Raw genomic sequence first — 56,768 nt, 5'->3', positions numbered from 1 at the left:
GGACATGATTATGCAGGAGATGCGTCAGCGCGCGGCCGAACAGCTGGTTCGTAAGCTGCTTACCGTGCATGCCGCGCAGATGGAAAATCAGCAGATGCCCTCTACATCGACGGTTTCAAAAGCGGTTCAGCCTGCTGCCGGGGTCTCTTCCTCTGCGGCAACCATGTCGAAATGATCAGGATTTATCCGGAACAACTCAGCGCGCAGCTCCGTGAGGGGCTGCGCGCCTGTTATTTATTAACCGGTAATGAACCCTTGCTGTTGCAGGAAAGTGCAGATGCGATTCGGGCCAGTGCCCTGGCACAGGGCTTTGAAGAACATCTGAGTTTTACACTGGATGCGCAGACCGACTGGGACAGCCTGTTTATGAGCTGCCAGTCGCTGAGCCTGTTTGCCCAGCATCAAACGTTAACGTTGCAGTTCCCGGAAAATGGCCCTAACGCGGCGATTGCCGAGCAGTTGATCAAGCTGGCCCCGCTGCTTCACGCCGATATTTTGCTGATTTGCCGAATGGCGAAGCTCAGTAAAGCCCAGGAAAACAGCGCCTGGTTTAAAGCGCTTTCCGCTCATGCCGTGCTGGTCCCCTGCCAGACACCCGAACAGGCTCAGCTCCCCCGCTGGGTTGTCAGCCGAGCAAAAACCCTCAAGCTCGATATCGATGATGCGGCCGTCCAGCTGTTGTGTTACTGCTATGAAGGTAATCTGCTGGCTCTGGCCCAGGCGCTTGAACGGCTGTCACTGCAATGGCCCGATGGCAAACTGACCCTGCCGCGCGTTGAAGCCGCCGTCAGCGATGCCGCTCACTTCACGCCCTACCACTGGGTGGATGCGCTACTCGGCGGCAAAAGCCGCCGCGCGTTGCACATCCTGCAGCAGTTAGAAAGAGAAGAGAGCGAAGTGGCGATATTGCTCCGCACCCTGCAGCGCGATTTGATGACCCTGCTGCATCTGCAACGGCATCAGTCGCAACAGCCGCTGCGTACGCTAATGGATCAGCAGCGTATCTGGCAAAACCGTCGCAACCTGTTTACGGAAGCACTTCAGCGCCTTGACGCCTCCAGGCTACAGCAGGCCATTCATCTGTTGATGCAAATCGAACTTACTCTAAAGCAGGATTATGGTCAGTCGGTCTGGCCGCAGTTGCAGACGCTGTCGATGTTGATTGCCAATCGCGCTTTCCCTGCGAGCCTCGCCCATGTCTGATTTACACGCGCTGTTTGGCGGTACCTTCGATCCTGTGCATTTTGGTCATCTGCGCCCGGTGGAAACGCTGGCCGGGCAAATTGGCCTGTCGAGGATCACACTGCTGCCCAATAATGTGCCGCCGCACCGGCCCCAACCAGAGGCCAGTCCGCAGCAGCGGGTTGAAATGCTCGAGTGCGCTATTCGCGATTTGCCGCTTTTTGACATCGACACGCGGGAATTACAACGTGATACGCCCTCGTGGACGGTCGATACCTTAGAAGCGCTGCGTGCCGAACGGGGTGAACAACCTCTAGGTTTTATTATTGGTCAGGATTCTCTGCTGTCGCTGGAAAAATGGCATCGCTGGCAGGAGCTGCTTAGCCTGTGCCATCTTTTGGTCTGCAAGCGACCGGGCTATCCGACGGAAATGGCGTCTCCAGCAATGCAACGCTGGCTGGACAGCCATGTAACACAAGACAGCCAGCAGCTTCACCAACGTCCTGCAGGGGCGATCTGGCTGGCGGAAACCCCGCTTTATGCGATATCGGCCACCGAGATCAGACAGCGCCGCCATCAGCACCTCGCCTGCGACGATTTATTGCCCGCCTCTGTGATAACCTACATCGACCGCGCCGGCTTATATCGCGACTGATATGGGCGTGATATACTGCGCCGCTAAATTTTTTGGCTGTCTTCCGGGTTTCAGCCAGCCCGCTATCACCAGTTTTGAAGGGGAACCTTTTGCAAGGTAAAGCACTCCAAGAGTTCGTTGTTGATAAGATTGATGATTTGAAAGGCCAGAACATCGTGACTCTCGACGTTCAGGGCAAATCGAGCATCACTGATTTCATGATCATTTGTACCGGTACCTCAACGCGCCACGTGACCTCTATCGCGGAACACGTCGAGCAGGAATCCCGTGCCGCCGGCCTGATGCCGCTGGGCGTGGAAGGTAAAGCCGCCGCTGACTGGGTCGTTGTGGATTTGGGCGAAGTGATCGTGCACGTCATGCAGGAAGAGAGCCGTCAGTTGTATGAACTGGAAAAGCTCTGGGGTTAAGCGGTGAAATTGCAGCTTGTTGCCGTCGGCACCAAAATGCCTGACTGGGTTCAGACCGGTTTTATGGAATACCTGCGTCGGTTTCCCAAAGACATGCCGTTTGAGTTAACGGAAGTCCCTGCGGGGAAACGCGGGAAAAATGCCGACATCAAACGCATTCTGGAAAAGGAAGGCGAAGCGATGCTGGCAGCGACAGGTAAAGGCAACCGCATTGTGACGCTGGATATCCCCGGACAACCCTGGGAAACCCCACAGCTGGCGCAGCAGCTGGAACGCTGGAAGCAGGATGGCCGTGACGTCAGCCTGTTGATTGGCGGGCCTGAAGGATTAGCGCCGGCCTGTAAAGCGGCGGCGGAACAAAGCTGGTCTCTCTCAACGTTAACGTTGCCTCATCCGCTGGTGCGCGTGCTGGTTGCAGAGAGCCTCTATCGTGCATGGAGCATTACGACAAATCATCCTTATCATCGTGAATAACCGATAAGCTCACTCCAGACATTACAAGTAGCGGATGAAATTACAAAGCAACGCCTTTCGCGATTACAGCGCCGAACAAAAAGTCTTTGTCCGCAGGGCTTTTATCGCTTTTGTCGGCATCTTACTGCTCTCCTCCGTGCTGGTGGTTAATCTCTATCACCTGCAGATTTTACGTTTCGACGACTACAGTACCCGGTCAAATGAAAACCGCATTAAGCTGGTGCCGGTCGCGCCCAGCCGCGGCATTATTTATGACCGTACCGGCACGCCGCTGGCCCTGAACCGTACGATTTATCAGGCAGAACTGGTGCCGGAAAAGGTCGACGATTTAAAACAAACGCTGCAAAACTTACGCCCGGTGCTCGAACTCACCGATGACGATATTGAGGCGTTTGAAAAAGAGCGTAAGCGCTCACGTCGCTTTACCTCTATCCCGGTAAAAACCGGCCTTAATGAGGTGCAGGTTGCACGCTTTGCCGTGAACCAGTACCGCTTTCCCGGCGTGGAAGTCAAAGGCTACCAGCGCCGCTACTATCCCTTTGGGCAAACCCTGACCCACGTTGTGGGCTACGTATCGAAAATCAACGATCGGGATGTGGCGCGTCTGGACAAAGAAGGTAAATGGCCAAACTATGCGGCTACGCACGATATCGGTAAACTCGGTATCGAAGCCTATTACGAAGACCTGCTTCACGGTAAAACCGGTTATGAAGAGGTTGAGGTAAACAACCGTGGCCGGGTTATTCGTCAGTTGCACGAGCAATCCCCGCAGGCCGGGCGCGATATCTATCTGACCATTGATCTGAAACTGCAGCAGTACATCGAAACGCTGTTAGCCGGCAGTCGTGCCGCAGTGGTGGTCAGCGATCCCCGCACCGGAGAAATTCTGGCCATGGTGTCCACGCCCAGTTACGATCCGAACCTGTTTGTTGACGGAATTTCCAGCAAAGACTATCGCGGATTACTGAGCGATGAAAACCGTCCACTGTATAACCGCGCTATTCAGGCCGCCTATCCGCCAGCCTCAACGGTCAAACCCTATGTCGCCGTTTCCGCGCTCAGCGCAGGCGTTATCAACCGAAATACCAGCCTGTTCGATCCCGGCTGGTGGCAACTGCCCGGCTCTGAAAAACGCTATCGCGACTGGAAAAAGTGGGGCCACGGTCGTCTGAACGTCACCAGGTCGCTGGAAGAGTCTGCGGACACCTTCTTTTATCAGGTCGCCTATGACATGGGCATCGATCGCCTGTCGGAGTGGATGACCAAATTCGGCTACGGTGAACGTACGGGCATTGATTTACCCCAGGAGAGCGCGGGTAACATGCCGACGCGTGACTGGAAAATGCGCCGCTTTAAAAAGCCCTGGTATCAGGGTGACACCATTCCTGTTGGTATCGGTCAGGGCTACTGGACGGCAACACCATTGCAGATGAACAAAGCGATGATGATCCTCATCAACGACGGGGTTATCAAAGTGCCGCATATGCTGCGCGCCACGCGCGAAGGCCGCACCCTGGTGCCTTATCGTCAACCGCCTTTCCAGCCGATAGGCGATATCCACTCGGGGTACTGGGAAATTGCCAAAGACGGGATGTATGGCGTGGCCAATCGCCCCAATGGTACGGCTCACAAGAGCTTTGCCGATGCGCCATACAAAATTGCCGCGAAATCGGGTACGGCTCAGGTCTTCGGTCTGAAAGAGAACGAAACCTATAACGCACACAAAATCGCAGAACGCCTGCGTGACCACAAGCTGATGACCGCGTTTGCCCCTTACGATAAACCGCGTGTCGCCGTGACCATGATTCTGGAAAACGGCGGAGCCGGACCCGCCGTAGGCACGGTAATGCGTCAGATACTGGATCACATCATGTTAGGTGACAATAATACTGTCCTGCCGGATGCGGCCCCCACACCGCCAGGCTACGAAGGTGAATAATCATGTCGATGAATGACAGCCCGCAGAAGCGGTCAATATGGATGCGCATGCATATTGATCCGCTATTTATGCTGATTATCCTCGCGCTACTGACCTTTAGCGCCATTGTTATCTGGAGCGCCAGCGGGCAGGATCCTGGCATGATGGAGCGTAAGCTCGGCCAGATCGCTATGGGGCTGATCATTATGCTGGTGCTCGCCCAGGTCCCGCCCCGGGTATACGAAGGCTGGGCGCCTTACCTGTATATTGTCAGTGTCATCCTGCTCGTCGCCGTGGATGCCTTTGGCCAAATCAGTAAAGGGGCGCAGCGTTGGCTGGACCTGGGTTTTATCCGCTTCCAGCCCTCTGAGATCGCTAAAATCGCCGTTCCTTTAATGGTCGCGCGCTTTATCAACCGCGACGTGTGCCCACCGACCCTGAAAAACACCGCCATCGCTCTGGTGCTGATTTTCCTTCCTACATTGTTAGTGGCCGCGCAGCCTGACCTCGGAACCTCGATTCTGGTCGCGGCCTCGGGATTATTTGTGCTGTTCCTCTCTGGCATGAGCTGGAAGCTGATTGGTATCGCCGTCCTGTTGGTTGCGGCCTTTATCCCCATATTGTGGTTCTTCCTGATGCATGACTATCAGCGAGACCGCGTGATGATGCTGCTCGATCCCGAAAGCGATCCGCTTGGCGCGGGTTACCACATCATTCAGTCTAAAATCGCTATTGGCTCTGGCGGACTGCGCGGTAAAGGCTGGCTGCATGGTACGCAATCACAGCTGGAGTTCTTACCGGAGCGTCACACCGACTTCATTTTCGCCGTGCTGGCAGAAGAGCTGGGACTGGTGGGCGTGCTGTTGCTGCTGGTGCTGTACCTGCTGTTGATTATGCGTGGACTCATCGTGGCTGCCCGTGCGCAAACCACCTTTGGCCGGGTGATGGCCGGGGGTTTAATGTTGATTTTATTCGTCTATGTTTTCGTTAACATTGGCATGGTTAGTGGTATCTTACCGGTGGTTGGCGTTCCGTTGCCGCTGGTCAGCTATGGCGGCTCGGCGCTTATTGTGCTTATGGCGGGATTTGGCATCGTAATGTCGATCCACACACACCGAAAAATGTTATCTAAAAGTGTTTAAGAGGTCGCAGATGCGTAAGGACTGGCTTGGCGTTGTATTGGCTTCAATGGTTTTAGCTGCATGTTCTACCCAGGAACCGCAACAACAAAGTGCGCCACCCCAGCCTGCCTATAACGGCCCGGTGGTAGAGATTCCTGGCGTTGAGCCTCGTTATGAGCCGGTCAATCCGTCGACCAATCAGGACTACAGCGTCAACGGTAAAAACTACCGTATCATCAAAAATCCGGCCAACTACAGTGAAGTGGGGCTGGCCGCCTGGTACGGTGAGGAAGCCCAGGGTAATCGTACTGCGACGGGCGAGACCTTTGATCCCGATGCCCTGACGGCTGCCCATCCAACGCTGCCCCTGCCCAGCTACGTTCGCGTGACAAACCTGGCAAACGGCCGCCAGATTGTGGTGCGGGTTAACGATCGCGGCCCGTATACGCCGGGACGCATTATCGATCTGTCCCGTGCGGCAGGTGACCGCCTGAATATCTCCAACAATTCCCGCGTGCGGGTTGATTACATCAGTGTCGCACCGGATGGCACGCTTTCCGGGCCCGGCACCATCGGCACCGTGGTCGCGAAACAGAGCTATGCCCTGCCTGCGCGTCCGGACCTGAACGGTCCGGTCATGAGCAGCCCACAAGGCATGAGCGGTGGCAGTCAACCCATCATGAACGGTAGCAGCCAGCCGCAGACCGCCCCGGCGGCTGAACCCGAGGCTCAGGATATTTCACCCGTCAGCAATGCGACACTGCAAAGCAATAATGCTATGGGCGCACCGGTGCAAAGTAGCGGCTTCCTGGGCGCGCCGCAGCCGTTACCCAGCGGCGTGCTGGAAAGCAGTGAGCCCGCTGCCAGCCCCCCTGTCGCAGCCGCGCCTGTTGCCGCTGCGCAGGTTGCGGCCAGTGCCGCCGCATCATCCCGCCAGCCCGCCGCCAGTCAGAGTGCCTCATCCCTTTCAGGCTATGTCGTTCAGGTGAGTGCCATTAATGATGCAGCACGTGCCCGGCAGTTAGTTAACAGTTTACGCCAGCGCTTTGGCGTTCCTGGCGCTGTGGAAAACGCAGGCAATGTGTACCGCGTGCAGCTTGGTGGTTATAAAACCCGTGCAGAAGCCGTGGCCTTACAGCAACGGCTGAGCAGCGAAGGCCAGAGTGCAGCCTTCGTTACCACCGCAGGTCGTTAATCGACAGAGGTTACCGTGACAGGTAACCTCTGCTAACAACTCATTCACTAAGCCGGATGTCTGAAAATCAGGCATTTGTTATGATGAGTGACTTTTTTAAACCTTAAACCCATGGATGTTGTCGTCCCACACATGAACACGCTGAAACCTTCTCGTTTGTTAAAACGCCTGACAGTGGGATCACTGATCGCCTTCTCCCTCAGCCATGCTGCCATCGCTGATGATGTTAATCTCAAGACCATGATTCCCGGCGTACCGGACATTGATGCCGAAGCTTATGTCCTCATCGACTACAATTCAGGCAAAGTGCTGGCAGAGAAAAACGCGGACGCACGCCGCGACCCGGCGAGCCTGACGAAGATGATGACCAGCTACGTCATCGGTCAGGCAGTTAAAGCAGGAAAAATCCACCAGGACGATATCGTTACCGTGGGGCAGGATGCGTGGGCGACCGGTAATCCGGTATTCAAAGGTTCATCCTTAATGTTCCTGAAGCCTGGCGACCGCGTTCCGGTTTCCCAGTTAACGCGCGGTATCGTTCTGCAGTCCGGTAATGATGCCTGTGTGGCGATGGCCGATTATGTCGCCGGGAGTCAGGATGCCTTTGTTGGCCTGATGAACAACTACGTGAAAGCGCTGGGTCTGCAAAACACGCATTTCCAGACCGTTCATGGCCTGGATGCGGAAGGTCAATACAGCTCAGCACGCGACATGGCGCTGATTGGCCAGGCGCTGATCCGTGATGTTCCTGAAGAGTACGCGGTTTATAAAGAGAAAGAGTTCACCTTTAACAATATTCGTCAGATGAACCGCAATGGTCTGTTGTGGGATACCAGCCTGACCGTTGACGGCATCAAAACCGGTCACACTGCGTCAGCAGGTTATAACCTGGTGGCCTCTGCGACAGAAGGACAGATGCGTTTGATCTCTGCCGTGATGGGCGGTCATACCTTCAAAGGCCGCGAAACGGAAAGTAAAAAGCTGCTGACCTGGGGTTTCCGCTTCTTTGAAACCGTCGCACCGCTGAAAGCCGGAAAAGAGTTTGCCTCTGAACCCGTGTGGTTTGGTAACAGCGATCGCGTCCAACTGGGCGTTGAAAAAGATGCTTATCTGACCATTCCACGCGGCCGGATGAAAGATCTGAAAGCCAGCTATGTCCTCACCAATACCGAGCTGCATGCGCCACTGAAGAAAAACCAGGTGGTTGGCAGTATCAATTTCCAGCTCGATGGCAAAACTATCGATCAGCGTCCTCTGGTGGTGTTAAATGAAGTCTCTGAAGGCGGCTTCTTCAGTCGTATCGTTGACTATATCAAACTGATGTTCCACCACTGGTTCGGTTAATGGTGCATGGCGGTTGAAAAACCGCCACTCTGCCCCCATTACAGGTTAATATGATGCTCCCGCTTCGGCGGGAGCCTGTTTTTTATGTACCGGAGTGATTATGAAAACCAAACTGAATGAACTGCTCGAATTCCCTACCCCATTTACCTATAAAGTAATGGGGCTGGCACAGCCGGAGCTGGTTGATTTGGTGCTTGAGGTCGTGCAACGCCATGCACCCGGCGATTACAGTCCAGAAGTGAAACCCAGCAGCAAAGGTAACTATCACTCGGTAAACGTCACGATCAATGCCACCCACATTGAGCAGGTCGAAACCCTGTACGAAGAGCTGGGCAAAATTGAAATCGTGCGGATGGTGCTGTAACGCTGTCAACACCGGTCAGCGGGTCAGGCTGCGCAGATAACGCGCTGACCCGTATTTTCTGCCCTACCGGCCCAGCCGCTCTGTACTCATCCTCTCATCCCGAAGGCGTTTAACTTCATCGCCGCCAGCGTTATACTCAGCGTCTCCCCTCTTTAACGGATACTCGTTTTGTCTGCAGACACGCTTCTTATTCGCCAGTTTGGGTTATGTGACTGGCAATCGACCTCAGACGCCATGCACCACTATACCGATCAGCGCGATAGCGAAAGCCGGGATGAAGTCTGGCTGGTGGAACATTATCCGGTCTTTACACAGGGCCAGGCGGGAAAAGCCGAGCACCTGCTGATGCCCGGCGATATTCCTGTGGTACAAAGCGATCGTGGGGGACAGGTGACCTATCACGGGCCAGGACAACAGATCATGTATGTTCTGATTGATGTGAAACGCCGTAAAACCGGCGTGCGTCAGCTGGTGACCGCCTTAGAAGAAACGGTCATTGCCGTACTGGACCGCTTTGGCGTGGCGGCGCGGGCCCGACCCGATGCGCCAGGCGTCTATGTTGGGGATGAAAAAATTTGCTCGCTGGGGCTACGCATTCGTAAGGGCTGCTCGTTTCACGGGCTGGCATTAAATGTGGCGATGGACCTGTCGCCATTTTTACGGATTAACCCGTGCGGCTATGCCGGAATGCACATGACGCAGTTGCAACACTTCCGGCCTGAAGTCACGTTAGGCGATGTTCAGCCGTTGCTGGCCGAAACCTTTGCCCGCCAGCTGGGTTATCAGCAGGTTGAATGGCATCAGGATGAAAACCCACGCTGAGTTAACGGTGAATGCGTATTTACAAATATGTAACTTATCGGTGGTGTCTTTGGCTGCTTCCTGGCCGTTGAGATGATATAATTTTTGCACTTTTTTCAAATAAAGTTGAAAGCCGCCTTCTCTGATTGAGTGAGACAGCTTTCAAATCGCAATCCGACCGGAACCTGCTGATTTATGAGTAAACCAATTCAGATGGAACGCGGCGTCAAATATCGTGACGCAGACAAAATGGCGCTGATCCCGGTGAAAACCGTGGCCGTCGACCGGCAAGAGATTCTACGCAAGCCGGAGTGGATGAAAATCAAACTGCCGGCGGACTCCAGTCGTATTCAGGGCATTAAAGCCGCAATGCGTAAAAACGGGCTCCACTCCGTTTGTGAAGAAGCCTCCTGCCCTAACCTTGCTGAATGTTTTAATCACGGCACGGCGACCTTTATGATCCTGGGCGCGATCTGTACCCGCCGTTGCCCGTTCTGCGACGTGGCCCACGGTCGTCCTAACGCACCCGATGCAAACGAACCGGGTAAACTCGCCCAGACCATCGCCGACATGGCACTGCGTTATGTGGTTATTACCTCGGTGGATCGCGACGATTTACGTGACGGCGGCGCTCAGCATTTTGCCGACTGTATTACGGCTATCCGCGAAAAAAGCCCCAGCATCAAAATTGAAACGCTGGTGCCTGACTTCCGTGGCCGCATGGATCGTGCGCTTGAAATTCTGACTGCCACACCGCCGGATGTGTTTAACCACAACCTTGAGAACGTGCCACGCGTGTATCGCCAGGTGCGGCCGGGTGCAAACTATGAATGGTCGCTGAAGCTGCTTGAACGCTTTAAAGAAGCCCATCCCGAGGTACCGACAAAATCCGGTTTAATGGTAGGCCTGGGAGAAACTAACGCTGAAATCGTCGAGGTCATGCGTGACCTGCGTCGTCATGGCGTGACAATGTTAACTCTGGGTCAGTATCTGCAGCCCAGCCGCCACCATTTGCCTGTTCAGCGCTATGTCAGCCCGGCGGAATTTGATGAAATGAAAGAAGAGGCACTGGCGATGGGCTTTACCCATGCTGCCTGCGGTCCTTTTGTCCGCTCGTCTTACCATGCCGACATGCAGGCAAAAGGCCTGGAAGTGAAATAACCGTTCGCCTGCTGGCTGCCTTAAAAAACAAAAAACCAGATTGCCCGCAATCTGGTTTTTTTATGGCTGTCAGAAATAAAAATTAACACTTTTCTAAAACTGACGCCGCGTTAGTCTTTATGAGAAACGCGTTCCGCAGGGGTTTCTTCTGCCGTGGTGCGCGCTGCACTGGTGTCTTCGTCTTTCATGGCCTTTTTAAAGCCTTTGATTGCGGAGCCCAGATCGCCACCCAGAGAACGTAACTTGTTGGTGCCGAAAAGCAGTACGATAAGCGCACCGATAATCAGCAGCTTGGCAATACTGATACCTTCCATATATAACCTTTATAATCTGGCGAATAACGGTAACGCTTATTTAGGCGCAGTTTAGCGCTAACCTCAAGCGTAATCTGTAACAGATTAAGATCGCGCAGCGGCGCCGTCAGGTTTCAGGCCCAATCGGGTAGCGATGATCCCTGCCCCCGGTTAGCGCGTTCCATCCAGTTCGGGCCGGCTAAAACGGCGGTTATCCAGCACCGGCAGCATTGCGCGCGCTGTTGCGATTCTTTGTGGATCGAGCTCGGCAAAAATAAGTGCCCGGGACTCGGCCGCCCGGCTTATCGGTACGCCAAGGGGATCGACCACCATGCTATTGCCAATATTACGCATACCGCACTCGCCTACAGCCACCACATAACAGGTATTTTCCAGCGCGCGCGTGCGGGTAAGTAAATCCCAATGCATCTCTTTTAGCGGCCCTTTGACCCATGCGGAGGGTAAGACCAACACCTCGGCCCCCTCCAGCGCCAGACGCCGCGACAGCTCGGGAAAACGCACATCGTAGCAGGTCATCAGCCCGACTTTCATGCCCGCAACGTCCACCAGCGGCGGAATCTCTTGTCCGGCTTCAACCCGCTTTGATTCCTGCATCGCGAACGCATCGTACAGATGCAGCTTGCGGTATTCTGCCACGATCTTGCCATCGCGAATGACCACCAGCACGTTAAACACTTTGCGCTCACTGCCCGGCATATGCATTCCCAGCACGGTAGTCAGCCCATGGCCTTTGCTGGCGCTAAGCAGTTGTGACAGAAACGGCCCGTCAGGCGGTTGAGCGGCTTCCAGTATGAAATCGGGATTAGTGATATCAGTGGCCAGCACCGCTTCTGGCAGAACCAGCAGATCGGCCCCGGCACGGCTGGCCTGGTCCATCATGTCCAGGCAGGTTATGACGTTTTCCTGCCAGTCACGCTGAACCGCAAATTGCCCTAATGCGACTTTCATCGTGGGTTCTCCCTGAAAGCAGTACTGCCGTGATACAGGCCCTTTGGTAACCTTTCAATGCTCTTACAAAGGCTGAAGGGCTTTCACATGGTAGCGTGGTGATTCAACATAGCCTTCACGGCCATAAAACTGGTTAGCTTTAAGACGTGAAGCATGACAGTGAACTTCCATGCGGTCGCAGCCGTGCTGCGCTGCCAGGGCTTCTGCATGCTGGAGCAGTTTCTGGCCCACACCTTTGCTGCGCTCACCGTCCGCGATGCAGAAATAGCTGATACGGGCAAAATCCCCTGCCAGCGCCAACTGAGGGATAAAATGCAGGGAAAGGAATCCCAGTACATGATTACCCTGTTCTGCGATCAGCAGCTTTTCATTGGGATCCGTCATCAACTGGGCCAGACGTTGTTCAATAAAATGCTCTGTACCGCCATAACCGAGTTCACTTAACAACGCGCTCAGTACGAAGCTGTCTTTCGCCTGAGCCGGACGAATATCCATCCTGGCACCTCTTTATCTGTTATGCGGAGAGTCAGTTATAACCTGAGACGCGCTAAAATGCTCCCCCTGCGAGTTGTTATGATTATGTTACAAGGATTATCTGTGACTCGCGCCGCAGTTTACTGGCGGTTATCGTGCTGCAGTAGCCTGTCTGGCGCAGTGTGCCAGCGTGATATCGAAAAACGCGGGAGGGCGTGATGTGCAGGAAATGATACGGGGACGAGGCAGCGGCAGCACTGCAATTACGCCTTAAAGCCGTTTCATCCTTCAGCCAGAAATGTGACGCGTACCGGCATAAAAAAACCCGCCAGAAGGCGGGTTTTTAGAATTCTGACTGTTAACTTACAGACTGATAACGTTAGCAGCAGATGGGCCTTTTGCGCCGTCAGTGATTTCAAACTCTACACGCTGACCTTCAGCCAGAGTTTTGAAGCCATTGCTCTGGATCGCAGAGAAGTGTACGAATACATCTTTGCTGCCATCTTCAGGAGTAATGAAACCGAATCCTTTAGATTCATTAAACCACTTAACGTTACCTTTAATCTTAGACATCTATATTACCTTTACATGAAAAATGGACACTAAACTGTGTCGCCATCTAGTACAGCAATTGCTGAGGGTTTTGTCCAGCCTGATTTGATGAAAAAGTGATAAATATCGCTATTATTTACCCTTTGGTTACTTTTTCACTGGCTCCAGAGCTTAAAACTGCCAGCGCAGCCAGGCAAAATACACGTTACCGTTGTTGTAAGTGCCTGGAATATAAGTCATTTGAAAGTTCAGCGAACCATAACCTATTGACGCCAACGGTAATATGGCCGGAACAGGATAGTATCCCCAGTTATGCCGTGCCGTTACCCCTGCGGTATAGCCCAGACCATAGTGAAAATTTTGATCCTGCAAAGGTCGCCAGGTGGCCTCCCAGCCGTAACCGCCAAACGGTTCCCACTTGTTGAAAGAATCTTTGAACGCCATCAGGTAAAGGCCGTGCCAGTTCCCTTTCTCATCGTAACGCGAAACGCCACCACCGGCGCCCCAGGGACGTTCGTTATATCTGTGAATATGCTCTTCATCATACGTCCAGCGGTTGTGCCAGGTGATGGCGGGCACATAAACATCAATTGCATCAGGCTGTTGCCAGGTTTGCTGGACGTTGCCGGTAAAGGTATCCCAGCCTGATTTAATCTCTTGGGAGAGCATAGCGGCCTGGAGGGAAAAAGAAAAAAACAGCGCCAGTAATGGAGCTGATAACATTGTTAAAAGGTACCTGTTCACTTCGGTATTACCTGTCTCTTATTGATTGAACGCAGTGTTCCATGCTGAAAATCAGCAACGGGAAGACCCGCCTGACCCGAAATTTAAAAAAAAATGCTCAGGGTATTCAGCATGTAATTATCATTGACGTAATAAAGCACGAGCAATTTTAGCGCAAAAAAGATGAACCAAGCCCAAACAGCAAGAACTTTCAACATTTCCACTAAGTTCTGTAGTTTTCACAACCAAACTCAACACTTACGCAACATCACGTCGCGCCTTCATACAGGCGCCGAACGGGGCGAGCAGTGATAAACAGCGACTTTTACCATCACACCACCTCAGGTAAACCACATAAAGAATGATTAAGGGTCAGGGTAATGCCAGTAAAAATGCGCTCGCTTAACCAGGTAGCAGGTAGCAGGTAGCAGGTAGCAGGTAGCAGGTAGCAGGTAGCAGGTAGCAGGTAGCAGGTAGCAGGTAGCAGGTAGCAGGTAGCAGGTAGCAGGTAGCAGGTAGCAGGATGAAAATCTTACCGGCTCGCGGTGTCAAGAGAAACGCTCACTGGTCGGGCTGCGGGCACCCGTCAAGATGCCCGTCGAATCAGAAAATCAGTTTGAATACCCCTGTCAGGGTCAACAGTCCCACGATAAAAATAATGGCGATAATCCACAGAATTATTTTCATTTCCTCTCCCTTACCATTAAAAAACATTCCCATAACAGTATAGGCAAAATTCAGCGATGTGCTTTTTGCTTATTGCGTTCTCAACTATGAAAGCAACATTCAGCTTTAATTGTTATTTTCTGTGAGAAGCATCGCATAGCGGCCTTTTTGTCATCCCTGTCGCTTCGTTTTAAGAATCATCTCTGGCTAAAATTTATGCGGACAGGACAGCTCGACGGTTTTGACACTAAAAATGCAAAGCAGGGAGAGAGACCTTATGAGTAGCATTAATACCAGCATGGGCCGCTACAGCCTGAAGGCAAAAGACAGCGGTGAACAAATCAAAGGTTTTTTCGCCATTAATGATGAAGGCGGCACGCAACTTACCCGACAGGAATTTGCGGAGCATTACCTTGATGATGTGGTGAATAACGTGATTTATCCGGTTACCGGAGGTAACCGGGAGATCGCCCGCGCACTGCGAGAACAGATGGTAAAAGCGGGCTTTGAAGCGTCAGATTAACGGCAGGGGCCGCCATGTTTGCGCGGCCCTTTTGTCACGTGCAGGCGCCCTTACACCACGTAAGAAAGTAGCAAGCATCCCACTAAACCACACACTGATATAATCGTTTCCAGTGCTGACCAGGAGCGGATGGTTTCGCCTATCGTCAGGTTGAAATACTCTTTAAACAGCCAGAATCCTGGATCGTTAACGTGTGAAAAAATCACACTGCCCGACCCCACGGCTATCACCATTAATTCAGGACTGGCACCGCTGGTTACAATTAACGGCGCGACAATGCCTCCGGCGGTAATCGCCGCCACGGTTGCCGAGCCAAGTGCGATACGCAGCACAGCAGCAATAGACCAGGCCATAAACAACGGCGACAAATTGGTGGCATGCATCATATTGGCAATGTATTTATCCACGCCGCTGTCCACCAGAACCTGCTTGAAGGCCCCACCGCCGCCGATAATCAGCAGCATCATGGCAATAATTTTGATGGAATCGCTTAACGTGTCCATCACCTGTTCCATGCTGCGCCCGCGGTTCAGACCAAAGGTGAAGATCGCAATCAGCACGGCAATTAGCGTCGCCATAACAGGATCGCCAAAGAACTCGGCATAAGGCAACAGCGCGTGTCCCTTGGGCAGCACCATCTCCGCTACCGCACGCAGTGCCATCAGAATGACCGGAACAAGCGATGTCCAGACGCTGACGCCAAAGCCTGGCATTTCGGTTTCACTAAAGGTTTTGGGGTTGTAGAGCCCTTCAGGGATAGGCTTATCAATGCCTTTGAGGAAACGCGCGTAAACCGGACCCGCCAGGATAACGGTCGGAATGCCCAGTAAGGTACCAAAAAGCAGGGTTTTTCCCATATCGGCGTTAAACAGCGTCGCTATTGCCGTGGGGCCAGGATGAGGCGGTAAAAACCCATGGGTGACAGACAACGCCGCCGCCATAGGAACGCCAACAAACAGCAGCGGTACCCGTGCAGAAGCCGCAACGCTAAACACCAGCGGCAGCATCAGCACAAAGCCCACTTCGTAGAACAAGGCAAAACCAACGATAAAACCGGTCAGCACCAGCGCCCACTGGATGTGCCTTGTGCCAAATTTATCGATCAACGTGGTGGCGATACGTTGTGCACCACCACAGTCGGCCAGTAATTTACCGAGCATGGCACCAAATCCCATGATCAGCGCCAGTCCGCCCAGCGTCCCGCCGACGCCGTTTTTAATCGAAAGAATGACTTTGTTGACCGGCATGCCCTGCATGATCCCTACCGCCAGGGCGACTAAAATCAGTGCGATAAAGCCGTTGAGTTTAAAGCGAATCATCAGCAGTAACAGTAATGCCACGCCAATCGCCACATAGAGTAATGGCATAATTTTTCTCCACCTGATGCTCTGAATCTTCTCAGTGCCGCTTTGTTATCGTCGTCCCGGAGGACGCGCAAAATTGGGGCGCTGCCATGGTCGTAACATTTTGACAACCCCTGTTACCGATAACATGTTAAGGGTAACATCCGTGTTAAAGCATCACTCCACGTCGTTGAATTTGCGTTTTGCGAAGACGATCAACTTTTGCTCCCCTCGCTATAAGAAAGTTTCGCGGGGCCGATCGCCCGCTTTTCGTTACACTCAGATTTTAGCGAAGATATAAAAGGATGCGCTGGTGAGTGACAATCTGAGTGAGCTGTACAGCAATCAACAAACCCTTTTCGGCCAGGGAAGCCTTAACAAACTGATTCCCCTGTTGGCCGCCCAACCCCAGGCTACCCTGCTCTTTTGCGGCCGTTCGTTCTTACAGGGCGACGCCTATGCCCGAATTAAAACCACGCTGAACGATCACATTGTGGGTTATGAAATTGTGAGCAACGAGGCCTCGCCTGCCGATATTGATGGCTGGGTGGCACGTTGGCGCGGCCATGTCGATCGGGTTATCGCCGTAGGAGGCGGCAGTGTTCTGGATGCCGCCAAGGCCTTCAGCGCCATGATTCAGCACCCGCTTCCCACCGCCCGCTACCTGGAAAAAGTCGGAGACACGGCAGTCAGCGCCGTTACCTTGCCGCTCATCGCGATTCCCACCACGGCGGGCACCGGCAGTGAGGTCACGCAGAACGCCGTCGTGACTGACCAGCGGGATATCCAGATAAAAGCATCGTTGCGCCATCCGGTGTTCGTGCCACAGGTCGCGATTCTCGATCCTGACTTGCTTAAGGGCGCCCCCGATAAGGTGCTGGCCACCTGTGGAATCGACGCGTTTACCCATTTATTTGAAGCCTATCTTTCCAGAAAGGGCAACCTCTTTACGCGCCAGTTAGCCCTTACCGGACTGCGTCAGTTTATTCAGGGATGGCCTCGGCAAAACCAGCAAGACGAAACCGGCGATCGCGCGCGTGAGGCGATGATGATGGCGTCCTGGTTGGGCGGTGTCAGCCTGAGCAGCGCGGGGCTGGGCGTCATTCACGGCATCGCCGGAGAGCTGGGCGCGATTAAACCCTTCCATCATGGTGAAGTCTGCGGCAGGCTGCTGTTCACGTTTCTGGATCATCTTGCAGACAGCCAGCATGCGCGCCAGCGTCAGCTCATGGATGAAATGCATGCGCAGCTTTTTGACGAGGAGACCGATTCACCCGCGCGCTATCTCAAAGCCTGGCTACAACGCTCAGCCATTATGACGTTCTGGCAGGAGGGGCCAACGTTAAGCCCGTCGGATATCGACTGGATCCTGGCCCGGGCCAACAGTAAAAACAGCCTCGTCAGCTACAGCAAAGATGAGATGCGCGACATGATTACGCGCGCCTGGCCGGTCAGCGCGTAAGCGTAGTGCGGGCGGTGTTTTAGCCCGCAAATTCCCCCTGTTCCGCCCCGCCAAAGGGCGTTTCACCTGCAAGCATTTGCTCGATCACCTGTAGCACACCTTCATCATTATTCGCGGGTGCCAGGAAGCGCGCGGCGTCTTTAACCCGCTGCGGCGCATTGCTCATCGCGAAACTGAAACCCGACTGCTGCAGCATCTCGAGATCGTTACCGCCGTCGCCAAAGGCCAGTACCCGATCGTGAGAAATGCCCCAGCGCTGCGCCAGCAGGTTAAGGCCGTTAGCTTTATGCTGACCAGGAACGATTAAGTCAACCGAACCGTGCCCGCTCGACGTCGCCGCCGCCGAACCTTCGTGCAGGCGCTGGATATCCGCCATTAAAGGCTCGACATACTCATCCGACAGATTAAGGGCAAACTTAAGTATCCTGTCGTCGGCAACCTCATCAAGAGAACGAATGGGCCTGAGCCGGTGGCAATAATGCCGCATCTTGACCAGCCACTTCTCATCCATCCCTTCGAAGTAGTAGGCGCTCTCATGTCCGCAGAGCAGATAGCGCAGATCAGGATAGTGGCCATTTTCAAGCGTATCGAGTACCGCATCGATGTCATTACGGCTAAAAGCACCGCAGAACAGTTCTTCATCACGATCGATAATTAACGCGCCGTTTTCTGCGACAAACGCAATCTCACTGGCGATCTCAGGGAAAAATGAGCGGAGTTGATGGTATTGATTGCCGCTGGCCACGACAAATTTGATATGTCGCTGAGTGAGCTGGTGGTAACAGGCGAGGAAACGCGCGCGGTTATACTGCTTTTTGTCATCCAGAAAGCTGCCATCCATATCAACAGCAACCATCTTAACCGTGGTCATCAGAACTCCTTAGCCGGTAAACGTTCAGGATTAACTGTCAGAATAGCCTGGTAACGAGCGTTCGGTGCATAAAAAAGGGATGGCATCGGCCATCCCTGTGTCGCTATTGAAACGCGTTATTCAGGATCAGCGAGGTAATAATGCCGGTGGCGGCGGCAATCAAAACATAGTTACCGTCGATGTCGGCCCAGTGCTGACCCGGCGGCGGTTCTCTCAGACCACGCTCACGCCAGTCATCAACCCGATAATCTTCACCGCAGTACTCTCGCGGTACAGGACCACCACGGCGAAACTCATGACCGCGCCAGGCAAAGCGATCGTGATGATAATCGCGCCGCACATCTGGCGGTGGCGGGCCAGGCCGGTGGCTGGGAGGTCCATCGCGATCCAGGCCTGGCGGGCCATCGCCGTCGGGACCGCGGCCAGGATGATGCCACGGACCGTCTGGGCCGCCTGGCCCCTGTGCCAGCCCAGGGCTGCTGTACATCGTGCTGTATGCTAAAAGGGCGATAATCAAACCTGATTTTATTTTTTTCATGGTACTGCCTCCAGTGGTAACGGCGACTCAGCGCCGTTGCCATTACTATTGTCGTAACTGGAAGAAATAAGAATGACCAAAACTCTTAAAAGTCAGCGCGCTAAACAGGCGCGGACGGCGTCTCTCTCTCGTCAGGCACGCTGCATCAGGCGTGAAACACAGATACCTTGCGGAAAATCGTTTGGGGACTCAAACCTGGCGAGGCATCAAAATAAAACCCCGATCCTGAGATCGGGAAGTTATCGTCAAAGCCAGTAAACTGGAAAATGCCCCTTAAGAGAAAAAGGGAGAAGCAAAGCAGACAACACCACATCACAAGTGTCGGGATGAAATAATAACCTCTGGTTAATGACAGTTGGATGAAAAACGGCGCGGATATATTTTACATGCCGGTTTGATCCAATAAGAAATACACCGCTGCACTTCGCAAACCTGAAAACGGGTGTTCAGTTTTATCCGTTCAGGCGCGCTTTACGCCTGAACGGATGACCATCAGGGGTAACTCAGCAGCACAGGCGCATCCGGTAATTTTGTAAACCTGCGGATGATTTGATGGTAATCCGCCACCGGATCGAGCTGACTAAACTGCTTTGGATACAAGTCTTTTGCCAGAATCTCCATCCCGATAATGTTGTAAGGATGGTTGTAGAAGTGGTGATAGATCCCGTAGGTGCGCCCCTGTTTTACCGGCTCAATCTGCGCTAATCCTGTACGCTTCAACAACGTCGTAAAGGTTGCCGCCACCGCTTTCCTGTCCGATCCGTAACCGAACGGCAGTACATTACTGTTGGAACGTTTTGACCCCGTCATGATGTAAACGTCCGGCTTCATGGCAATGATTTTCTCAAGGGAAACAAAACCTGCGTTACCCGGCAGCAAAGTCGATCCGATATTTTTGCCGCCGACCGCTTCCACCAGTCCACCCCAGCCGCTGTGGCTATGCGTAAAGCAGCAGCTGTCGCTGTTACCGGCTATCGGTTCAATAAAGACGGTGGGTTTGGTTTTAACCTGGTCAATGCCCTTCTGCAGATTCTGCCAGTGCTGCTGGTAAAAATCGGTGTAGGCCTTCGCCTCGGCTTCACGGTTCAGCACTTTACCCAGCAGCGTAATACCCGGCACGGTGTTTTCTTTAGGATGCAGTTCATAGTCAACAAACACGACCGGGATGTTCAGGCTTTTGAGCGTGGTCAGCACTCCCGACTGCATCAGCGCAGGTTTGGCACGCAATTGCGCAATCATGATATCCGGTTTCTTTGCCAACACGCTTTCGAGGTTCACCTGCCCCTGATCGTTGAAGCCCATATCCACAATCTTCTCAGCCTGCGGCCAGGTTTTCTTCAGCAGCGCCCAGGTTTGCGTATCCTGTTTCTTTGGCAGGTTATTCCATGCCACAACCCGTTTAAAAGGGTTATCCCGGTCCAGCAGCGCCAGCGTCATGATGTCTCGCCCGTCCTGGAGAATGACGTGCTGAGGTTCTTTCTGCAGCGTAATCGTCTGTCCATCCACATCCGTTACGGTCAGAGGATAGGTGGTGGCCGAACAGACCGTTGAGGCCAGCAACGTGGCTGCAAAAATACCGAATTTCATGTTTATTAACCCTGTTGAGAAATAAGAATTATTCTCGTTAACTTTACCATGCTAATTCGTAACAAATATAAACCTTTGTTTAATGAATACGTCTGAACGCTGTCTCAGGTTGGCGCCGTCCCGGCATAAGGATAGGACGGCGCCTTGATATCAATGAGAATTACGCCTTAAGCAGCGAATAAAAAATGGCCGAAATGGCGATCAGCCCGGCGAGCATCACAAACAGATTACTGAGTTTGCCACTGTATTGACGCATAGCGGGCACCCGCTGGATAGCGTACATCGGCATCAAAAACAGAATTACGGCAATGATCGGGCCGCCCAGCGTTTCAATCATTTTGAGGATATTGGGATCGAGCGTTGCCACCAGCCAGGTTGTCAGCAGCATAAACACGGCCGTCAGACGATTCAGCCTGTCAGGGGCCATCGCTTTGCCCCGGCTACGGAGCGCTTTATTCACCATGCCGTTGAACCCTTCACGTGCGCCCAGATAGTGGCCGAGGAATGACTTGGTGATCGCCACCACGGCTATCAACGGCCCAATCCAGGCGATAAGCGGCGCATTAAAATGGTTGGCAAGGTAGGACAAGATCGAAATGTTTTGCGCTTTAGCGGACTGTAAGTCTTGCGGCGAGAGGCTGAGTACGCAGCTGAAGACAAAGAACATCACGGTAAGCACCATCAAAAGGTGCGCGCAGGCCAGAATCCGGGAGCATTTTCGCTCGGCCTGCTCGCCGTACTCCTGCCGCTTCGCCAGGGCGAACGAGGAGATGATTGGCGAGTGATTAAACGAGAATACCATGACCGGCAGGGCAAGCCACAGCGTCATCCACAGATTGCGCCCGCTGCCCGCATTGGGGGTTTCCAGTGCGGCCCCGTGCCAGTAAGGAATCAGACAACACGCCATCAGCATCAACACGGCGACAAACGGATAAACCAGGACGCTCATCGCTTTCACAATCATGCTTTTGCCAAAGCGCACCACCGTCATCATGCCGATAATCAATATCAACGACAGGAGCGCACGCGGCGGCGGCACCAGGCCCAGTTGGTTCACCATCAGGCTTTCAACCGTATTAGTCATGGCTACGCTGTACATCAGCAAAATAGGGTAAATGGCAAAAAAATAGAGCAGCGTAATCAGTTTGCCCGCCCCTGCGCCAAAATGCTCTTCAACCACGTCGGTGATATCCCCTGCCGGATTGCTGCCAGAGAGGACAAAACGCGTTAAGGCCCGATGGGCAAAGAAGGTCAAGGGAAACGCCAGCACCGCCATAACGATCAAGGGTAACAGTCCCCCCATGCCCGCATTGATCGGCAGAAACAACACGCCCGCACCGATAGCGGTGCCATATAAACCCAGCATCCAGACGGTATCCGTTTTTCGCCAGCCAGTTTCATCATTAACGTGAGGGGTTTCCAGCGTGCGGGTTTGCGAGGTTTTCATCAGATCTTCCAGAATATGCATCAGCCTGCATCAAGGCTTGCAGCGGGTAAAGGGTTGGCGTTTTCGCCATCAACGCATGTGTGCAACCTGCCAGATTCAGCCCGCCCCGTCAGGACGTAATCGATTGCGCCCCATTTTTTACACTATCTGACGGTAAAAATTCAAGTTAAGCGCCATATCGTGCACCTTTCCGGCAAAAACAGGGGAAAACGTGTGATGACGGCGTTACGGCCTGCCCCGTCCGACATAGTTTGCGGATACCGCTCTGCTTACCCATTTTTTCCTCACTACACTTCAATCACCTTTAACGTTTTGGACAGGACAGTGCGCTCAACCGCGCTGTTAATGCAGCCGCCGCCCGATCGGCGGTTGCCGTCCAGTGATTTACAGGAGTCGACTCTATGAAAGCGTTAACCTATCACGGCCCTCATAAAGTCAGCGTTGATAACGTTGCCGATCCCGGACTGGAAGCCGCCGATGATATTATTCTGCGCGTAACGGCCACGGCGATCTGTGGCTCTGACCTGCACCTTTATCGAGGAAAAATTCCCGGCACCGATCATGGCGATATTTTCGGCCACGAGTTCATGGGTGAAGTGGTGGAAGCCGGCAGTGCGGTAACGGCCGTGGCAAAAGGCGACCGCGTGGTGATCCCGTTTGTTATCGCCTGCGGTGACTGCTTTTTTTGTCATCTGCATCAGTATGCCGCGTGTGAAAACACCAACAGCGGCAAAGGCGCGGCGCTAAACCGCAAAAGCATTACGCCGCCGGCGGCCCTGTTTGGCTACAGTAAACTCTATGGCGGAGTGCCCGGTGGTCAGGCAGAATACGTGCGCGTGCCTAAGGCCAACGCCGGCCCTTTTAAAGTGCCGAACACCCTTTCAGACGAAAAGGTTCTGTTCCTGTCCGACATTTTGCCTACGGCCTGGCAGGCGGTGAAAAATGCCGAGATTAAACAGGGATCGAGCGTCGCTATTTTTGGCGCAGGTCCTGTGGGCCTGCTCAGTGCCGCCTGTGCCCGACTGGAAGGTGCAGAGCAGATCTACATGATCGATCACAATGACTACCGGCTGAATTTTGCCAGAGAGCGCTACGGCGTGATCCCCATCAACTTTGATAACAACGACGATCCCGCCGCCTGGATTATTGAGCACAGCGCGGGACACCGCGGTGTGGACGCCGTGATTGACGCGGTGGGTTTTGAAGCCAAAGGCAGCATGACCGAAACAGTGCTAACCAACCTGAAACTAGAAGGCAGCAGCGGGAAAGCGTTACGTCAATGTATCGCTGCGGTTCGCCGTGGCGGCATTGTCAGCGTGCCCGGCGTGTATGCGGGATTTATTCATGGTTTCCTGTTTGGCGATGCGTTTGACAAGGGCCTGACCTTTAAAATGGGCCAGACGCATGTGCATGCTTACCTGCCCGATCTGTTGAATCTGATTGAAAAAGGGCATTTAAAACCGGAAGAAATCGTGACGCATCATATGCCGCTGGAAGATGCCGCTCGCGGTTATGAGATTTTTGAAAAGCGTGAAGAAGCGTGCCGCAAGGTTATTCTGGTGCCTGGCATGATGCCAACCCAGGCCACGCTGTAAAAACATGGGCGGGAGATTCCCGCCCATGTTTTTTATCTGTGGGATTTGGCCTGTGCGTATGCGGCGTCCAGATCCAGCCGCTGCCAGAATGCCTGATCGGCGCCCGGTCCACCCAGCGGATAACCGGCAGATAAGGCACTTTTCACCATCAGTTCACGGCGCTGTTTTGCGGACAGCTTTGGTAAGGCCGTTTCCAGCAGCACCTCGGCCCCGTCCGGTACCCGCAGTTTGGCCGTGTTCCCGGCGACCTTGGGCAGGTTATAGCTCATCGTAAAGCGATAAAACGGCTTCATGCTGCCATTGCCGTAAGGATCGTCGCTACCGGCAGGTTTGGCGCACGCCGGCAGGGTTGTTCCACACTCTTTTTCCAGCGCGCTACGCAGTTGTTGACGGGCATCATTGAATAACGTCCGATAAGCGGCATCGTTCAGATAATGGGCAACGTTGTATTGCGCCACCATGCGCGAGCCCATCACGTCGAGCGGGTAGTGTACGCCCAGAACCAGCCGTGAATAGCCGTAGCGTGCGCCGCGTTGCAGTAAGGCTTCAAACCGCTCCGGCACCATCTCGGCTAGCAGCAGCGCATCGGTATAGCCCGTGTTGGTGTGCCCGCTGGGGAACGAGCCGCCATCGGCTGTGTAGGGATGATTGTCTTTGATCACCGTATCATCCGGCACCAGATGAATCGTATTCCCTTTGTGCAGGAAAGGACGTGGATAGTTAAAATGTTTTTTTGCTTCACCGGTACTGACTTCACTGGCTTTGATCAGGGCTGCCGCCTTATTGATTTCGCCTTTGTCATAGGCAGCCAGGAAGGCTTTACCTAAACGCGGCCCAAGGGCATCGGCGAGAAAATAGAGATAGCTGATCCCCTCTGCGTCCGCCAGCGCCTGATGTCGCTCGCCCTGAGTGGCATTGAGATTAATTGATGTCACCGTGGCACGATTGGCGTCCAGTACCGCTTTCGGCAGCGTGCTGAACCCTGATAACAGGGCAATACCTGCCTTTTGCAACGCATTCCCCTGGAAATCATAACCGCTGGCTTTCAGCCACTGGTAGTCAGCGAGTTTATCACTCTGCTTCGCCTGCTTGAGTTGGGCACGGCTGAGCGCAGGCGCGCCATGTTGTATGGCCGCCCGCTCTGCCGCCAGCGCCTGTAATTCAAGTGCGTTAAAAGCCGGGCTGGGCGATCCCTGCGAGGTGTTGTTTGCCAGCATGCTGGCCTCGGACAACGAAATTGCCTGTGCCTGCTGCGCCACCAGCAGTGCCGCCGCAATCAGCGTGAATTTCATTTTCATTATTATTCCTTTGATGTCTGATTATCTCTGACCTTGCCGGTTGTCACGCTAGCATTGCCCTATGACATTTTTATTTCAGCTGCTATGCCAGAGGTTTACCCCCAAAGCGCGTTGCGTGCTGAATAAACCACCGCGAACGGGCAGCAAAAACGGCCGAACCCGCTACGCTAATGTAGGATTGACCGATGTTATTCACAGATAACGAGGTGTTGCCCAATGGCGATGTCAAGACTACGCCCCGCCACCTCTTTACGACGTTGTGAGGGCGTTACCGCACGAATGCCGTCTGACATTGATTAAAAAACAGAATTGATCGTTGATTACCGTTGCGACATTCATACACTCTCGGGTTGCGAATGGCCGCATCGGCGTGCGTGCTTATTAAGGGATGTTTACATGAGGTTATCCAATGCGCTTTAAAGGACTTACTGTCGGGTTTTTCCTTCTGATTTTAGCAATGGCCACCATTGCCTTTTTTGAAGTATTAGCGCCCTACTTTTCGGCCATTTTGTGGGCAGCGGTGCTGGCCGTCATCTTCCACCCGCTCAAAAGGTATCTGCGCGGCAAACTGGGCGATCGTAACGGTCTTGCCTCACTGCTGACGCTGGTTTGCATCTGCCTGATCGTTTTCACCCCGTTAGCGATCATCGCCTCTTCCATGGTGGTGGAGGTGAACACGGTTTATCACAAGCTGCAAACCAACTCCGCCCAGTTTCCGGTGGTCTTCGCCGATTTGTTACAGCACCTACCGGGCTGGGCTAAACACTATCTGGCTGAAAATAATCTGGACAATGCCACACAGATTCAGCAGAAGCTGTCGGCATTTGCCCTTAAGGGCGGTCAGTATCTGGCGGGCAGCGCCTTTATCATCGGTAAAGGTACGTTCAGTTTTACCGTTGGCTTCGGCATCATGCTTTACCTGCTGTTCTTCCTGCTGAAAGATGGTTCCTATCTGGTGCATCTCATTCTGGAAGCGCTTCCGCTGTCTACCTACGTTAAACATCATCTGTTTATGAAGTTTGCCGCGGTGTCACGCGCAACGGTGAAAGGCACGGTCGTCGTTGGCGTCGTGCAGGGGATTCTGGGCGGGCTGGCTTTCTGGTTTACCGGCATCGATGGCAGCCTGCTATGGGGCGCATTGATGGGCTTCCTGTCACTGGTTCCTGCGGTCGGTTCCGCCATTATCTGGGTTCCGGCGACCATTTTCTTCTTCGCCACCGGTGCGCTGTGGAAAGGGTTGTTCCTCGTTGGCTTCTTTGTCGTGGTTGTCGGCCTGGTAGATAACATTCTGCGCCCGCTGCTGGTGGGCAAAGACACCAAAATGCCTGACTACCTGATTCTGATTACGACGCTGGGTGGGATGGAAATCTACGGCATTAACGGCTTCGTGATTGGCCCGGTGATTGCCGCGCTGTTCATTGCCTGCTGGAATCTGCTGTCCGGACGCGATAACCGTGAAAACATCGAAGAGATCGATGAAGAGTTTATTGAAGAAGGAAAAAAACAGTCTGATACCGCACAACAGGATGCGGCAGAAGCAGAGGCCGCAAAAGCCGAGGCCTTAGAGGCGAAAACGGTTCCGGCCGAGCCGGCTCGAAAATAAGCCATAAAAAAACCCACCATCGGTGGGTTTTTTCACACTAAAGCGGCTTAGTTAGTCGCTTTATTTTTCAGGTCTTCAGCACCCTGCTTGGTTTTATCCCAGCCTTTCTCGGTGCCTTCTTTGGTTTTGTGCCAGCCTTTCTGCGTGCTTTCAGAAATTTTGCTGGAGGTCGAGTTGCTCTTGCCTTCTGCGGCATGCTCAGACTTCAGCTTCAGCTCTTCGCCTTTATGCTCGGTCTGATGCAGTTTTTCTTTAGCGGTATCTGCGCCTTTGTGCGCTTCAGCGACAGTTTCATCCGTTGTGGTAGCAGCGAAAACTGGCGAGGCCAGTAAAACAGCAGACAGTGCAATAATTGCTTTCTTCATCGTAATTCCCTCTTGTGTGAAATTTGTCGTCTTGCGTGATTATCTTGGCACAGGAGACCAAAGAACGATTTAAGAATAGACCTGAAATGAAATATGGCGAACCTGACTGGTTAAAAGTCCATCAGCCGCATAATCTTTTCTACCACAAATCCAGCTGCTGGCTGCCCGGCGAAGGTGATTTGGCGGCGGCTCTGGCCTTACGTACGCGCGGCACAGGCGCGGGTTGCGCCATCGCCTGATGGATCCAGTGCATAATCACCGCGACCACATAAGCCTGATGTTTATCATCCAGCGCCTGATGCTGAGCAATCCCGTGCCATTTCGCCAGACAGCCACGACAACAGGTCGCGGTGGCGTGCTGCGCGATGAAAACCGGATGGCCGCGCATTGGCGTCTGTTTACCGTCATTAGGCGGTGCGCTGGCAGCCAGTCGCTGCTGGACAAACGTGGCCGCATGGGCTGCCACATCGGCCTCTCCCTTCGTCAGGCAGTAGTCATATTCCGACCGCCCTAGACGGAAACGCTGACGAAAAGGCGATTGGGCTAAGCGCTGAAATAGCGCGTCAAAGGTGTTCATCACTGGCACATCACCGGATTAACTTTTTCTGCCTGACAGATAGCGAACGCCTTTGTCGCCAAACGTCTCGCGGTGCGGCTGCCCTGCATGCAGGTGAAAAATATCGCCTTCGCGATAGGTGGTCGCCTGATTTTCTGTGTACAAGGTAATATCGCCGCTCAGGATCAGAGCCATCGCCTCAAAGGGATGTTCATGATGATCCAGCTCGCTGTTTGCGCCCCGCTCCACAATAACCGGCTCTGCAAACCCTTTTTCTGCCAGAAGGGTTCGAAATTGCTGTTCTGTCATTTGTGCTCCCGTGAGTCGTGCCATTTTCTGGCAGTGTAGACAATCCTGGCGCAGTTTGTCAGGGCCATCCCCTGTCCAGAGCTTACGTAAAGTAGCGCAAGCAAGGTTGTAAGAGATAATCCCCCATGTGTACTTTCTGGTTACTTCATCACTACATTTCATTAAAAATGGACGAAGCATGCAGCAAAGGGTAAAGACGGCATTACTTTTAATCAACCAGCGCTCACGTAAAGGTCGCATTGATGCCGCGCGCGCCACGCAGCTGCTGCAGCAATCCGGTTTGATTCTGCTAGAACCCGCTTACGACGACAGCCGTCCTTACGCTGAGCTCATCACCGCGTATGCCAGCCAGGTGGATCTGGTGATTGTCGGCGGGGGCGACGGCACCCTCAATGCGGCGGCAGCGGGCCTTATGCAGACCGGCTTACCCTTAGGCATTTTGCCCCTTGGCACCGCCAACGATTTTGCACGTACGCTCGGGATTCCGCCTCAGCTGGAGCAGGCTGTCAGCATCATTTGCCAGGGAAACGTACGCTTTGTGGATTTGGGTGAGGTAAATGGTCATTTGTTCCTGAACGTATCCAGCATCGGTTTTTCGGCAGAGCTGGCGCGGAACCTTACGGCTCAGGCCAAAAAACGCTGGGGCGTGCTGGGTTATGCTTTTGCAGCACTGCGCATCTTGCGGCAAAGCCGCCCCTTTAGTGCGACGTTACATCATGAGGGACAGGCTATTGCGATCAAAACCGTTCAGGTTTCGGTCGGTAACGGACGTTTTTACGGCGGTGGCATGACCGTAGAGCAAAGCGCGGCCCCGGACGATGGGCTGCTGGACGTCTACAGTCTGGAGTTGAAAAGAAGCTGGCAGTTGCTGGCGCTCTTCCCCTCTTTGCGGCGCGGCACCCAGGGCCGCTGGCGTAACGTACGCACCTTCAGCACCACGGCACTCACGCTGCATACGCGCCGTCCGCACTACATTAACGCCGACGGCGAAATTATTGGGCAAACGCCCGCGCAGTTTTGCCTGATTAATGATGCGCTCAAGGTGCTGGCCCCTGAAAAGCGCCACCCTTAACGGGCAACATCAGCAGGCTGAGGTTTTAGCATAGCGACCAGCGCCATGCCCATCAGCCCCAGACCGATAAGCACCAGAAAATAGTAGTTCAGCAAATGCCACAGCCAGATACCGGCCACGCCGCCCACCAGAAAAGCAAGAATCGTGTAGGTATGCAGTCGCAGGCGTTCCAGATAGAGTGGCGCATCTTTGGGTGATTCTTTTCGCCGGAGGACATCAAACAGCATGGCCAGTTCGATGCCAATGTCTGTGGACGTACCGGACACGTGCGTCGTTCTGACGCGCGCATTCGAGATACGCGTGACCACCGCATTTTGCAGCCCCATTAAAAAGCTCAGGCTCAGGATCAGCACCACACCGGATGCAGCAATGGGATAGCGAGCCTCAATCACGCCCAGCGCCACCAGCGCAATGCCTTCTATAAAGATATTCACCGCGTAAATAGTACGAATTTTGCGTCTGCGTCCGGCATTAATAATTAATGTGGAAAAGAGCGCGCCCACAATAAACATGCAGACGATAAACAGGAAAAACAGACCGTTGTGAAACTTTGCCTTGGCCAGAAAATCGGACAGCGAAGAGACGTTGCCGGTCATATTGGCGGAAAAGAATCCTACAATCTCAAACGCGGCGGTATTTAAGGCGCCCGCCACGGCGGCAAGGGTGCAGGCAAGACGGCTATCAGCGATATACGTCCGTTCTGTTTCTGTGCTGATAAGCATAAGGTCCACTCTGCAAGACAACCCACTCAGGTTGGCCGATTTTACGCCAGCCGCCTGTTATCGTGAAGAAACGCCGGAATAATTTTTTAGGCGGACATAACGATTGGGCCTGGTAATATGCGGTTAAGGCCAGCAGGTTAACGATGACCGCTGGCCTGTCTGGATGTCACAGCCGAATTTTCTTTAGTCCTTCAAGCGCTTGTTGCAGATACGCTCGCGGACAGGCCAGATTTAGCCGGATAAATCCTTTACCTTCGGGTCCAATTGGATAACCCATGAAGGGGCATGAGAAGTTGAAAAGCAGAGCGAAGATACCTGGTTGTTCGCCAGGGTTTACATCGCTCTGGAACAGTAAATTAAGCGCATGATGTCACTCTTTTATCATCTGGTTTTCCCGGCGGCGTGTTACAGAGGTTGTCTGTCCGGCATATTATATCGCGCCTACTCACCCTGGTGCGATAAAACACATCGCGTAACCGGTCAATGCCGCAGATGACAATCTGTTGCGCTTTTCATGTAACAGATCAAGATGGCGAAGCGTTAAAACATGCAGGCTCTGCAATCTGATGATTTTTTATTTGATACAGGGCCTTATGAAACGCGCGACGACTGTTTTTTTTCTTTTTATATCGACAGTTTTAATCTCAAACAGAGCCCTTGCGGAGCGCGCACCGCTGCTGGGTAATCTGCCTGCCAGCGGACAGCAGCTATGCGGCAAAACCATAAAGCTTCAACTGGTGAAAACGTCCGATAACATCATGCTTTTAGGTTTGAAAAACCGGGAAAGTAGTGAGATGGATCTGTTTATGTCCAGCGTGGCGTTTACTGCAGACAATACCTATTCCCGCTTCGTGCCCGTGAAGTTTGATCAGTTATCGAAGCACTTCATTGAAACGCACAATCCAGCGCTGGAAGTGGTCTGGGGCGCGGCCATAGACGATAAGAACGTGCTGAGCTATAAACTGGCGTTAGGCAGTTATACCTATTCCTGCGGTGACATTGAATCCTGGCCAAACGACACGGCAAACCAGCTGTATGGTGAATCAGAAAATGGCGCTGAAGCAGAGATAAAATAGCGCGATGAAGATCAAAACAGACTGCCAGAGTAAGTCGCGAGCAGCCCACCACGCGGTTAACGGCACGCTGTTTGAGGTGCCCGCGTAAAGCGCCCATGAACGATAGCAAAGCGTTCCTCTATCGTTGCCTGCTCACCGACAGTGACATTCTTTAAGGTCATCTCAAGCGGATAAACTTCGCTGTAACCATCCAGCGTAAGTTTCCCCTTGCCTGTTTTGACGTTATCGAAGGTGATATCGCGGTAATCCGGGATCATCGTGCCGCTCGCGTGCGTATCATAGTGCGTATCCATGACCACGGGATTGTCCACGTTCTGCATACAGACATTTTGATAGCGAATCGCCCGGACCTGCCCGCCCCGCGAGCGATCGCTTTTGATACGCAGGCCATTCGTCGTGCCGGTTAACGTCAGCCCGTCAACCAGTACATCACTAACGCCACGGTTGATTTCACTGCCAATTGACATACCGTGCCCAAAGCCAAACTGGTTATTCAGGATGGAGATATGGGAGGCGGGCGCATTGCCCGCTTTAATCGCCACATTGTCATCGCCGGTGCTGATTCGACTGTTGATTAGCGTGACATCGGAAGAACCCATTGGATCGACCCCATCGGTGTTTCGCGCGGTGGCGGGCGTGTCAATAGTGATGCCCCACAGCGTAATGCCCTGACTGTCATTGATGACTACATGAAAGTTTGGCGCGTTCTTCAGGGTGATCTGGTACAGCGTAATATCACTGGCATGATCAATCTGGATCAGTCGCGGGGCGTTTTGCTTCGCCTCATCATTTTTGGCGCTGGCTGCCAGTTGCCACCAGGTTTGCGCCTCACCTGCCATGCTGGCAGCGCCCTGCCCGTCGATCACGCCTTGCCCGTAAATCCCGCTGCCGTGGACGTGAGTAAGCGTAATAAACGCCCGACAACCATTGCCCTGGTTATCCAGCTTTCCGCAGCTCCCCCGGCCGTTATCATATAAGCGTGGATCCGGGATGGCGCTCAGCACCGCACCCTTATCAACCCCCAGGCTGACGCCGGAGGGCAAAGACAGGGGGCCGCTCGTCAACGTCTTTACAGTGGGCGATGGCACTAATAGTACCATCCTGCCAGGTGGGCAGTTGTTCAGCGCCTGTTGAATGTGCGGGCCGATATTGGATTGATTGCTTGCATAAATCCGCTGGCAAACGGGCGGCGAGACAGGCTGTGTCACCCTTCTTCGATCGCCAGCCTGAGCCGTAAAACTCATCAATACGCTCAAAACTGCGAACAGAATAGAGGCGCTGCGGCACATCGTCACATTCAGATTCGTCATAGTGAAAAGGCGATAAGGAAACAGAGCCTCACAATACGCAAGTCCTTCTTTGCAGGTAAAGCAGAATCACGGTAGCAGCGCCAGGAGTGGTCAAAATGTTAAATTCTGACTGCTTGCCGTTCTTCAGGTCATCATCTTTTTATTGCGCTGATGCCTGATACGCCCGGTTTGTTACCTGCTGATGCCCTGTGATAAAAGCCGCTAAAAATCACATAATCTGTCATGACGCTCTTTGAATAAAAGGTGAGCCTGACGTGGAAAGCTATGACGCTATTTATCGTCGCCTTCAGAGGGAAGGCCATGAAGCCTGGACCGGCAGCGGTTATCAACGGGCGCATCAGCAACTTAACGCTACCATTAGCTGGCTGGGTGCTGCGCAGTTCATCCCACCTGGCGGAACGTTCCTTGAGTTGGGCTGCGGCAACGGTGCCATGGCCTCACATTGTTTTGCCGAAAAAGGCTTTCGGGTATTTGGCGTGGATATTTCAGCGGTCGCCGTGGACTGGGCCAGATCGCGATTCGCGGCGTCAGGCTTGAGCGGCTGTTTTGATCAGGGCGATGTCTGTGACATGGCACATTATCCGGATGCAACGTTTGATGTCGTCTTTGACGGCAGTTGCTTTCACTGCCTGATCGGTCCCCAGCGCGCGGCGTGCCTCAAGGCTCTGCATCGGATTCTGGCTACCAATGGCACATTGATCATCAGCAGTATGTATGGTGCGCCTAAACAGCGAACCGACCTTGACCGCTATGATGCCCGCAGCGGGGTTTTAATGGTTAACGGTCATCCCTGGCGCACCCTGAAGCCGCTGGATGCACTTATCGCCGAGATCGCGGACGCGGGATTTATGCTGGTTGGGCAGTCGGTGAATGTTAATCCTTGGTGGGATCACGCGACGCTGGTTTATCACAAAGCGCCTTCTCCGTCTGTAAAAGACCAGGCGTGCTTTTAGAGTGTAATGGCGCTGAAAACAGGCGTTTGTCGGTCTGTTACAGCCTTAACGCGGTGCATAAAAAAAGCCCATAACATGGGCTTCATCAAACAGGCAACCATTACCTGCAACATCCTGACCCGGCTGGGTCAGGATTCAGAAGTCATGTTACTGGTTAGCCGCGCGCTCTTGCTTGATCTTGTGCGCGTAATCAATGACTTCTTCACCGGTCTTGCCAGCCAGCGCGCCTTTGATCTTTTTATCGATCAGTGCGCGTCCGCCTTCGTCACCGCTGCCCGCCTGCATCAACTCTTTCATACTGACCTGGCTGAACGCAATGACTTGAATGGCATCGTTAAAGGCCGCGCGTTTATCTTCGGCAAGAGAATCACGGACTTTTTGCATAGAGGTTTGAAAGGCCTGTTCGGATGAACCATCAATCTTTGGCTCGCCACAACCTGTTAACGCGAAAGCTAATAAAATGACTGCCACTGCTTTTTTCATATCGTCTTTATCCTAAAAAAGTTCTTCGCAATGGTAAGTTTTTGTGATGTTTTTTTAAAGAACTATTTATTGTAAGGCATCAGCCTGTATGCCTTATCAACAGCACCGTTGAAAGCTCAGGGGCTTTGTTGAATAAATCAAATTTCGGGTAAGTATCCCCGTGCCGGGCTGCGTTTTCAGGCGATACGCTCGCTTTCAGGCATACCTGCTTTCGTCATTTTGTTCAACGCGCGCACCATGGCTATAGCCTCCGTAACCTGACCATCATAATCCCGCAGCGTCAGTGAACCGCCGAACAGCTGCTTCACCTGCTACATCGCCGTTTCCGCTATTGAGCGGCGATTGTAATCTGTTGTCCATTTCCATCGGGCATTGCTTCCGCTCAAGCGCTGATTCGCAACAGCACGGTTGCGATACGCGTATTCACCGGGCCAGTAACCCATGCTCTTCCTGGACGGGATAAGCGCGCTGATTTTCTTGCGCCGCAGTTCATCGTGACAGAGCCGGGTGTCGTAAGCTCCGTCTACCGCTGCTGCCCTGATTTTTCTGTGCGTCTGCCGGATAAGTCCCGGGAAGGCCTCTGAGTCCGTTATGTTGTTCAGCGACAGGTCTGAACAGATGATTTCATGTGTTTTACCATCGACAGCAAGGTGCAGCTTTCGCCAGATACGACGGCGCTCTTTGCCGTGTTTTTTGACCTTCCATTCGCCTTCACCGAAAACTTTCAGCCCGGAGGAATCAATCACCAGATGCGCGATTTCACCCCGGGTGGACGTTTTGAAACTGACATTGACCGACTTCGCCCGCTTACTGACACTGGTGTAATCCGGGGATCGCAGAGGAACGTCCATCAGGGCAAAAACGGAATCAATAAAGCCCTGAGCAGCTCGCAGGGCCAGCCGGAACAGGCGTTTAATCATCAGGACAGTCGTGATAGCAAGGTCAGAATAACGCTGAGGTCTTCCCCGGGATGAAGGCGCTGCTGACTCATACCAGGCCTGAATCGCCTCATCGTCAAGCCAGAAAGTGATGGAGACACGGTTGATGAGGGCTTTGTTGTAGGTAGGCCAGTTGGTGATTTTGAACTTCTGGTTTGCCACGGGACTGCCTGTATTGTCAGGAGAATGCGTGTTCTGATCCTGCAACTCAGCAAAAGTTCGATTTATTCAACAAAGCCGGAGAGTATATAAATGCTCATGCCGTGTGACGCTTTGACAGGTAACAGTCTAAAACTCAGCGGCCATTACCTGTCCTGAATTAATTAAGGAAATGCATAGTTGGATACTGTCATGAAAGTAATTATCGCCCCAAATCCCGCAACTTCTCACCCGCCATCAAATTCCTCTCAATCCGTTCCAGCGTCACATTCTTGGTTTCCGGCACCAGGTACACAGTAATGACAATAAACACCAGGTTAAACCCGGTATACAGCCAGAAGGTTCCGGCTGCGCCGATGCTGCCCAAGAGTGAAAGGAAGGTCGCACCGATAATCATGTTCGCCACCCAGTTCGTCGTGGTGGAACAGGTAATACCAAAGTCACGGCATTTTAGCGGCTGGATTTCAGAACACAGGATCCAGACGACGGGTGCTGCACTCATTGCGTATCCACCAATACATAACATGGTCATGCCGACAGAAACCCAGGACAGGCTGCTGCTGATATTTCCCTGCCCTGCTTTCATCAGGCAGTAACCTAATACCAGAGTGGCAAAGGCCATCACCGAGAAGCCAATTTTCAGGATGGGTTTTCTGCCCGCTTTGTCTACGGTAAAAACGGCAATAAAAGTGGCAAACATAAAGGTCAGGCCAACGATAACGGTGGCGATCATCTGCTCCTGAGTGCTTTTAAAGCCCGCCATTTTAAAAATCTGCGGCGCGTAATACATGATGATATTCATCCCGGTAAACTGCTGCATGCCCTGCAATAACATGCCCATAAAGACCGCTCGCCTGACATTTTTATTGCTTTTGAAAAGCGAAAAACCGCCCTGCTTCATGCGCAGACTTTCCCGAATCTCATTGAGTTCCTGGCGAGCTTTTTCCGACGTATCGCGCAGCATGCGCAGCACTTCCTCCGCCTCAATATGCATCCCCTTAGCCGCCAGCCAGCGTGGACTGTTCGGTAGGAAAATGACCATAATAAAAAGTACAACGGCGGGAATGGCCAGAACCCCCAGCATGGCCCGCCAGTTACCGCTGTAGCTAAAAGCAGTATCCGATATAAAGGCCATTACGATGCCCAGGGTAATCATCAGCTGATACAGGCTTATCATTTTGCCACGCACGTTTTCAGTGGCCATTTCAGATAAATAAAGCGGCGCGGTATAGGATGCCACGCCAACGGCCAGGCCCAGCAGCAGACGAAAGATCAACAGCATTTCAACGCTGGTTGCGCCTGCGGAACCGAGCGATCCGATAGCAAACAACACGGCGCCCGCCATCAGGCTGTATTTTCGGCCAAGCCGATGCGATACCCAGCCATTACATAGCGCACCTAGCGCGGCACCCAGCATCATGATGCTGACCACCCACTCCTGCTCATGGCTGCTCAGGCTAAAATGATGAGTCAGAAAAGGTAGCGCACCGGAAATCACGCCAATATCCAGTCCAAACAGCAGCCCGGCTAGCGCGGCTGAAACTGAGATGAACAGGTTCATACGACGAACTTTTTGCTTATGTTCGCTTTGAATAGTGAAAGTATTTACATGAGACATCATTAAGCTCCGCTCATACAACATGTCGTGTCCATGCAGCATATAAAGTAGCGATAGCGGGCGATGAGGGCAAATGAGGTCAGGATATGGACGATTTTACTGATCCCACTCTAAGTGTGATGCAGATCTCACTGAATGAGGGAGGGCGCATTTATCGTTTTATGACCTGATATTTCAACACGCTTTTTTTTGGCGATAATGTGTAAAAAGCCCGATGGTGACCGCTGACCTGTGGAACCATCCAAACCCGGCGGGTAATTAACCTAAGCCATCATCGCGGCAGTTTTGCATGAAGCGTCGCCAGAAGACCTGGCCGTCACGGTGCCGCGCTGGCGATATGATGCATCGTATAAGAATAAATAGCCGCTATGTACCCGTCTTCTTGTTAACCACGCTCACCGCACACGCGATGAAATATCGTAATTTACTTTTCTGGTTATCGATGCTTCTTGCTGCTCATTTAGGCAATACAATACTGCACAGCAAAGCGCATCAGTTTATTACCTGAGGGTGACAACGACGAAATACCGTTTTTTTACACGTTCTTGTTCGACCCAATGCGCGCCCTTTCCTTTTACATCATTTTTTAACAGTCACTTTCCCTGTCTGCCGTGTTTGGAGCGTTCATCCTCAAGGAAAAGTGACGACAGGAAACAGGCAATGACCAGCATCATTTTATTATTACTGTTCTTTATTAATTTGATTCTTATCCTGGGTTTGGTGGCTATCCAGGAAATGCTTGATGACCGTTATTCGCCCCATTACGAGAACGGTGACTACGATTAATAACGGCCACATTTCCGCGCCGCCTGGCGATACTTTAGAATCCCTGTTCATCATGGGATCTTTCCGGATTAAACTGTTATCGTTTCTCGATCAGACCAGTTATAAACCGCAAATACCAGCCTGATGTCGCCCGAAATGGCCCCATATCTTCGGTGCATATTGTCGGTAAAATACGATTTGAGCGTGTCGGGCAGGCTTGTTGAACGATAACGTAGCAACGTGGTGTGCCAGTATTCCGGTGGCGTTGTTTTTCCACCATGTCTTTGCAGAAGCAAATCCCGCCACTCTTCCAGTGACAGCAGTGCATTCCAGCATGCTGCTCTTTGCGCTACGGCGTGGCCTTCAGGAATACCTGCCAGTAGCAGTTGATCGGGAAGCGCCACCAGCCGTAATGCGTCAACCCTGAGTGACGAGTCGGTCACGTTCTGGCGAAAGGCATCCCTCAGGCCCGCTAAAGCCGGGATCTGCTGCGGGCTTTGATAGCGCGCTGGCGTGACGGGCAGGAAGGTAACGTGAAAATGTTCGGCCCGCATGACGTCTGCCAGCGGATCCCCCTGAGTTAAGCCACGAAGATCGGCAAGGAGTGACTGAATTTGCGGATTCAGGACGGGCTGAATGCCACTGGTCAGGGCGTGAAGCCCGGCAGGATAGAAAAACTTGTCTGCTTGCTGATGTACACTCGCTGTTTCTTGCCGCCAGCATTGCTGGGTTTCCCTGTTACGCTGCGCGTAGAGAGCGTCAAAATAAGCGGCCGCCGTCATCTTCTCTCCTGAGATATCGTTAAACATCATGTCGGTAGCATAGCCAGATGAACACATGAATGCAGCACTTTCACGAAACAAGAAATGAAAGTCCATTTCATACTTCGCGTAATGCGGCTGTTTATCAGCCCATTCAGGTACGTGGGTTTCATCAATTGTTGCGTCGTTGGTATCGCCCTGGTTCTTTTCTCGGGTTGCACATCCGGATGATCGCTCTTTACAGATCTGTCTGTCATCGTGGCTTCGGATTACAAGGCTGGATATGTTCTCTGCCGTCTTAGCCAAAGGTCAGCACAACAGTTTCCCGGCATTACATTGCACAGTCTGGATTCACTACCGTCAACCTGATGATATGGCTTACTTTTTCCCTCCAACATTGACTTAGCAGAAATACCGACCAGGCTTATCAGGCGAGCTGTTTTATAGTGTATTCATCACGAGGGAAAGACATGAAAAGCATTTTGAGCGGTTTATTGATTGTTTCCAGCCTTTTAATGATGTCGGGTTGCCAGCAGGACAGCGGTGCTGTGGGCAATGATGGTCGTCCACATGCGCCAAGCGGGCAATCTGTTCCAGGCGGCCCGTTAGGTAAAGGCCCTGTAGGCCAGCCACAGGCTTAAATAAAAATCCGGCTCTGAGCCGGTTTTTTCACTTTGTGTTTGCGTAAATCTGATTTAACTTTCCACCAGACGCGCAAAATGACTGTACAGCGCCGGCAAATGACAGCCGCTAAGCACGGTTATTATCCTCTGGATGCCGCCGTTATTTATCCCCCTGGCAGCAAAAGTCCCGCACGGTGGTGTTTCATTACCGTTCTTAATTTGATTATTATATTAACATTTCACCCTCAACCATAAGGGAGCAGATTTAAGATTTTTCCTGTCCAGACTGAAAAATATTTTATCGACCACCACAAATGACGCGTCTGTCATCCCAGATATTCGTGATCCATCTCTCATTAATGAAGTCTTCCCTCACGTTCTTATCAAACATTACCCCGACGAAAATATTATTATTGCATTTACTGAGAATCTAAATAATTAAGCAGCCGATTAAAACCTGCCAAACGCCACGCACCTAATTTCTTCATTTTCATCGACATCAACAGAAGATACCTGTTGTCTCTTCTCTATCGCCTTGTATTCAAACGTGAGCTTCTCTTACAAATAAACAGGACGTATCGATCAATTAATTATATACAATAGCCTCGACCTATCAGGAACACCGTACCGATCGATATTAACTATTTTTAAATGGTCAGCATCTCTGCAAAATAACCTTCACGCACCGCTCAGGATTAAGGAATATTTCTATACATTTAATTAACCTAATTTCGAGCAGATTAAAACATTCAGTCAGCCACACCACCAGGGTATAAAAATGACGTCACATTAATTTAATAATAATTATCATTAAGAATAAAGCGTTAATCCTTAATGTTAATTCATAAGTTAACGGATGCGTTATTTAAAATATTCACATTAAAAATAATTATTTTAACAGAATGCTTAAAAAGAATGTTCCTGCCTGATGAAAAGCGATCTTCTGAACATTTAACAACCCCATTACGCTAAGAAAAACATCGATGAAATAAATGGATGAATAAATAACAATGAGCAGAACAACGCGTAAGTTTGTTATCGCTACGGTGATGAGTACGTTTGGATTAATGAATGCCCCTGCAGAGGCGGTCTGTAGCCAAGAAGGGAACAAATACACCTGTAGTGGCGCCGATCATGACACACAAAACCTGACAGGCGATGTCCTCGACGTCGTGCTGGACGGGACGTCTTACATTAATACCGATAGCGGATATGGCTTATCCGTCACGGGTTCATCCCTGACCATTACGCAGCAGGAAGGCGGCATTATCGTAGCCGATGGTTCAGGGATAAATATTGAAAATACCGGTACGGGCGACACCACGCTTAACATTTCCGGCACTGTGGTGGCGAAAAGAGCCGATGGTATTGAAATCATTACGTCCTACGAGGCAGGCGCAATCACCCTTATTCAGGAAGCAGGCACAATATCAGGGGAACAGAATGGCATCCAAACGCAGTATATGGGAACGGCCGATACGTTTATCGCGGTATCCGGCGAGGTGAAGGGAGAATCGAATAACGGTATTAATGCCCTGAATGGCAGCACGGCAAAAAACCTCTCCATCATGCAGTCTGGCGGAAAAATAACCGGCAGATTTAACGGTATTCAGGCATCTAACCAAGGTACCGGAAACACGTCCATCATCACAACCAGTGATGTCTCAGGTGAATACGCGGGCGTTTTTGTCGATAATCATGCTTCGGCACAAGACATCCTGGTGATGCAGTCAGATGGCAGCATCACCGGGGGCCATTACGGTATCTATGCCTTCAACCACGGAATCGGTGATACCACCATCCTGACAGCAGGTAACGTCACAGGCACTAACGGTTCAGGCATTTACGTCGACAATGCTGAGAGCGCAAACAATCTGTCCATTGTGCAATCTGGCGGCAAAATAACCGGCGGTGAGCATGGTATCTACGCGAACAATCACAGTCGCGGCGATACTTCCGTTACCACCCGCGGTGAAATCGTGGGTGAAAATGGCTCCGGTGTCAGCGTCTCGACCATGGACGGCGGCGATATCGCCTTCACTCAGATTCAGGGAAAAATTTCAGGTACTCAGTCAGGCATAGATATCTTAAACCGCGAAACGGGCGCCACGACTGTGAATATATCGGGTGAGGTTATTGGCGGTAGCGTCGCCGGTATCAATACAGATTTTAGAGGTAATGACGGAAAAACTACCATCAACCTGAACCAGGGTGCGGATATTTCAGCCGCCTCAGGTATTGCAATCAGGTCTACTCATTCTGATGCAACGGTAAACCTGAATAACGGCGCCAAAGTTTCCGGACAGATTCTGTTGGGAAATGGGAATAACACCCTGAATCTCAATCAGGGTTCAGATGTAAGCGGCCTGACAGTGATAAATGGAAACGATGACGATGATCCTGAGGACAGTATCACTACCCTCAATATCAATCAGTCACTGACGGGTTCTTCTTTTTCTGAGGGGGCAGCAGGCGATGTCGCCATTCTGAACTGGAATATCATTAATGTTGGCAACGCAGCGCAGACCCGCAATGCGACGTTAACCCTTTCCGGCGATCTCAATGCAGATCAGATCACTATCGCATCAGGGGGAAGGGTTAACGTTTCTTCTGCGGTCCGGGATGTCACTCTTGCGGGTAAGGTAAATAATGCAGGCTCCCTCGATCTGGGCATTGAGCGAAACAGTGACAACAGGTTAACCATTGAGGGTGATTATTCAGGGGATAACGGCAACCTGGTCCTGAATAGCGTTCTCGAAGGTGACAATGGCACTGCTGACCGACTGATCGTCAATGGCGATACGGCCGGCCATACCTGGGTCAGTATCAATAATCTGGGCGGACAGGGAGCACTGACCGATAAGGGCATTGAAATTGTCACGGTTAAAGGTGATTCCGCCGGTACCTTTGCAAAATCAGGCCGAATCGTCGCCGGGGCCTATGATTACGATGTAGTTAAAAAAGACAGCAACTGGTTTCTTGCCAGCGAAAAAGCGTACCGTCCCGAATTTGGCAGCTATCTGGCAAATGCCCGTGCGGCCAACACGCTGTTCCATACCCGCCTCCACGACCGCCTGGGTGAAACACAATACACCGACAGGTTAACGGGCGAACAAAAGTCACGAGCCTGTGGATGCGCCATATCGGTGGGCATAACCGCTTCAGAGATGCTTCCGGCAAACTCCATACCCAAAGTAATCGTTACGTGATGCAGCTCGGCGGCGATATCGCACAGTGGAGCCGCAATGGACTGGATCGCTGGCACCTTGGCCTGATGACCGGCTACGCCAATAACCAGAGCCGCACGCATTCTAAAGCGAATGGCTATACCTCACGTGGAGACATTAACGGTTACAGCGTAGGCCTGTACGGCACCTGGTACGCTAACCAGAAAGAGAAAACCGGGGCCTATGTCGATGCATGGATGCTGTACAACTGGTTCGATAATCAGGTTACCGGGCAAAATCTGGCGACGGAAAAATATCATGCTGATGGGATCACCGCTGCCCTTGAAACGGGCTACACCTTTCAGACAGGAGAGAGCCGCGATGGCCGCACGCGTTACTGGCTACAGCCAAAGATACAGCTTACCTGGATGGACGTGCAGGCTGACGATCACATCGAAAATAACGGCACACATGTTGTCAACAACACCAACGGAAATCTGCAGACCCGTTTGGGCATGAAGTTTTATCAGCAGGGAAATCACATCAGTGATGAGGGCAAAGATCGCACTTTCCAGCCGTTTATTGAGGCCAACTGGATCCATAACACCCATAACGACAGTGTCATGATGAATGGTATCAGCAATGCGATCACAGGCGCGCGCGATGTGGGTGAACTGAAACTTGGCGTCGAAGGTCAGATCAACGCTCGCCTGCAACTGTGGGGCAACGTTGCTCAACAACTCGGCGATAATGGCTTTAGCGATACACAGGGCACGCTGGGGATAAAATACCAGTTCTGAATGTTCGCATAATATTCCACGTCAGCCCATTACCTCAGATGTCCGGTTTTTACGTTTGGGTACTATGACAGAAACCGGCCTGAATGAACCTGTTCAGGCCGACCGCACAATCAGGACAATCTGCATTTGTCGTGATGGCGTTCCACTCAGCTCCCCTTCCGCGCAGTTCTGCAATACTCGAGTAAACTTGATCATACTGGCTGAAAGGAAAAACCTGTATTGAGGCTTTGCCTGTCCTGCGGCGAGATCAAAACACGCCTTACAACCGTCCCCCATAACAATAATAAGGTGCGAACAGTGATGAAAAAGATCGCGATCGTCGGCGCTGGGCCAACCGGTATCTACACGTTTTATGCGCTTCTGGGCCATCATGTACCGATGTCCGTTTCCGTTTACGAACAGGGTGATGAGGCCGGTGTTGGCATGCCCTATAACGATGAAGAGAATTCCCGGATGATGCTGGCAAACATTGCCAGTATTGAAATCCCGCCTGTATTTATGACCTATATTGACTGGCTACGCGCCCAGAGCGACAGTCATCTCAGGCGATATCACGTCGATCCTGCCTCTCTGCATATCCGTCAGTTTCTGCCGCGTATCCTGCTTGGCGAGTATTTCCGCGATCGGTTTTTAGCGCTGGTGTCCCGCGCAACGGCACAGGGTTTCGAGGTAAAAATACATGAGCGCTGTCAGGTCACCGATCTTGAGGCCACCGATGCTGGCGTAAAACTCTGGACGCAGGGCGATACTGCCCCAGCAATATTTGATCAGGTCGTTATCGCCACAGGCCATGTCTGGCCAGACGACAGCGCCGCCACCCGCACCTACTTCCCCAGCCCCTGGTCCGGTCTGATGGAAGCGAAAATAGCGGCATGTCACGTGGGTATTATGGGCACCTCCCTGAGTGGCATTGATGCCGCAATGGCCGTGGCGATCCAGCATGGTGACTTTCAGGAAAGCGACGACGACGCGATCGCCTTCACACTGGACAAAGGCCACGAAGCCCTGAAGATCGTATTAATGTCACGATCGGGCATTCTGCCAGAAGCCGATTTCTACTGCCCGATTCCCTATGAGCCACTGAGCGTCGTTACCCAAAATGCCATCGATAACGCGATTGAGGCAGGCGCTGACGGATTACTCGATCGCGTATTTGCACTGATGGTTGAGGAGTTGGAGGAGGCTGCGCCTGCGTGGAGCACAACGATTGATCTGAAAGCACTCAATGCCGACAGCCTTGCAGAAGCCTGGTTTGCCAACCGACATAAACAGGATCCTTTCCACTGGGCCAGCGCTAACTTGAATGAAGTCGAACGCAACAAACGCGACAGGCACACCGTGCCCTGGCGCTATACCCTTTTGCGACTGCACGAGGTGGTTGAGGAAATCGTTCCCTTCCTTAACGAAAGCGACAGTAAACGCTTTTCAGGTGGCCTCGCTAAAGTGTTTATTGATAACTACGCGGCGATTCCTTCTCAATCCATCCGTCGACTGCTGGCCTTACGAGAGGCCGGAATCATCAGCATCCTTGCCCTTGGCGAAGAGTATGAACTGCGAAGGCAACAGCAGAAAACGCTGATCACGACTGAGGGGCAACAGCGAACGTTTGACGTGTTTATTGATGCGCGAGGGCAAAAGGCTCTTAAGACCCGCGATCTGCCCTTTGCAACACTGAAACAGCAGATCCAGCGCTGCGGCGATGAGATTCCGGATGTGGGTGACGATTATACTTTGCTGTCTCCTGAATCTGCCCGTGGACGCATTGCCCTGGCCGCCCTGCCCTATTTAATGCATGACCAGCCGTTTGTGCAGGGACTCACGGTGTGTGCCGAGATCGGTGCCGCCATCGCCAGTACGCTTGTGGAATCACCTTCACGTCCCCGAAAGCGCCTGGCGTATTTTGAACCCTAGGGCAACGCGATGCCGCTGTCTTGTTAACGCTGAAACGACTGGGCGACAGCGCATCTCGTCGTCCGGCTCTGGCATCAGCTACCTGATTCGGGCACGTGATTAAGGCAGAATATGCTCTGTGATGGCGTCAGAACTCAGTTGCACCAACCCTTTGACGCCATAGTGATAACCTGTTTTATCATGTTTAATGCGGATACCGCTGATATGCGTGTCTGCATTCGCTGCGAGTATCGCCTGCGCCAGTGGCAGCACCTCGTTGCCATAGTCTTCAAACAGCTCACCGGTGACAATCACGTGTCTGATATTGTGAATCGGTGCGGTGCAGCAGATAGCAAAACAGAGCGCTCTGGCGGTGGCCAGTACCGTTGCGGGCTGGTTATCCGGATCGACAGCAAACGCCTGCTCGATACCGCCCTCATAAGGTAGATGCACTATCTCCGGATAAAATCCGTTCTCACCCAGTACCGGCTCACCGTGAATACATTGCCCATAGCCCAGGCTGCCAAACCCGGGCATAAACGCCACCCACGATGAGTAAGGTAAACGCTGAGCCAGCTGAAAAGTGGTGCAGAACGCAATATTAAAAATCTGTGTGCTGATACACATCGCGTCTTCAATCCGTTTTTTAAGCGCCACGTTCGTCTCACTGAACAACGGGCAATAACGTACGACGCCGGTGAAATGCTCGATGCCGCCCTGCAACGCCACGCTTATTACGTTGACCTGCTGCTGACGGACATTGCCTGACAGGCATAACGCCGCAACGCTGGTGGCGATAAAGGCAACCAGGCGTTGTGGCGTTAGCTGGGCAGGCAACGAGATCCTGTGGTGCGCCAGCGCGGGCACTTGCGTATTGAAGTCGTTTAGCATCGCCTGGAGCTGGCCTTTGCGAAGCATAATATTAACGCTGAAAAACTGGCCCGGCGTTGCCGCCAGCAACTGTTGAGGTCGGCCAAACGCACTGTCCTTTACGTCCCGCTCCTCAATAACCCGCTCTTCCAGCAGCTGCGACGTCAATTTTGTCACGTAGGCCTTCGTCACACCCAGGCGGCGCGTCATCTCTGCCCGTGACTCGCATTCGCTGTGCAGAATATTCAATATCTGCTTCTTGTAATCCATTCACGACCCTCTGCCCGCTCTGCGCTTCTGAGCGGACAGTAACACAGTTCGCCTTATCAGGAATTTGCTCTCAACACGAGTATCCAGTCATTTCCGCTGGCGGGTGGGTCGATGTTAAGGAAGAAGGTCTCCGACATATCATTGCTCAGCCAGTTCATGATGCCATAGCGGGGATCAAACCATCCTGTTTCGAATCCCGTTGCGGCAAAGGCGCTGATATCCAGGGTGATATTCTGCTGTTGCGGAATATATACCGCTATCCAGCGCTGCTGATGATCGCGCATCACACCACAGTGGCGTTGATCGCTGGGATTAGGGTTGATAAGCAAAGACCGATCGGGAACCCGTAGATGCCAGTCAGGCAGGGATTCAATAAACCGTCGCAGGATGCCAATGGCAAAGGCGCCGGGATAGTCAAGCGCATCAAACCAGTATGGAATAGTATCGCCCTGATAAGTACTCGCTGCGCTTTCAGGTATCGCCACGGCGTCATCTTCCGGTCGGCGCATCTGCCAGAGACTGTAGCAACCATAGGTAATGCCCGCGCCCCCCGCAAAGACTGACCAGTAGCTGCTGCGGCGCACCTCACGATCGGTAAAGCGGCTGGCCTCCTGTGCACGACGGAACTGATGCTGACACATGATCGGATGGGCTTCATAGCAGGGTTCAGCATCGAGAACCGGCTTGCTCTGACGCTGGTAATCCATTTCAATGGCGCGCCACGACGGATAAGCCTCACCCATGTGTCCCGATTGCCAGACGATAAAATCATGCCAGGGCCGATCGCCCAACATGTCCAGCGTGCTTCGCCCGCCCTGCGAGTGCACGGTCAACAGCGCATCGCCACTGCCGCCCTGTCGCAACCCTTGGGCCATATTTTCCATCAGCTGGCGTTGTTCCGGGGTTTGCACTGCACGATCACCGCCGATCATCCATATGATGCCCGTGCCTTGCAGCTTGTCACTGAGATACCGACAGAATGCCTGAACGTTTTCTGCGTTAAATAAGGGCGTTTTGGCCGCTCCCCAACTGTTGTTCACACTCCAGTGTGACCCCCACATCGGCACCAGGGCGATATAGAGATCTCGCGAGTTGGCGATGTCGGTGACTCGCCTCAGATGATCAAAATAGGCTTCATTGGGGATCAGAGACGTTAAATCCTTAAAGGGCAGATGTCCGCCTTCGTAAGTCGGCGTCTGTAAACCGTCAAGCTCACACAGGGCAACGGCCTGAATCACATTAAAGCCTTTTTTTGCCCGATTTGTTAAATACGCTTCTGCCTCTGTCAGCGTCAGTTTGTGAAACAGCTCCCAGGCAGTACAGGCCGTATAGAAAAAGGGGCGATCCTCCTGATAAAAACTTCTGTCACGAACCGTTAATTTTTTCATCTACCACTCCTGATATCAGAACGCTTTTTCATTGATAAATGACTGGCAGGTTTTTTCATCCAGTTTGTAACGTGAAAATATTCCGGCGGTGATAAACATGCAGGATGCGGGGAGCCAGACATAAAGGAGGTTAAACGCAGAAAGTTGATTTTCTGAAGCCGTGGTCATGAAATCGGGGTTATATCCGTACCATGCTAAGACATAACCAATAATTGCCCCACCGATCGCCATTCCGGCTTTTGTGGCAAACAACATGCCGCCGCCAATCATGCCGTTTATTCGGACGCCATATTTATAAAAGCCGTAGTCAGCCACATCCGCGACGGTTGCCCAAATAATTACGGCGATAAGTTCAACAACCAGTGTCGCCGTGACAAACAGCCCCGCATGTACCCAGACGGCTTCGGCAGAGGTAAAACCAATGATTAACGTAATAAGTCCCCCCGCGATCTGACTCCAGAACAGTAATGGAATCCGTTTTACCCGTCCGGTTTTAAGGACATATCCGGTAATCAAGGGGGCGATAATTCCGGCAATTGAACCTGCGGTAAGCAAAACACTCAGAAATGAAACAGGCAAGTTAAGCACATATTTTACAAAATACGCCGCCGCACCAAACTTAAGCGTATTCATAATCATCACCACCAGCTGTGCAGCAAAAATGATTAAAGCCTGATCGTTTTTCAACATCAGCCGTATCTGGTTGCCGACGCTGAGCGTCTGTACATCCCCCGCTGAAACGCGTTCCTGAGTATTGTAATAGCAAATTAAAACCAATAGCGTTGAGAGCAGGCCAATACCGCACATCACAACCCGATAACCCATCACCTCATTATCAAAAAGCGCAATCAACATGGGGACCAGTAAAGAACAAATTAAGTAAGAGACCTTGGCTAACGGAAAGCGAATCGTGTTTATCTGTATCCTCTCGTCACTGTCTGCTGAAATGGCTCCCAGCAGAGAGACATAGGGCACCGCCACCAGGCTGAACGCCATAACCAGCATGATATAGGTGGTGTAGGCATAAATGATCCGTCCGGTTTCACCCAACTCGGGTGAAAGGAAAACGGCGGCGCAGCTAAGCCCATAAGGCACAGCGAACCATAATAGCCAGGGGCGGTAACGGCCATGTCGAGAACGCGTGCGATCGGCCACCACGCCGATTAATGGATCGCTTATCGCATCAATTAAGCGCGTAATCAGAAATAAGGTTCCCATTGCTGCAGGGCTGAGCTTGAATACATCGGTGTAATATATCGACAAAAACATCATGGTCATGCCCATGAAGATATTCGCTGAGGTATCCCCAAGCCCGTAACAAAATTTTTCGCGAAAACTCACTTTTAATGGTTTATGTAATTCCATTCCAGCATCCTCCCGCATTAATAAAGGACGCCAACCATATAAAAACAGGGAACAGAAACAAACTGCATTAAGTTTCTTTTGTGAACTTAGTTCAATAAAAAACAAATCACACCTTCAAAAATACATCAATATTTAAGTTAATTAATTAACGCATCTCGATAAAACATCTCTTCACACCTCTAACCACCAACAACTAAAAATGCTATCAAAGATAAGAGTAACTGCCAAAAACCACGCCTTATTTGCGGCATACACTCCATTTAAAAAAACAAAAATAGACAAAAACAGGCATCACGAACAATGTGAGAATGAATTAATAAAATCAAACTCACCCGATAAGAAAAGCGTCCACTTGAATGGTTTGCACAGATCACACCATCTGTAAAAGCCAGAACAAAATAAACAACATCATTAACAATGATGAAATTTTAAAACATCAAAACACCCATAATAAACCTATGCATACCGGAGAAAAATCATGTCAAGAATACCACATCAATTAACCATGGCCGTTATTATCGCTAACCGGGGGTTCTTCCCCGGATACGTCGTCAATGAGGCGCGCGAGCAGATTATTGAGGTGTTTATTCAGCACGATATCAATCCGGTAATGCTCGATGAAACCCAGACCCGCTACGGTGGCGTTGAAACACGTGCAGAAGCCAAAATATGTGCAGCATGGTTACGCGCTCGTCGTGACGATATTCATGGCGTGGTGGTATTGCTTCCCAATTTTGGCGATGAAAAAGCCGTTTCAGAAGCATTACGTCTTTCCGGACTTAATGTTCCCGTGTTAATTCAGGCCCAGCCAGACCGCCTGGACAAGATGCATCTCGCCAGTCGGCGAGACAGTTTTTGCGGCAAAATCTCCCTGTGTAATAACCTGCGTCAATATGACATTCCCTTCACCTTAACCACCCAGCACGTGAGTGACTTAGCGGGTGAATCTTTTGCCCGGGATATAAGCCGGTTTAAGCAGGTTTGCCGGGTGGTCAGCAGCATGCGCGGCGCGCGAGTGGGCGCAATTGGTGCGCGTCCTGCTGGTTTTAATACCGTTCGCTACAGTGAAAAATTACTTGAAAGGCTGGGCATCGCCGTGGAAACCCTGGATTTATCGGAGGTGTTCAGCAGAATGAAACGGTTAGGCGACAGCGATATTCGTGTCGATGAGAAGCGCCGCCTGCTGCTGGATAATGCGCATGCCAGCACGATGGCTTCAGATAAAATCACCGTCATGGCAAAGTTGTTCGTGGTCATCGCTGAATGGGTTATAGCTGAAGACATTGATGCCACCGCCATCCAGTGCTGGACCTCATTGCAGGAAACGCTCGGTATTAACGCGTGCTCTGTGATGAGCGTGATGTCCGGTCTGTTACTGCCCAGCGCCTGTGAAGTCGATGTGATGGGCGCATTATCCATGTATGCCCTTGCCAGTTGCAGCCTGAGTCCGGCCTCCATTGCCGACTGGAATAATAACTACGGCGACGATCCAGACAAATGTGTGCTGTTTCACTGTGGCAACTTTGCTACAGCCTCTCTGGAGGACGCCACAATGGGCACCGCCAATATTATTGGTCATCGCGTCGGCAACGAAAATACCTGTGGTGCCGTTCATGGCAGAAGTAAAACTGGCAACATCACCTTCTTCCGACTGAGCTCAGACGATCTGAGGGGAGAAATTAAAGCCTATGTGGGTGAAGGCGTCTCCGTGAACGATCCGCTAGACACCGTTGGCTGTCGTGCGGTCATTGAAGTGCCGCAGCTGGAACGCTTGCTGGCGTGGATTTGCCGTAACGGCTTCGAGCATCACGTAACCTTTAACCACGCATCCTGCGCAGAGGCTTTGCATGAAGCCTTTACCCGCTATTTACAGGTTGGGACGCATTTTCATTGCCAATAAGGTTGATGTTAAATCAAGGCGGTTTGGTACACAGGCTATTGAGCCTGTTTAACTGTTACAGAAATTTCAAGGGGCCTGGATGTTGAACGACATCCCTTTTACCCGTTTCGTTATTCCTGTTTTCGCTGTGCTACCGCCTCACTCTTGTGCATCAATCGCAACAATGTTAAGTCACATCAGGTATTCATCCTGGTGAAAGATGAGTAAGCAATGATGACTCACATTTTCAGTCAGACATCCTTAAAGTAACGCTTACCCCCTGACGACCGGAAGGGAGTAACAGAAATGTTTACCTTAAAAATAGTTCAGCGACAGTCATTCCCGAGAATGGAAAGCAGCACTGATTCCATAAATTTATCTGAATATGAAACAAGGATACTCTGCATGAAAACCCAAATTAACACCTTATTATTATTATCACTATTTTCTTTTGGTAGTCAGGCTGCTTCATTCACAATCAATGCAAAAGATCATTGCATCTATCCACCATTAAGTAACGTCAGGGTACAGGCGGGTACTGCATTACAGTTTCAGTTGCAACCCGGCACCTATACTGTGTCCCTGCTTTCGAATAGCATGAGTTGTGCAAATGGTTCGCTGAGCGACGGCTGCCAAATTAGTTCAGTCTATTTACAGGGCGGTTTAGGCAATGCTCGCTGGGGGACCACTGTTGGTAGTACACCTATTACCGTCAACGTCCCAACAACCTCAACGTTTATGGCATTTGTGACAGATGACAACTGCGTTGATAATACAGGTAGTGCGACCATACAAGCGGATAAAGTTTCAAATTAACGAATCCCGCGGACCGTCTTTCCAGGGCGGTCCGCGGCATTATTTTTATACATTCGTTTTAATCCCCCCAGTTAAAAATTTTTATTTATAATTTTTCAATTTCCGTGTTAATACGAGGCATTCAGGTGTCCCCCTTAATACGCAACAGAACTTTTGGCTATTCCAGCCTTAAAAACGGCGTATACCGAGACATATCCCTGAAGGTACAAAACTCAGGCGCACCCAGCGTCATCACCGGCGCAACCCGCAGCAGCTTTTCCAGATATCCGGCTCTTAAAATTTGCAGCAGGCGCAACTCCTCATCGTTCGGTTTATTGATGAGATAAGAGACACTGACATGAAATTCGTAGACATCATGATTATTTCGTTTGCAGTTAAGCGTGCGGCTGAGCGCATCTCTGAGCGACCGTATTTTGCGCTCTTCCGCCCTGTCCAACGGCGCCAGCGACAGCGAGACGCCACGTTTTAAGGCAATGGCTCCAATGCGCATCTGCAAAGGTAACGAGGGCATGAGCCTGAAATTTGCCAGCTTCGCCGCGAACAGGCGGTCGCACTCTTCCATCGACGCATCAAGATTCAGGTCTTGTGGCCAGGCCGGATAGTGCCGTGCCCGGTCATTGGCACCGTTAAACACCGTCATATGGTAGCTCGACTGCGGCAGAAATGCGTAACAACGCCCCAGCCCTGCGGCTTTCATTGCATCAACCATTTCGCCAGTCACACGGACGATTTCACTGTCCTGTTCGAGATGACAAATCAGCGTGTTGCCTCTGAATGGCAGTACCTCACCTTTGGCGTTAAATTTTTCACCGATGGCATTTTCTATCCATCCTTCCTGCTCCAGCACTTCTGACATGATTCAGGCTCCCGCGCGCTCGAGATGGCTTTCCTGAGACGATTACTCTCTAAGCTGGCATAACCAGGCGATATGATGACGTGCTTCAGGAACGCTCTTTGTGACTGCCGAACCACAGCATAAAGCATGATTGTGACCGTTATCAGGCAGCAGGAGTGATGGAAAATCAGGACAGCGGGCTGGCTTTAATACAGAACAGGCAAAAAAGACATCCGAATGCGTTTTATGAAGCCATCATGGGCACAAAGCAGATAATTAACAGTTTGGTTTCTTACCGCTGTCGGGTTTGAGCCTGGCCTTTTTTAACCAGGCGTTGTGCCCCGTCGCCTGCGGATATCCGCAAGCGGGCTATTTTTTCCGTAACAGAAAAACAGCAATGGCGGTAAGCACGCCCATCAGTGGCATAGCGATCGCGCCCGAGAAGAAGTCGTGATGATCTTTTTGATTGCTTCGACGAATATCAGCAAAGCGGTTAAGTGCCCGATGCTTGTCAGTTGCACTCACCTCTTCGAATTGCTTTTTATAGCCCTTATCTTCTAACTGAGAACCACCGTCCGCATCATGTCTTTCCAGCACGACGGTGTGCTGACCTTTTTGATAGAAACAGTAATCTGGCATTTTGCGCTTCGCCTGAAAGAAGAGGAGAAATGACTCTATCCTGCTGCGGTTGATGTTGTAAATACCTCTCCCCCCTCACGCTTCAGCCACCAGCCTGATGGGTTACACATTATGCGCTGATACCGAATGATGCCCACTGTTGAAGGAATTACCAGACTGGGCATTTATGGTCTGAAAATGCGCTCCGCCAGGGTTGTCTCTGTGCATGCCGGCTACTGGCTTATCGGATATCAATCTGGTGGTCGCGGTTTGCTGACTGTTGGCTTCACCAGCCTGACTCGATTGCTCCCCTGTCATCCTGTTGTCAGCCTTCGCGATAACAGATTTCACTGAACCGTCAGAAGGCATATAGAGCGCCTGCTGCAGGATAGTTTCATTTTGTGACAGGTTCTCATCCACCTGCGCCAGCTGACGACGCAGGACGTTAAGCTTTACAGATGTGGCTAGCGGTATTTGAAGCTGTTGGTCGTTCAAAACGTTTAACTGCTGGCGGGCACCATACTGTTGCTGTAACAGCGCACGGTACTGGCTTTCATAGCCCCATACCGTCGATTGCTCCTGCTCAAACTGAAGCGTGGAGATGTATCCTTTTGCTAACAGCGGTCGCCAGGTGTTGACCAGCTTCTGAGCCATACCCATTTGCGCCGATTCAATTTTAATCTGGTCCGCCAGTTGCTCAAGTTGACCATTCAGCATGGCCTGCTGGAAGCGGCTGTCGCTGACCTGTTGCAGAGCAAGCTGCTGGGTGTGATCGATGTCCTGCAGCAGACTGCTCTGCTCAAGCTTCAACTGCGCACTGACGAGCCGAATTTTTTCCGCAGCTAACCGGGTCTGGGCTGAGGCAAGTTCAAGCGAAGCGGCGGTCAGCGCGGGCTGGCCCTGGCTGTTCTGCCCCTGCTTAACCGTGCCGCCTGCAGGCGCATTGAAGGCCACAGGTTGTGGCTGCGCGGCCTGTCTGGCGGCTGACGGGCGCACGTGAAGCGGATGGCTTTGAACGAAATAAATGACGGTTATTGTCCCAACAACGAGTGAAACCAGGTTCCGACGAAGCAACAGTGCCAACGGGGACAGGGTTTCACCGCACTCAGCGCCGGATGATTCAACGATCTGTTTCTTAAAAAATGGGTTTTCCATTTTTATACCTTCAATAATGACGTATGGATATTACCGGGCAAGGCGCCATGTAACAGATGTTTTGTGAGTGCGGTTAATTCAAGGCTAATCGGGTAACGGATTACCCTCTGCGCTTAACATCCCATTTCCTTGTGCCGTTTTAAAACAGAAGAACATTTCCAGTCGTTACCTTTTGCAAGCGAGTTTCAATCTTTCGGGTTTGCTGTGTCAGAGAACGGCTTTGACTGCATATGAAGGGACGTTTTACGGCGCTGACAGAAAAGGCGGGGGATGTCACCAGGCGAGCCAGGGCCAAAAGCTGGCCCCAGCGAGCAAACAGCACTCAGCAGTTCGGTTACGTCAGAAACGTACCGCCGCGCGTTTTATTTAACAAGATAAAGGTCCTTGGTGTAATAAAACCGCAGATGCGATGGGGCATAACCGCCGACTTTTGGGTTAACCATCTGATTAAGCGCGCCATAAAACACCGGAATAACCGGCGCATCTTTTGCAATAATGTCGCTGGCTTTCTGGTAATCCTGGGTTACGGCGTTTGGATCGGTATCCATTCCCGCGGCTTTTACTGCCGCATCAAACGCTGTGCTGGCATAACCTGAGCTATTCTGACTGTCGCCACTGCGGAAGGTATTTAAAAAAGTAGAGGGCTCACTGTAGTCACCAATCCAGGTGTAGCGCACCAGATCATATTGCCTCTGATGCATGGTATCCAGCATGGTTTTCCATTCCTGATTTTGCAGCGTGACCTTCGCACCTAACGTTTTACCCCACATGGAAGCAGCGGCAATCGCGATACGTTGGTTATCCTGATTGGTGTTGTAGAGCAGGGTAAAACTCAGAGGATGGCTGGCTGAAAAACCGGCTTCGCTGAGTAACGCCTGAGCTTTTTTGATGCGCTGCGCCTGCGTCCAGCCCGCCCAGTCAGGCGGAGACAGTTTGACGTCCCCCATTGATAATGGCACAACGGTATAAGCCGGTTTCTGTCCCATGCCGATAACCTTATCGGCGATGATGCCTTTATCCAGCGCCAGGTCCAGCGCCTGACGCACGCGGACATCGGTAAAGGGCGGTTTATGCGTATTTATCTGGAAATAGAACACACTATAAACAGAGGTGCTGTGTACTTCTTTGGGCCGCTCTTTTTTCATTCGAGGGAAATCAATGGCGGGAATGTTGTCCGTAATGGTAATGCCGCCGGCAAGGTAGCGGTTAAGCTCGGCAGAAACATCATTAATCGGTAAAAACGTTACGCGATTAATTAGGGTATGCGCGTTATCCCAATAGCGATCGTTACGGTTCAGCGTGATTTTTTCATTAACTACCCACTGATCCAGTTTATAGGCACCGCTGCTGACCATGTTGCCCGGCTGGGTCCAGGCCTCACCAAACTTTTTAACGTTATTTTCGCTGACCGGAAACAGGGAAGGATGGGCAACAAACTGCAAAAAATAGGACACCGGCTGATCCAGAGTAACCTGCACGGTGTGCGCGTCTAAGGCTTTTACGCCCAGGCTGTCAGGCGAGCTTTTACCGCCCGTCACCGCATCAGCGTTAAGGATATGCGCATAGTTAGCAAAGGATGCATAAGGCGATGCCGTTTTGGGATCGGTCAGACGACGCCAGCTGAAGACAACATCTTCAGCTGTCAGCGGCGATCCGTCTGACCATGTCAGGTCAGGACGAAGATGAAAGGTCCAGACTTTGTTGTCGGCCGTTTCCCACGAAGCAGCCAGTCCCGGTATGACTTTGCCCTCTGGATCAGTCCGCACCAGCCCTTCAAACAGGTCGTTAATAACTGAAAAGGCATCGTTGGTTTCAGCTTTATCAACATCCAGGGTAGCAGGCTCGGCTCCATTGCCCCGCACGATCTCCTGCACGGGAGCCAATGTCACACCATTGGGTACGTTTGCCCCAAAGGCCGCCGTCGAGCACGATAACCCCGTGATTATTACAGACAACCCCATACGGGCAACATATAAACGGCTTACCGACATTCGTCCAACTCCTTTCGCATTGTTTTAAGATGACTTCACCCCATCAGCACTGCAATTTACAGGCCAGAGATAAGGGTAAGCGCCACGCCAGCCTGCACCCGATCTGAGACTAAAACCGCGTTGTATTGCACAGTTCTGATGCAAGGAGCCGGCGTATCCGCTCAAAAACAGCGCCGCTGTAATCTGCATATGTTCATTTTCAGCTATCAAACATAACGATGTTGCCTGCGCGAATAACTGTCGTGGTTCGTTTATCAGGGAAGCAGGAATATTGGGAAAGGTGTTCTCAGGATTAAACGCGTGCGACAAGGCCAGAACATGAGGCTGCGACCGGTTTTCGCTGCTGAACGCCCCGATTAACGGAACTTTTACGCTATCCTGCCGGGTCTTTTTCATCCGCTACACACTTGTACAAACAGGGCTTGATATAGTCATTCATATCAATCAGGAGCCTGTATGAAAAAAGTGATTCTGTTCGTTATCGCGTTAGCAAGTGTTTCTGCCCTTTCGGGTTGTGTCTGGCCATTCTGGGGCCCTGGAGGCGATGGCCCGGGACATATGGGCCCTGGCGGCGGCGGTGGGCCTGGCGGCGGTCCACACAGGTAACACATGATGGCCTCACCAGGAGGCCATTGTTTGCATCGCGATCAGGATTATTCTGACATTACATTTACGCCCTCTCTCTGCGCATGCCTTTGCTGGAGATTCGCCGCTTTTCATGACAAACTTGAGCACATCTTAAGGATAGGGAATCTGCACGATGTCAGGCTCAAACATCGCTTGTCTGTTTACTGAAGGCCAAATCACACTGCCTGATGATTATCAGGACCGCACGGTTAACGCTTTCACCGCCTCTGATGCCACTGCTCCCGCTTTTAATATTTCACGCGATACGCTTAACGAGGGTGAAACGCTGCCTGCGTACATCGACCGTCAGCTCACGCTAATGCAAAAACACATAAAGGGATGGAAACAAACCGAACGTAGCGCTGCGGTATTGGGTGACGCGCTGCTACAGGGTGAATGCGTACACGCCAGTTTTCTGCGTGACGGCAAACGTATCTGGCAACAGCAGTCGGTCTTCACGCCCGATGGTCACAAAGTACTGGTCTTTACCATGACCTCTACGTCCGCCATTGGTGACGCGGACAGCGAACAGTTTCAGGCACTGCTTAAAAGTTTTCGTTTTAACGCTTAACGACAAGGGCAATTATCATGTTTGAAGCTGCACGCCTCGGCGATGATATCGGTCACTCTCATGCCCTGGCGGGCATGATTGCAGGCACTATCGTCGGTGGACTGATCGCTGCGGCGGGCGGTATTGCTGCGGGTGCATTGATGATTGCCGGGATAGGCGCCTCCTGCCTTGGCGTGGGCGTATTGCTGGTTGGACTCAGTATCGGCGTGGGTTACCTTACTGGCGAACTGGCCACCGCCGCGCGAGACGG

At 52.0% G+C, this 56,768-nt stretch carries 54 protein-coding genes and 2 pseudogenes (2 of these 56 only partly in view); 28 read left to right on the top strand and 28 right to left on the bottom strand.

Annotated elements, in window-relative coordinates:
• The 12 genes from lptE to lipA all read left to right on the top strand — a co-directional run.
• Window positions 1-175, top strand: partial view of an LPS assembly lipoprotein LptE gene (gene lptE, locus ACPXSQ_RS01585; protein ID WP_024471154.1) — the final stretch only. Its footprint begins 425 nt before the window's first position; the window shows 175 of its 600 coding nt (coding positions 426-600); the start codon falls outside the window, past its left edge; the stop codon is at window positions 173-175.
• Window positions 172-1,203, top strand: coding sequence for a DNA polymerase III subunit delta (gene holA, locus ACPXSQ_RS01580; RefSeq protein ID WP_024471155.1), 1,032 nt, complete (start codon window positions 172-174; stop codon window positions 1,201-1,203). The genes lptE and holA overlap by 4 nt, the downstream gene beginning before the upstream one ends.
• Entirely contained in the window at window positions 1,196-1,837 is a 642-nt protein-coding gene (nadD, locus tag ACPXSQ_RS01575) for a nicotinate-nucleotide adenylyltransferase (RefSeq protein WP_014593165.1), read from the top strand. Before holA ends, nadD begins: the two co-directional genes overlap by 8 nt.
• 89 nt (window positions 1,838-1,926) lie before the next feature.
• Complete coding sequence (gene rsfS, locus ACPXSQ_RS01570) at window positions 1,927-2,244, top strand: ribosome silencing factor (protein ID WP_014606314.1); 318 nt, start codon at window positions 1,927-1,929, stop codon at window positions 2,242-2,244.
• Between the two features lie 3 nt (window positions 2,245-2,247).
• Window positions 2,248-2,718 (top strand): 23S rRNA (pseudouridine(1915)-N(3))-methyltransferase RlmH, encoded by a 471-nt coding sequence (rlmH, locus tag ACPXSQ_RS01565; RefSeq protein ID WP_013025014.1) that lies wholly within the window; start codon window positions 2,248-2,250, stop codon window positions 2,716-2,718.
• Between the two features lie 34 nt (window positions 2,719-2,752).
• Window positions 2,753-4,657: a peptidoglycan DD-transpeptidase MrdA gene (gene mrdA, locus ACPXSQ_RS01560; RefSeq protein ID WP_128392272.1), complete on the top strand. Its 1,905-nt coding sequence runs from the start codon at window positions 2,753-2,755 to the stop codon at window positions 4,655-4,657.
• Between the two features lie 8 nt (window positions 4,658-4,665).
• Window positions 4,666-5,778 (top strand): peptidoglycan glycosyltransferase MrdB, encoded by a 1,113-nt coding sequence (gene mrdB, locus ACPXSQ_RS01555; protein WP_024471157.1) that lies wholly within the window; start codon window positions 4,666-4,668, stop codon window positions 5,776-5,778.
• Window positions 5,779-5,788: 10 nt separating this feature from the next.
• Complete coding sequence (gene rlpA, locus ACPXSQ_RS01550; protein WP_210453594.1) at window positions 5,789-6,952, top strand: endolytic peptidoglycan transglycosylase RlpA; 1,164 nt, start codon at window positions 5,789-5,791, stop codon at window positions 6,950-6,952.
• A 132-nt stretch (window positions 6,953-7,084) separates the two neighbouring features.
• The gene (gene dacA / locus ACPXSQ_RS01545) at window positions 7,085-8,296 is read left to right on the top strand and encodes a D-alanyl-D-alanine carboxypeptidase DacA (protein WP_019106261.1); all 1,212 of its coding nucleotides are present in this window, start codon (window positions 7,085-7,087) and stop codon (window positions 8,294-8,296) included.
• A gap of 100 nt (window positions 8,297-8,396) precedes the next feature.
• Complete coding sequence (gene ybeD, locus ACPXSQ_RS01540; RefSeq protein ID WP_006118404.1) at window positions 8,397-8,660, top strand: DUF493 family protein YbeD; 264 nt, start codon at window positions 8,397-8,399, stop codon at window positions 8,658-8,660.
• A 168-nt stretch (window positions 8,661-8,828) separates the two neighbouring features.
• Window positions 8,829-9,482, top strand: a complete 654-nt coding sequence (gene lipB / locus ACPXSQ_RS01535) for a lipoyl(octanoyl) transferase LipB (RefSeq protein ID WP_041930726.1) — start codon at window positions 8,829-8,831, stop codon at window positions 9,480-9,482.
• Between the two features lie 174 nt (window positions 9,483-9,656).
• Window positions 9,657-10,622 carry a lipoyl synthase gene (lipA, locus tag ACPXSQ_RS01530; RefSeq protein ID WP_013025007.1) on the top strand — a complete coding sequence of 322 codons (966 nt, stop codon included), beginning with the start codon at window positions 9,657-9,659 and terminating at the stop codon, window positions 10,620-10,622.
• A 110-nt stretch (window positions 10,623-10,732) separates the two neighbouring features.
• Here the strand turns inward: lipA and tatE are convergent, their stop codons facing one another.
• The 5 genes from tatE to pagP form a co-directional block, all read right to left on the bottom strand.
• A complete protein-coding gene (gene tatE / locus ACPXSQ_RS01525) occupies window positions 10,733-10,936 on the bottom strand; it encodes a twin-arginine translocase subunit TatE (RefSeq protein WP_013025006.1) in 204 nt (67 codons plus the stop codon).
• 150 nt (window positions 10,937-11,086) lie between these two features.
• Entirely contained in the window at window positions 11,087-11,884 is a 798-nt protein-coding gene (locus ACPXSQ_RS01520; RefSeq protein ID WP_116584319.1) for a deaminated glutathione amidase, read from the bottom strand.
• Window positions 11,885-11,947: 63 nt separating this feature from the next.
• On the bottom strand, window positions 11,948-12,379 hold the full coding sequence (locus ACPXSQ_RS01515; protein WP_013025004.1) for a GNAT family N-acetyltransferase: 432 nt from the start codon (window positions 12,377-12,379) through the stop codon (window positions 11,948-11,950).
• Between the two features lie 342 nt (window positions 12,380-12,721).
• On the bottom strand, window positions 12,722-12,931 hold the full coding sequence (gene cspE / locus ACPXSQ_RS01510) for a transcription antiterminator/RNA stability regulator CspE (RefSeq protein ID WP_006118399.1): 210 nt from the start codon (window positions 12,929-12,931) through the stop codon (window positions 12,722-12,724).
• 150 nt (window positions 12,932-13,081) lie between these two features.
• The gene (gene pagP / locus ACPXSQ_RS01505; RefSeq protein ID WP_029568529.1) at window positions 13,082-13,654 is read right to left on the bottom strand and encodes a lipid IV(A) palmitoyltransferase PagP; all 573 of its coding nucleotides are present in this window, start codon (window positions 13,652-13,654) and stop codon (window positions 13,082-13,084) included.
• A gap of 922 nt (window positions 13,655-14,576) precedes the next feature.
• Here pagP and ACPXSQ_RS01500 point away from each other — a divergent pair.
• Window positions 14,577-14,822, top strand: coding sequence for a hypothetical protein (locus ACPXSQ_RS01500; protein WP_014606320.1), 246 nt, complete (start codon window positions 14,577-14,579; stop codon window positions 14,820-14,822).
• Window positions 14,823-14,872: 50 nt separating this feature from the next.
• On the opposite strand, the gene gntT is transcribed toward ACPXSQ_RS01500, so the two are convergent.
• Window positions 14,873-16,189, bottom strand: a complete 1,317-nt coding sequence (gntT, locus tag ACPXSQ_RS01495; RefSeq protein WP_013025000.1) for a gluconate transporter — start codon at window positions 16,187-16,189, stop codon at window positions 14,873-14,875.
• A gap of 289 nt (window positions 16,190-16,478) precedes the next feature.
• Between gntT and ACPXSQ_RS01490 the strand changes: the two genes are divergently transcribed.
• A complete protein-coding gene (locus ACPXSQ_RS01490; protein ID WP_158151172.1) occupies window positions 16,479-17,627 on the top strand; it encodes an iron-containing alcohol dehydrogenase in 1,149 nt (382 codons plus the stop codon).
• Between the two features lie 19 nt (window positions 17,628-17,646).
• Here ACPXSQ_RS01490 and ACPXSQ_RS01485 read toward each other — a convergent pair whose 3' ends face one another.
• From ACPXSQ_RS01485 to ACPXSQ_RS01470, 4 genes are all read right to left on the bottom strand, one after another.
• Window positions 17,647-18,498, bottom strand: coding sequence for a Cof-type HAD-IIB family hydrolase (locus ACPXSQ_RS01485; RefSeq protein WP_158151174.1), 852 nt, complete (start codon window positions 18,496-18,498; stop codon window positions 17,647-17,649).
• Between the two features lie 103 nt (window positions 18,499-18,601).
• Window positions 18,602-19,036 carry an RcnB family protein gene (locus tag ACPXSQ_RS01480; protein WP_158151176.1) on the bottom strand — a complete coding sequence of 145 codons (435 nt, stop codon included), beginning with the start codon at window positions 19,034-19,036 and terminating at the stop codon, window positions 18,602-18,604.
• A 492-nt stretch (window positions 19,037-19,528) separates the two neighbouring features.
• Complete coding sequence (locus ACPXSQ_RS01475) at window positions 19,529-20,623, bottom strand: ABC transporter substrate-binding protein (RefSeq protein ID WP_013024996.1); 1,095 nt, start codon at window positions 20,621-20,623, stop codon at window positions 19,529-19,531.
• Window positions 20,624-20,783: 160 nt separating this feature from the next.
• A complete protein-coding gene (locus ACPXSQ_RS01470; RefSeq protein WP_210449891.1) occupies window positions 20,784-22,070 on the bottom strand; it encodes an HAAAP family serine/threonine permease in 1,287 nt (428 codons plus the stop codon).
• A gap of 401 nt (window positions 22,071-22,471) precedes the next feature.
• Between ACPXSQ_RS01470 and ACPXSQ_RS01465 the strand changes: the two genes are divergently transcribed.
• Complete coding sequence (locus ACPXSQ_RS01465) at window positions 22,472-23,665, top strand: zinc-dependent alcohol dehydrogenase (protein ID WP_014606326.1); 1,194 nt, start codon at window positions 22,472-22,474, stop codon at window positions 23,663-23,665.
• A gap of 32 nt (window positions 23,666-23,697) precedes the next feature.
• Here the strand turns inward: ACPXSQ_RS01465 and ACPXSQ_RS01460 are convergent, their stop codons facing one another.
• Window positions 23,698-24,963, bottom strand: a complete 1,266-nt coding sequence (locus tag ACPXSQ_RS01460) for an acid phosphatase (RefSeq protein ID WP_158151180.1) — start codon at window positions 24,961-24,963, stop codon at window positions 23,698-23,700.
• A 409-nt stretch (window positions 24,964-25,372) separates the two neighbouring features.
• Between ACPXSQ_RS01460 and ACPXSQ_RS01455 the strand changes: the two genes are divergently transcribed.
• The gene (locus ACPXSQ_RS01455; RefSeq protein ID WP_013024992.1) at window positions 25,373-26,566 is read left to right on the top strand and encodes an AI-2E family transporter; all 1,194 of its coding nucleotides are present in this window, start codon (window positions 25,373-25,375) and stop codon (window positions 26,564-26,566) included.
• Between the two features lie 47 nt (window positions 26,567-26,613).
• Here the strand turns inward: ACPXSQ_RS01455 and ACPXSQ_RS01450 are convergent, their stop codons facing one another.
• From ACPXSQ_RS01450 to ACPXSQ_RS01440, 3 genes are all read right to left on the bottom strand, one after another.
• The gene (locus ACPXSQ_RS01450; protein WP_013024991.1) at window positions 26,614-26,931 is read right to left on the bottom strand and encodes a hypothetical protein; all 318 of its coding nucleotides are present in this window, start codon (window positions 26,929-26,931) and stop codon (window positions 26,614-26,616) included.
• Between the two features lie 139 nt (window positions 26,932-27,070).
• Entirely contained in the window at window positions 27,071-27,508 is a 438-nt protein-coding gene (locus ACPXSQ_RS01445; protein WP_029568526.1) for a DUF4186 domain-containing protein, read from the bottom strand.
• A gap of 18 nt (window positions 27,509-27,526) precedes the next feature.
• Entirely contained in the window at window positions 27,527-27,796 is a 270-nt protein-coding gene (locus tag ACPXSQ_RS01440) for a cupin domain-containing protein (RefSeq protein WP_072137868.1), read from the bottom strand.
• 178 nt (window positions 27,797-27,974) lie between these two features.
• Here ACPXSQ_RS01440 and ACPXSQ_RS01435 point away from each other — a divergent pair, with 178 nt between their 5' ends.
• Window positions 27,975-28,868 (top strand): lipid kinase, encoded by an 894-nt coding sequence (locus ACPXSQ_RS01435; protein WP_013024988.1) that lies wholly within the window; start codon window positions 27,975-27,977, stop codon window positions 28,866-28,868.
• Here the strand turns inward: ACPXSQ_RS01435 and ACPXSQ_RS01430 are convergent.
• Complete coding sequence (locus tag ACPXSQ_RS01430; protein WP_014606331.1) at window positions 28,865-29,590, bottom strand: YoaK family protein; 726 nt, start codon at window positions 29,588-29,590, stop codon at window positions 28,865-28,867. The genes ACPXSQ_RS01435 and ACPXSQ_RS01430 overlap by 4 nt on opposite strands.
• Before the next feature lie 758 nt (window positions 29,591-30,348).
• On the opposite strand from ACPXSQ_RS01430, the gene ACPXSQ_RS01425 reads away from it, so the two are divergent.
• Window positions 30,349-30,666 (top strand): hypothetical protein, encoded by a 318-nt coding sequence (locus ACPXSQ_RS01425; RefSeq protein WP_231858590.1) that lies wholly within the window; start codon window positions 30,349-30,351, stop codon window positions 30,664-30,666.
• 56 nt (window positions 30,667-30,722) lie between these two features.
• Here the strand turns inward: ACPXSQ_RS01425 and ACPXSQ_RS01420 are convergent, their stop codons facing one another.
• The gene (locus ACPXSQ_RS01420; RefSeq protein ID WP_199252877.1) at window positions 30,723-31,955 is read right to left on the bottom strand and encodes a glycoside hydrolase family 28 protein; all 1,233 of its coding nucleotides are present in this window, start codon (window positions 31,953-31,955) and stop codon (window positions 30,723-30,725) included.
• A gap of 275 nt (window positions 31,956-32,230) precedes the next feature.
• Here ACPXSQ_RS01420 and ACPXSQ_RS01415 point away from each other — a divergent pair, with 275 nt between their 5' ends.
• Window positions 32,231-32,929, top strand: a complete 699-nt coding sequence (locus ACPXSQ_RS01415) for a class I SAM-dependent methyltransferase (RefSeq protein WP_072137865.1) — start codon at window positions 32,231-32,233, stop codon at window positions 32,927-32,929.
• Between the two features lie 147 nt (window positions 32,930-33,076).
• Here the strand turns inward: ACPXSQ_RS01415 and ACPXSQ_RS01410 are convergent, their stop codons facing one another.
• The 3 genes and pseudogenes from ACPXSQ_RS01410 to ACPXSQ_RS01400 all read right to left on the bottom strand — a co-directional run bounded on the left by ACPXSQ_RS01410 (window position 33,077) and on the right by ACPXSQ_RS01400 (window position 36,130).
• Window positions 33,077-33,412, bottom strand: coding sequence for a DUF6694 family lipoprotein (locus tag ACPXSQ_RS01410; RefSeq protein WP_014606334.1), 336 nt, complete (start codon window positions 33,410-33,412; stop codon window positions 33,077-33,079).
• A gap of 176 nt (window positions 33,413-33,588) precedes the next feature.
• Window positions 33,589-34,557 (bottom strand): annotated as a pseudogene (locus tag ACPXSQ_RS01405) (IS5-like element ISPan1 family transposase).
• Window positions 34,558-34,711: 154 nt separating this feature from the next.
• The gene (locus tag ACPXSQ_RS01400) at window positions 34,712-36,130 is read right to left on the bottom strand and encodes a sugar porter family MFS transporter (protein ID WP_014606335.1); all 1,419 of its coding nucleotides are present in this window, start codon (window positions 36,128-36,130) and stop codon (window positions 34,712-34,714) included.
• Between the two features lie 657 nt (window positions 36,131-36,787).
• Between ACPXSQ_RS01400 and ACPXSQ_RS01395 the strand changes: the two genes are divergently transcribed.
• A complete protein-coding gene (locus ACPXSQ_RS01395; protein ID WP_275235583.1) occupies window positions 36,788-36,913 on the top strand; it encodes a hypothetical protein in 126 nt (41 codons plus the stop codon).
• Window positions 36,914-36,981: 68 nt separating this feature from the next.
• On the opposite strand, the gene ACPXSQ_RS01390 is transcribed toward ACPXSQ_RS01395, so the two are convergent.
• The gene (locus ACPXSQ_RS01390) at window positions 36,982-37,770 is read right to left on the bottom strand and encodes a hypothetical protein (protein ID WP_210448215.1); all 789 of its coding nucleotides are present in this window, start codon (window positions 37,768-37,770) and stop codon (window positions 36,982-36,984) included.
• Between the two features lie 353 nt (window positions 37,771-38,123).
• On the opposite strand from ACPXSQ_RS01390, the gene ACPXSQ_RS01385 reads away from it, so the two are divergent.
• The 3 genes and pseudogenes from ACPXSQ_RS01385 to ACPXSQ_RS01375 all read left to right on the top strand — a co-directional run bounded on the left by ACPXSQ_RS01385 (window position 38,124) and on the right by ACPXSQ_RS01375 (window position 44,154).
• On the top strand, window positions 38,124-38,294 hold the full coding sequence (locus tag ACPXSQ_RS01385; RefSeq protein ID WP_015700785.1) for a hypothetical protein: 171 nt from the start codon (window positions 38,124-38,126) through the stop codon (window positions 38,292-38,294).
• A 992-nt stretch (window positions 38,295-39,286) separates the two neighbouring features.
• A pseudogene (locus ACPXSQ_RS01380) lies at window positions 39,287-42,243 on the top strand (autotransporter outer membrane beta-barrel domain-containing protein).
• A gap of 300 nt (window positions 42,244-42,543) precedes the next feature.
• The gene (locus tag ACPXSQ_RS01375; RefSeq protein WP_015700787.1) at window positions 42,544-44,154 is read left to right on the top strand and encodes an FAD-NAD(P)-binding protein; all 1,611 of its coding nucleotides are present in this window, start codon (window positions 42,544-42,546) and stop codon (window positions 44,152-44,154) included.
• Between the two features lie 99 nt (window positions 44,155-44,253).
• Here the strand turns inward: ACPXSQ_RS01375 and ACPXSQ_RS01370 are convergent, their stop codons facing one another.
• The 3 genes from ACPXSQ_RS01370 to ACPXSQ_RS01360 are packed head-to-tail and all read right to left on the bottom strand — an operon-like array spanning window position 44,254 to window position 48,026.
• Window positions 44,254-45,273, bottom strand: coding sequence for a NagC family transcriptional regulator (locus tag ACPXSQ_RS01370; protein WP_426142568.1), 1,020 nt, complete (start codon window positions 45,271-45,273; stop codon window positions 44,254-44,256).
• Window positions 45,274-45,329: 56 nt separating this feature from the next.
• Window positions 45,330-46,661 carry a DUF4038 domain-containing protein gene (locus ACPXSQ_RS01365; protein WP_105083046.1) on the bottom strand — a complete coding sequence of 444 codons (1,332 nt, stop codon included), beginning with the start codon at window positions 46,659-46,661 and terminating at the stop codon, window positions 45,330-45,332.
• 15 nt (window positions 46,662-46,676) lie between these two features.
• Window positions 46,677-48,026, bottom strand: a complete 1,350-nt coding sequence (locus ACPXSQ_RS01360; RefSeq protein WP_426142565.1) for an MFS transporter — start codon at window positions 48,024-48,026, stop codon at window positions 46,677-46,679.
• Between the two features lie 478 nt (window positions 48,027-48,504).
• Here ACPXSQ_RS01360 and ACPXSQ_RS01355 point away from each other — a divergent pair, with 478 nt between their 5' ends.
• On the top strand, window positions 48,505-49,926 hold the full coding sequence (locus ACPXSQ_RS01355; RefSeq protein ID WP_426142563.1) for an L-fucose/L-arabinose isomerase family protein: 1,422 nt from the start codon (window positions 48,505-48,507) through the stop codon (window positions 49,924-49,926).
• Between the two features lie 384 nt (window positions 49,927-50,310).
• On the top strand, window positions 50,311-50,721 hold the full coding sequence (locus ACPXSQ_RS01350) for a hypothetical protein (protein ID WP_071785189.1): 411 nt from the start codon (window positions 50,311-50,313) through the stop codon (window positions 50,719-50,721).
• A gap of 157 nt (window positions 50,722-50,878) precedes the next feature.
• On the opposite strand, the gene ACPXSQ_RS01345 is transcribed toward ACPXSQ_RS01350, so the two are convergent.
• The 5 genes from ACPXSQ_RS01345 to ACPXSQ_RS01325 form a co-directional block, all read right to left on the bottom strand.
• The gene (locus tag ACPXSQ_RS01345) at window positions 50,879-51,577 is read right to left on the bottom strand and encodes a DUF1868 domain-containing protein (RefSeq protein WP_042676411.1); all 699 of its coding nucleotides are present in this window, start codon (window positions 51,575-51,577) and stop codon (window positions 50,879-50,881) included.
• A gap of 348 nt (window positions 51,578-51,925) precedes the next feature.
• Window positions 51,926-52,195 (bottom strand): hypothetical protein, encoded by a 270-nt coding sequence (locus ACPXSQ_RS01340; protein ID WP_019105965.1) that lies wholly within the window; start codon window positions 52,193-52,195, stop codon window positions 51,926-51,928.
• Between the two features lie 102 nt (window positions 52,196-52,297).
• The gene (locus ACPXSQ_RS01335; protein WP_042676410.1) at window positions 52,298-53,329 is read right to left on the bottom strand and encodes a hypothetical protein; all 1,032 of its coding nucleotides are present in this window, start codon (window positions 53,327-53,329) and stop codon (window positions 52,298-52,300) included.
• Between the two features lie 362 nt (window positions 53,330-53,691).
• Window positions 53,692-55,320, bottom strand: coding sequence for an ABC transporter substrate-binding protein (locus ACPXSQ_RS01330; protein WP_042676409.1), 1,629 nt, complete (start codon window positions 55,318-55,320; stop codon window positions 53,692-53,694).
• 24 nt (window positions 55,321-55,344) lie between these two features.
• The gene (locus ACPXSQ_RS01325; protein ID WP_029569754.1) at window positions 55,345-55,716 is read right to left on the bottom strand and encodes a hypothetical protein; all 372 of its coding nucleotides are present in this window, start codon (window positions 55,714-55,716) and stop codon (window positions 55,345-55,347) included.
• Between the two features lie 60 nt (window positions 55,717-55,776).
• Between ACPXSQ_RS01325 and ACPXSQ_RS01320 the strand changes: the two genes are divergently transcribed.
• The 3 genes from ACPXSQ_RS01320 to ACPXSQ_RS01310 form a co-directional block, all read left to right on the top strand.
• Entirely contained in the window at window positions 55,777-55,926 is a 150-nt protein-coding gene (locus ACPXSQ_RS01320; protein WP_019105962.1) for a hypothetical protein, read from the top strand.
• 154 nt (window positions 55,927-56,080) lie between these two features.
• Window positions 56,081-56,518, top strand: coding sequence for a DcrB-related protein (locus tag ACPXSQ_RS01315; RefSeq protein WP_013024967.1), 438 nt, complete (start codon window positions 56,081-56,083; stop codon window positions 56,516-56,518).
• 17 nt (window positions 56,519-56,535) lie between these two features.
• Window positions 56,536-56,768, top strand: the beginning of a protein-coding gene (locus tag ACPXSQ_RS01310; protein ID WP_128392279.1) for an RHS repeat-associated core domain-containing protein. Its footprint extends 3,976 nt past the window's final position; only the first 233 of its 4,209 coding nucleotides appear in the window; the start codon lies at window positions 56,536-56,538; its stop codon lies beyond the right edge, outside the window.

The organism is Pantoea sp. EEL5, assembly GCF_049892805.1.
In the GTDB taxonomy this organism is placed as follows: Bacteria; Pseudomonadota; Gammaproteobacteria; order Enterobacterales; family Enterobacteriaceae; genus Pantoea; species Pantoea ananatis.
The sequence above is the reverse complement of the archived record's forward strand: the minus strand, read 5'-3'. Positions and strand labels throughout refer to the sequence as shown.

What these genes read in the sequence shown, in the direction of transcription:
- ACPXSQ_RS01335 (WP_042676410.1), bottom strand. Translation starts at nt 53,329, where the DNA reads ATGGAAAACCCATTTTTTAAGAAACAGATCGTTGAATCATCCGGCGCT.
- ACPXSQ_RS01385 (WP_015700785.1), top strand. Translation starts at nt 38,124, where the DNA reads ATGAAAAGCATTTTGAGCGGTTTATTGATTGTTTCCAGCCTTTTAATG.
- ACPXSQ_RS01350 (WP_071785189.1), top strand. Translation starts at nt 50,311, where the DNA reads ATGAAAACCCAAATTAACACCTTATTATTATTATCACTATTTTCTTTT.
- ACPXSQ_RS01320 (WP_019105962.1), top strand. Translation starts at nt 55,777, where the DNA reads ATGAAAAAAGTGATTCTGTTCGTTATCGCGTTAGCAAGTGTTTCTGCC.
- ACPXSQ_RS01400 (WP_014606335.1), bottom strand. Translation starts at nt 36,130, where the DNA reads ATGATGTCTCATGTAAATACTTTCACTATTCAAAGCGAACATAAGCAA.
- ybeD (WP_006118404.1), top strand. Translation starts at nt 8,397, where the DNA reads ATGAAAACCAAACTGAATGAACTGCTCGAATTCCCTACCCCATTTACC.
- ACPXSQ_RS01360 (WP_426142565.1), bottom strand. Translation starts at nt 48,026, where the DNA reads ATGGAATTACATAAACCATTAAAAGTGAGTTTTCGCGAAAAATTTTGT.
- ACPXSQ_RS01330 (WP_042676409.1), bottom strand. Translation starts at nt 55,320, where the DNA reads ATGTCGGTAAGCCGTTTATATGTTGCCCGTATGGGGTTGTCTGTAATA.
- ACPXSQ_RS01390 (WP_210448215.1), bottom strand. Translation starts at nt 37,770, where the DNA reads ATGGACTTTCATTTCTTGTTTCGTGAAAGTGCTGCATTCATGTGTTCA.
- ACPXSQ_RS01410 (WP_014606334.1), bottom strand. Translation starts at nt 33,412, where the DNA reads ATGAAAAAAGCAGTGGCAGTCATTTTATTAGCTTTCGCGTTAACAGGT.
- ACPXSQ_RS01345 (WP_042676411.1), bottom strand. Translation starts at nt 51,577, where the DNA reads ATGTCAGAAGTGCTGGAGCAGGAAGGATGGATAGAAAATGCCATCGGT.
- rlpA (WP_210453594.1), top strand. Translation starts at nt 5,789, where the DNA reads ATGCGTAAGGACTGGCTTGGCGTTGTATTGGCTTCAATGGTTTTAGCT.
- gntT (WP_013025000.1), bottom strand. Translation starts at nt 16,189, where the DNA reads ATGCCATTACTCTATGTGGCGATTGGCGTGGCATTACTGTTACTGCTG.
- ACPXSQ_RS01465 (WP_014606326.1), top strand. Translation starts at nt 22,472, where the DNA reads ATGAAAGCGTTAACCTATCACGGCCCTCATAAAGTCAGCGTTGATAAC.
- ACPXSQ_RS01420 (WP_199252877.1), bottom strand. Translation starts at nt 31,955, where the DNA reads ATGTGCCGCAGCGCCTCTATTCTGTTCGCAGTTTTGAGCGTATTGATG.
- ACPXSQ_RS01520 (WP_116584319.1), bottom strand. Translation starts at nt 11,884, where the DNA reads ATGAAAGTCGCATTAGGGCAATTTGCGGTTCAGCGTGACTGGCAGGAA.
- ACPXSQ_RS01315 (WP_013024967.1), top strand. Translation starts at nt 56,081, where the DNA reads ATGTCAGGCTCAAACATCGCTTGTCTGTTTACTGAAGGCCAAATCACA.
- cspE (WP_006118399.1), bottom strand. Translation starts at nt 12,931, where the DNA reads ATGTCTAAGATTAAAGGTAACGTTAAGTGGTTTAATGAATCTAAAGGA.
- ACPXSQ_RS01375 (WP_015700787.1), top strand. Translation starts at nt 42,544, where the DNA reads ATGAAAAAGATCGCGATCGTCGGCGCTGGGCCAACCGGTATCTACACG.
- ACPXSQ_RS01500 (WP_014606320.1), top strand. Translation starts at nt 14,577, where the DNA reads ATGAGTAGCATTAATACCAGCATGGGCCGCTACAGCCTGAAGGCAAAA.
- holA (WP_024471155.1), top strand. Translation starts at nt 172, where the DNA reads ATGATCAGGATTTATCCGGAACAACTCAGCGCGCAGCTCCGTGAGGGG.
- ACPXSQ_RS01430 (WP_014606331.1), bottom strand. Translation starts at nt 29,590, where the DNA reads ATGCTTATCAGCACAGAAACAGAACGGACGTATATCGCTGATAGCCGT.
- ACPXSQ_RS01475 (WP_013024996.1), bottom strand. Translation starts at nt 20,623, where the DNA reads ATGAAATTCGGTATTTTTGCAGCCACGTTGCTGGCCTCAACGGTCTGT.
- ACPXSQ_RS01395 (WP_275235583.1), top strand. Translation starts at nt 36,788, where the DNA reads ATGACCAGCATCATTTTATTATTACTGTTCTTTATTAATTTGATTCTT.
- mrdA (WP_128392272.1), top strand. Translation starts at nt 2,753, where the DNA reads ATGAAATTACAAAGCAACGCCTTTCGCGATTACAGCGCCGAACAAAAA.
- ACPXSQ_RS01485 (WP_158151174.1), bottom strand. Translation starts at nt 18,498, where the DNA reads ATGACCACGGTTAAGATGGTTGCTGTTGATATGGATGGCAGCTTTCTG.
- ACPXSQ_RS01480 (WP_158151176.1), bottom strand. Translation starts at nt 19,036, where the DNA reads ATGAAAAAAATAAAATCAGGTTTGATTATCGCCCTTTTAGCATACAGC.
- lipA (WP_013025007.1), top strand. Translation starts at nt 9,657, where the DNA reads ATGAGTAAACCAATTCAGATGGAACGCGGCGTCAAATATCGTGACGCA.
- tatE (WP_013025006.1), bottom strand. Translation starts at nt 10,936, where the DNA reads ATGGAAGGTATCAGTATTGCCAAGCTGCTGATTATCGGTGCGCTTATC.
- ACPXSQ_RS01470 (WP_210449891.1), bottom strand. Translation starts at nt 22,070, where the DNA reads ATGAAAACCTCGCAAACCCGCACGCTGGAAACCCCTCACGTTAATGAT.
- ACPXSQ_RS01355 (WP_426142563.1), top strand. Translation starts at nt 48,505, where the DNA reads ATGTCAAGAATACCACATCAATTAACCATGGCCGTTATTATCGCTAAC.
- ACPXSQ_RS01365 (WP_105083046.1), bottom strand. Translation starts at nt 46,661, where the DNA reads ATGAAAAAATTAACGGTTCGTGACAGAAGTTTTTATCAGGAGGATCGC.
- ACPXSQ_RS01450 (WP_013024991.1), bottom strand. Translation starts at nt 26,931, where the DNA reads ATGAAGAAAGCAATTATTGCACTGTCTGCTGTTTTACTGGCCTCGCCA.
- ACPXSQ_RS01435 (WP_013024988.1), top strand. Translation starts at nt 27,975, where the DNA reads ATGCAGCAAAGGGTAAAGACGGCATTACTTTTAATCAACCAGCGCTCA.
- ACPXSQ_RS01325 (WP_029569754.1), bottom strand. Translation starts at nt 55,716, where the DNA reads ATGAAAAAGACCCGGCAGGATAGCGTAAAAGTTCCGTTAATCGGGGCG.
- ACPXSQ_RS01515 (WP_013025004.1), bottom strand. Translation starts at nt 12,379, where the DNA reads ATGGATATTCGTCCGGCTCAGGCGAAAGACAGCTTCGTACTGAGCGCG.
- ACPXSQ_RS01445 (WP_029568526.1), bottom strand. Translation starts at nt 27,508, where the DNA reads ATGAACACCTTTGACGCGCTATTTCAGCGCTTAGCCCAATCGCCTTTT.
- ACPXSQ_RS01455 (WP_013024992.1), top strand. Translation starts at nt 25,373, where the DNA reads ATGCGCTTTAAAGGACTTACTGTCGGGTTTTTCCTTCTGATTTTAGCA.
- dacA (WP_019106261.1), top strand. Translation starts at nt 7,085, where the DNA reads ATGAACACGCTGAAACCTTCTCGTTTGTTAAAACGCCTGACAGTGGGA.
- mrdB (WP_024471157.1), top strand. Translation starts at nt 4,666, where the DNA reads ATGAATGACAGCCCGCAGAAGCGGTCAATATGGATGCGCATGCATATT.
- ACPXSQ_RS01340 (WP_019105965.1), bottom strand. Translation starts at nt 52,195, where the DNA reads ATGCCAGATTACTGTTTCTATCAAAAAGGTCAGCACACCGTCGTGCTG.
- ACPXSQ_RS01370 (WP_426142568.1), bottom strand. Translation starts at nt 45,273, where the DNA reads ATGGATTACAAGAAGCAGATATTGAATATTCTGCACAGCGAATGCGAG.
- ACPXSQ_RS01460 (WP_158151180.1), bottom strand. Translation starts at nt 24,963, where the DNA reads ATGAAAATGAAATTCACGCTGATTGCGGCGGCACTGCTGGTGGCGCAG.
- ACPXSQ_RS01440 (WP_072137868.1), bottom strand. Translation starts at nt 27,796, where the DNA reads ATGACAGAACAGCAATTTCGAACCCTTCTGGCAGAAAAAGGGTTTGCA.
- nadD (WP_014593165.1), top strand. Translation starts at nt 1,196, where the DNA reads ATGTCTGATTTACACGCGCTGTTTGGCGGTACCTTCGATCCTGTGCAT.
- ACPXSQ_RS01425 (WP_231858590.1), top strand. Translation starts at nt 30,349, where the DNA reads ATGCTTTTAGGTTTGAAAAACCGGGAAAGTAGTGAGATGGATCTGTTT.